The organism is Flammeovirga aprica JL-4 (assembly GCF_012844305.1).
Lineage (GTDB): Bacteria > Bacteroidota > Bacteroidia > Cytophagales > Flammeovirgaceae > Flammeovirga > Flammeovirga aprica.
In genome coordinates, this window is sequence record NZ_JABANE010000047.1 from 1 (window position 1) to 57,671 (window position 57,671).

The window sequence follows — 57,671 nt, forward strand, 5'->3', positions numbered from 1 at the left end:
TTAAGCCCTACCGTGCTGATGGTACTGGGTTAACCCCCGGGAGAGTAAGTCGGCGCCACATTCATTAAATATAGAAGGTTAGTTAACACAAGATGTTGACTAACCTTTTTTTGTGTCTATACATTTTTATGTATATTGTATTGCTTTTAATATTACTTTTCAGAATTTTCTGATATAGTAAATAATATAGACTAAAGAGTAATGTTGCTATAATCTATGCCTTTGACCTTTACAGAAATATAGTATTTACCTAATATTTTTAGGATTACTATACCAAGATAAGCTAACAGTTTATAGTCGCTTGCTCTGAAATTGCTCTCTGATGTAAACATAAAATTAATAGTACTTAAGCTAACTATAATACCTCTTTTGAGTAGAGTAAAGGAATCTTTCAGACTTCAAGATCATTATTTCTATACTATTTCTAAATCTATTGATAGGCTGCTAGGTCTCATTTAAGAGTTACTTCTGTAGTTGAAAAGCTATTGTTCATTTGATATGATCCTGTTATTGGCTTTCCTCTTATTCCTTTAAAGTGGCAGGTTTTGGATGAATTACTATTAGTTATTGAAACCCACATGAATATATAATACACTAGAATATATTACTTAAAATGAATTATTATAAGATGATACAAGTAGACAAACTTCAAAAAAAATACAAGGGTAAGGTTGCATTAGATATCGCAGATGTAACGATTAAAAAGCAAGAAATTATAGGGTTAGTAGGAAACAATGGTGCTGGTAAAACAACATTTTTGAGTTTGGTTTTAGATTTAATCCAACCCACTGAAGGCGGTGTATTCTTGAAAGATAAAAATGTAGCAGTTCATGAAGATTGGAAGCAATACACAGGCTCTTTTTTAGATGATACATTCTTAATTCCTTTTATGACTTCTTATGAATACCTTGAGTTTATAAGCAAACTGCATGGATGGAAAAAGGGTGATTTAGAGGAGTTCTTAGAAGAGAATAAACAATTCTATGGAGATGATTTTCTTTCAGGTAAAAAAATGATCAAGGATTTATCGAAAGGGAATAAAAATAAAACTGGAATTTTAGGGGCTATGATTGGTAGTCTAGATTTACTGATTTTGGACGAGCCATTTGCCAACCTCGATCCCACTTCTCAACAATGGCTAAGAATTAAAATTCAAAAACTAGCAGAACAAGGAGTGACTGTTATTGTTTCTAGTCATGATTTGCAACATGTAACGGGTATTAGCTCTAGAATTATAATGCTGGAAGAAGGTGTGATCATCAAAGATGTTGCAAATACGGAGAATACCTTAGTGGAATTAGAAAGTTACTTTGGTGCTAAAATTCAAGAACAAACTAACTAGTGAAATCATGAAATTAGTAGCTTTATTTAAACATTATTTTACCATAAAAATTTATAAGCTTCAGGATTCAGAGGTGGCACTCACATCAGTTTTTATGGGATTAGGAGCATTTATGATGTTGGCTTATTTTCTGATAGCGGGCTTTTTGCTGCCTAGTGTACTCAACGAACTAGATAACGGATTAACCTCAAGTGAAACATTATTATCATGGATGTGCTATTATTTTATGATAGACCTTTTCCTAAGAGCATTTCTTGAAAGTCAAGGAGGTGTGAATATTAAGCCTTACTTGACACTTCCAATATCAAAGAAAACAATACTTTATTTTTTACAGTACAAAGCGTTTTTCAGTCTCTTTAATTTTTTACCATTTCTTCTTTTCTCTTTTTCTTATATTAAAGTTATAAGTCCAGAAAATGGAGGGGTGGTGTGTTTCAATTTTTTCGTTTTATTATTCATTCATTGCCTTTTTAACAGTACGCTTTCTTTTCATATAGGAAAGACTGTTGGTAAGAAAATTACTTCTTGGGCAGTGATATTATTCAGTATAGGCGGAACAATTTTTCTAGAGTGGAAAGGGTATACAGGAATTGTGAATTACTATACGCAGTATGTTTCATTGCTTGTAAAATCTCCAATGTTGATGTTGGGCGTTTTCATACTTTACATTCTTCTTTTCTATACGTTAAGTTTAACACTGAAAAAATATTTAAGCTTAGAAGTATTAAATGATGCTTCAGAAATAGGAATTGACCTTGCTAAATTATTCAATAAAGAATCAGTTTTGGGTAATCTGATGTTGTATGAAACAAGGTTGATTTTAAGAAGTAAAAAGTTTAGGTACCTTCTTCCTTTTCAAATATTATTCGGAAACTTTTATGCAGCCACAGTATTAATGAATGGGGAAATATCTTCAACAATTCTTCGATCATTTGCCTTATTTATGGCGACTTTGGTATGCACAAGTACATATGCGGGAATGTTTTTTTCAATGGAAAGTAAATTCTATCCTTTCTTAATGACGGCAAATATTCCCATTAAACTTTATGTCAAGTCCAAGTACTATATTTTAATACTGTTGGTTTTTGTAAGTGCTTTCATTTCTTGTTGGACTCTGTTTATAAATGTAGAGTATATATTTTATATCATAACATTTATGTTATACACTATCGGTGTTGTAATTCCTATGATGATGTATGCTTCGACATACAATCGTAAAGCCTTGGATTTGGATCAATCTTCTTTCTTTGGAAAAGATACTAATATGAACATGTATCAATTTGGAGTAAGCTTCACTTTTATCATAATGCTTTTTGTGATATTAGGAGCATTTGATCTTTTTGACTTGGGTTTTGCTGGTTTAATAGTAATGTCTTTACTTTCTGTAGTGGGATTGTTTTTTATACCAAAGAACATTGATCTTGTTTCTAAAAAACTTTCAAGTGCGAAATTTGAAATGCTGGAGAGTTTTAAAAAATAGTAAGTGAATAAAATGACAAAATGTTGATAACTTAAAGAATACTCAATATTGGTGAGTGTGATTATGAAAAGTTATCAACATTTTGTTGTTGTTAGATAATAGTTGTTCAACAATTGAAGACCAAATACGGTTTATGCGGTTAATTTCCAACGTTTATGACTCCACAACCAAAGATCAGGCTGTAATTTGATATTTTGTTCTAAAACCTTAGAATACTTTTCAACAATAGAGAACGTCTTAGCATTTTTTGGAGACGAGTCCAGTAAAATAAACTCGGTTTTATAAACACCCCTTTTGATTTTTGTACATTTTGGATAAACCACAGCACAATCACTTTTCTTAGAAATTGCGTCAGCGCCCAGAAGAAAAGCTGTTTTTTGATGAAGGAACTCTGTCCAGTATTTAGCGGAATTCCAGGCCGGACATTGATCACCAATCATAAGATTAAAAGTCAATTTTTTATCCGCCTTCATTTTCATCATTGTTTTATATCCTTTTTGAGAAGGAATACATAAAACGCCCATTCTTCCTCTAATAATCTGCATCAGTTCATCAAAATATTTATTAGAAAGCGGTTGATAGAAGGCGGTGACTTGATGACCAGAAAGGTACTTAGGAAAGAAGGCTTGCCATTCCCAGTTGCCTAGGTGAGCGGCATAGAGCAAAACACTTTTATTTTGTGCATACAAGTCATCGATCAATTCAGTATTCTGTAATTGAAATCTCTTTTGGATACTCTTTTCATTTATTGTGAGAGTTTTGATGCTTTCAAACATTAAATCACAAAAATGTTTGTAAAACTTCTTTTCGATGTTTAACAGTTCCTGTTTCGATTTTTCAGGAAATGCTTTTTTAAGGTTTTCTGACACAACATCTTTCCTATATTTTATACACTTATAGATGACGATATAAGTGATGTCAGATAGAATAAATAAGAGCTGTATCGGTAAGATGGATAATAGATAAAAAGGAAAAAATTTGATTTTTTTCATGATTGATTTGATAGTAAAAAAAGTATATGGTTTTGACTTTCTTAGATAGCAATCACAATTAGGAAGCAAGTGTTATCTATAGAAAATCAAAGGCGAAAAGTTCGTCTTCAGAATTGAGACACGCAGATGACTATTTACCCCTATTTTGTGGTAAAATAAATTTCAAATAAATAGTGAAAATGAATTTCTGGAAGGAGAATCGATAATAAGCAGGTTGGTATTTTGAAATTGAAGATGATGTTGAAAAGTATTTTTGATTTAGTAATTAATATTAAAAAAAGGCTACTAACTGTTTTTCATATCATGCAGTAATTTGAAGGTATGATTGATTTCTTCTTTTTCAATGATAATAGAAAACTCATGTTTTGTAGAGATAAATTCCACCACATTGATTTTATTCCAAGCCAAAATCTTTAATATAAAGTAAAATACTCCGGGAGCATCTTTATCATAAGTAATAGGCATACGCATCGTTACTGCTGCCAAATCTGTAATTTCAGAAAGCATATCTTCACCAAAGAAAAGTTCTTTTACTTTTGGGGCGAAAGATCTACTGGTAATAATATTAGTTTCGTGCATTCCTTTTGAAGAAGCATGGAAGAGTTCGTTACTGCTGTTTTGTACCATTTCCAGCAATTCTTTCTGAGCACGGATAAGTGTAGGTGAATTTTTATAAGCGAAATCGACCAAGTCTGAACGGACTAAAATATCACCCATATGACGGATATATTCTTTGGCCTGATCTTCCAGCTCAGTGGCATTAATTTTATGGGCCATTCTTTTCAATGCCATCACAATTGCACCTTGTTGTACCTCTTTGCCGAATCTGCTTTCAACTTCTGAGTGGAACTTTCGAGCGAGCGCACTATAATTAATAATACCTTCGGCTATTCCCTCTTGAATAAAAGGTGATTCATTGATAAGCTCTGCAATTACTTCGGCAAGTGTGACCATTGTTAGAATTTTAAAATTGTAAGTGCCAAAATTAAACTTTATAAATCGACTTTTAAAACAATTGTGTTCAAAATTTAACACTTGATTATAAAAACTGAATAAAAATGATGCAATTCTTACCTCAACTGATTCACAAGGAAAATTAATTAGTTAAATTTGCACCCAAGATGACTGAAGCAATAGATTAATTGCTTGTCTTTCCATTGATTTTTAAAATAATAAATAGTCAAAAAATGAAATTGGCAATTGGTGGCGACCACGCTGGCTTTGAATATAAAGCAGAGATCATTAAGCATTTAGAAGCAAACGGACATGAAGTAAAAGACTTTGGTCCTTTCTCAACGGCTTCTTGTGATTATCCTGATTATGTACATCCATTGGCGGAAGCTGTAGAAAATGGAGAGTATGAGTTTGGTATCACTATTTGTGGAAGTGGTATTGGTGTTTCTATCGTAGCAAACAAGCACAAAGGTATCCGTGCAGGTTTGTGCTGGGAACCCGTTTTAGCTCAGTTGACTCGTCAGCATAACAATTCTAATGTAGTATCAATTCCAGCTCGTTTTATTTCTTTAGTAAGAGCTATTGAGATTGTTGATACTTTCATTTCGACTGAATTTGAGGGAGGACGTCATCAAAATAGAGTAGACAAGATTCCTGTATAAGGAAGACAAATCAAACAAACATGATTCAAAGAATACAATCAATTTTTCTTTTGTTGGTGGCGGTAGCAATGGGTGCTATTGTTTCATCACAAATTTGGGTATCTGCCACAGAATCGAAACAAGCTGTACTTACTGCCATGCAATTAACGGTGACTGAAAACGGAACTGTGGTTGAAACGGTAAATACGCTTGCAATTGCTGTAGTAGCAGGTTTGGCTGGTGTTGTTGCTTTGGCTTCAATGTTTTCATTCAAAAACAGAATGAATCAAATGAAACTGAACTTGGTGAATAGCCTTTTAATATTTACAGTAATTGGTTTGAACCTTTACTATGGATATATGCAAGGCACTGATTTGATGGGTGGTGTTCAAGGACAATATAAAATAGGTTTCTTCTTACCTGTTTTTGCCATCTTATTCAATTCTTTGGCCAACCGTTTTATCCAAAAAGACGAGAAAAAAGTAAAAGATTCAATCAGCGGACGTTTAAGAGACTAAAAGAATCTTTTTTCAATAAAGAAGGGAATGCAGTTAAAGTACTACATTCCCTTTTTCTATATCTTATTTCAGAATGAGGATTAATTCTCATTCCACATGTCAAATGAATAGACTGTGTCGTCTAATTTCAATGTTCCTTCATTAAATTCAGTAACGAATTTCACGATTGCTTCCTCTGTTATTGAAGTCACATTTAAACATACATCTAAAGGAATACCATCCTCGTCTGCATCTTCAGGTCTTTCTTCAATAAACTCAGCGACATCATACTCATCTGATTTTGCTAATTCAGCAGAAATTTCTTCTAATGCTTCGATGTGGGGTCCATCCATAACATCAAAATCAGCACCTTTGAACTTAGGATTTTCGTCAATCACTAATTGAGTAGCCTCTTCGTGTATTTTTGCAAAATACTCCATCTCAAGTGTGTATAAGAATGCATCATACACTACTTCTTTTCCGTCTTTAGAACCTAAAAACTGGAACTGCACTTGACTTTCGTCGTTGTCTTCTGGAGCAGTAAAAACAAAAGGTTTACCCGTTTTTTGGATCTGACCTTTAACTTTTGAAATTAACTTTGTGTTCATCTATGAGAATCAATGTTTTATATGTCGCAAAGGTAAAAGAAATTCTCATTTAAAGATAGGGTTGCATGGCATCTGTTGAAATTATTGACCATTGTTTAATTTTTTTCTTGAAGTCGAAGAAGCTTTGTGCCACTTTTTGAGCAAATTCATCACTTTGAATTAATTCTTCCATGGATTCATCTGCATATTTTTTTAGAGACTTCATCACATCATCAGGGAAGGGGAGAATTTCATTTTTATTTTCAGCTCTGATTTTCTCTAGGTATTCTGCATTGTACTTTTCGAACTCTGACATCATGATGCCATTGTGTTTTAGAGAAACTGATCGGATTAATTCTTGAAGATCTTCCGGCAGTTCATCATATGCTTTTTTGTTACAGACTAATTCTAATGTTGCTGATGGTTCATGCCAGCCGGGGTAGTAATAATACTTTGCTATTTTATGGAAGCCCATTAAATAATCATGATAAGGACCGATCCATTCTGTGGCGTCAATTACTCCTCTTTCTAAGTTGGTATAGATTTCTCCTCCAGGAACAGTGACAGAAGTGCCACCCGCTTTAGTAAATACTTTTCCTCCTAAACCAGGAATTCTCATTTTTATACCTTCCAAGTCTTCAGCAGTTTTTAATTTCTTATTGAACCAACCGCCCATTTGTGTGCCTGTGTTGCCACAAGGGAAAGGTTCCAATCCTATACTATTATAGAGTTCCTTCCAAAGTTCGTTTCCACCACCATATAATAACCACGCATTATGCTCTCTTGTGCTCATTCCAAACGGAACGGCAGTAAAAAAGATAGAAGCAGGAATTTTACCAGCCCAATAATACGCGGCGCCATGCATCATTTGTGCACCACCGAGCTGTACAGCATCAAAAGATTCCAGGGCAGGTACCAACTCACCTCCGCCGTATACCTTTATATTAAGTCTTCCGTTGGAAAGGTCTCTTAATTCATCCGCAAGATTGACCACACTTTCACCAAGAATAGGAAAGTTAGGAGGCCATACGGTTACACATCTCCAATTATAGACCTTATCGGACTTTTTTTCTTTAATTTTTTGATCCTTAGAAGAAGTCGCACAAGAAGAAATAAGGGAAGTAGAAAGTGCCGCTCCACTGAGTGCGGTCATATTTTTAATGAAATCTCGTCTGTTGTTGTTTTTTGCCATAGTAAATCGTCCAAAAAAGTATCAATCTAGCCTTTAAAAGGAAAAAATATACGGTAAGTTAATGCATCTGTTAATAAAAGCTTCCTATCTCACTGTTTTTTAGCGATATATGAATAAAAATTTGTGTTGTTATAAATTCTTCTTACCTTTGCAAGCCGTTTGGAAGCTGTACTATGTCATAACAGCTCTAATTTGATGCACTAAACGAAGGACCAGACGGGGAGTTCAAACAGTGTTTCGGATTAAATGAGTTGGATGTTTATGAGCTGACAATCAGGTTATTTATTAATTTAATTAAGTAAAATACAATGCCAGGACTTATTGCAAAAAAAGTCGGTATGACTAGTATTTTTGATGAAAACGGCAAGAACATCGCTTGTACGTTGATTCAAACTGGTCCTAACGTTGTGACTCAGGTTAAGACGGTAGAAACTGATGGCTATACAGCTATTCAGGTAGGCTTCGACGAGAAAAAGGAGAAGCGCACGTCCGCTGCTATGAAAGGTCACTTCTCAAAAGCGAGTACATCGCCAAAACGTAAAGTGATTGAATTCCGTAACCCAGTTATGGAACGTCAATTAGGAGACGAGCTAAAAATGGATGAAATCTTCTCAGAAGGTGAATTCGTTGACGTAGTAGGAACTTCAAAAGGTAAAGGTTTCCAAGGTGTAGTTAAAAGACATAACTTCGGTGGTGTTGGACAAGCTACTCACGGTCAGCATAACCGTTTGAGAGCTCCAGGTGCTATTGGTGCTTGTGCCACTCCATCACGTGTATTCAAAGGTCTTCGTATGGCTGGACGTACTGGTGGTAAGCGCGTTAAAGTGATGAACTTACGTGTTATGAAAATGTACCCAGAAGATGGTTTAATCCTTCTTTCAGGTGCAATTCCAGGTGCTAAAAATTCTTACGTAATCCTTGAAAAGTAATCAGTAGATGGAAATCGCAGTATTGAACTCAAAAGGCGTTGAGACAGGTAAAGTAACTTTACCAGCAGCAGTATTTGGTATCGAGCCAAATGATCATGCTATCTATCTTGACGTAAAAGCGTATTTGGCGGCACAACGTCAAGGTACGCATAAAGCAAAAGAGCGTGCGGAGATCGTAGGATCTACTCGTAAGCTTAAAAAACAAAAAGGTACTGGTACAGCTCGTTCGGGTTCTATCAAGTCACCTGTTTTCAGAGGTGGTGGACGTATCTTCGGACCACGCCCAAGAGACTACCGTCAATCTCTTAACAAGAAAGTTAAGCAATTGGCACGTCGTTCAGCGTTATCTTACAAAGCTAAAGAAGCTAATGTAACTGTTTTAGAAGCATTATCATTTGATGCTCCTCAAACTAAAGCTTACAAAGAAGTTTTAGCTAACTTGAAATTCTCTGACGTAAAAACTCTTTACGTTGTAGCGTCTCAAAACGATAACGTTTACAAGTCTTCAAGAAACTTGCCTAAAGCAAATGTAGTAGTTGTTGATTCATTAAACACTTACGACATCTTGCACGCAGACCAGTTAATTCTTGCTGACGACGCAGTTGAAAAATTATCAAACCTCTAAGCCCCTATTAAGATGCAAGTATTGGTAAAACCTATCTTGACAGAAAAGGCAGCTTTAGCTCACGAGAACGGTGTTTACACTTTCAAAGTAGCAAAAGGTGCTAATAAGGTTCAGATCAAACAAGCTGTTGAGGCGAAGTATGGTGTTAACGTAGAAGCAGTTCGTACTGCAATTCTACCAGGTAAATCTAAAACTCGTTACACAAAAGCAGCTGTAATTAGCGGTCATACTTCATCGTACAAAAAAGCGATGGTACAAGTAGCTGAGGGTGAGATTATCGACATCTACGAAGGTCTTTAAGATCTGAATAAAAAAAATTAAAAATATTGTTCGGGGCTCATTCGGGCTCCGGATATTTATTAAGTTTAACCAAATTTGTTGTCTATAGTATCTAGGAAAACCTATCTAGAGACTGTAAAAGCAAATTACGAAAGTTTGTAAAATGGCTGTTAAAAAGTTAAAGCCCATCACTCCGGGACAGCGATTCAGAGTCGCTCCTACTTTCGAGGAAATCACGAAAAGTACACCAGAAAAGTCACTGACAGTTGGTAAGCACCGTACAGGTGGTCGTAACAACTCAGGTAAAATGACTGTTCGTAACGTTGGTGGTGGTCACAAGCGTAGATTACGTTCGATCGACTTCAAACGTAACAAGCACGGTGTTCCAGGTATCGTGAAATCTATCGAGTACGATCCAAACCGTACTGCTCGTATTGCCTTAATCTACTATGTAGATGGTGCTAAAACGTATATCGTAGCTCCAGAAGGATTACAAGTTGGACAGACTATCTTGTCTGGTTCAGGTGTAGCTCCTGATTTAGGTAATGCACTTCCATTGTCTGAGATTCCTGTAGGTTCAATCATCCACAACGTGGAGTTGAAGCCAGGTAAAGGTGCTGCAATGGTACGTTCTGCTGGTGCTTACGCACAATTATTAGGACGTACTGGTAGATATGCTACACTTAAATTACCTTCAGGCGAGACTAGATTAGTACTTATTGAGTGCTATGCTACAATCGGAACTGTTTCTAACGGCGATCACATGAACGTTCGTTTAGGTAAAGCAGGTAGAAAGCGTTGGTTAGGTCGTAGACCACGTGTTAGAGGTGTTGCAATGAACCCAGTTGATCACCCTATGGGTGGTGGTGAAGGTAAATCTTCAGGAGGACACCCTCGCTCACGTACTGGTGTTTACGCTAAAGGTCAAAAGACACGTAACGCTAAGAAGTATTCTAGCAAGCTGATCGTTTCAAGAAGGAAAAAGTAATTTAAGTCATGGCAAGATCGCTAAAGAAAGGACCTTATATTGATTTTCGTTTAGTAAAGAAAATCGAGGCGACTAATGAGTCTGGTAAAAAAGCAGTAATCAAAACTTGGTCGCGTAGATCAATGATTTCTCCAGATTTCATCGGTCATACATTTGCTGTACACAATGGTAACAAATTCATCCCTGTTTATGTAACTGAAAACATGGTAGGTCATAAATTAGGTGAATTCGCTCCAACACGTACTTACAAGGGTCATATCAATAAAAAAGATAAAGGCAGAAAATAATGGAAGCAGTAGCAAAACTTAATAATTGCCCTATCGCTCCACGCAAGATGATGCTTGTAGCGGACGCAGTAAGAGGTGTGCAAGTTATTGATGCACTGAATACACTCCGTTATGCGCAAAAAGCTGGTGCTCCTCTAGTAGAAAAGTTAATTCTTTCTGCAGTGGCAAACTGGGAAAACAAAAACCCTGACGAGTCTGTTGAAGATGCAGATTTATATGTGAAATCAATCTTTGTAACTGGTGGACGCCAATTAAAGCGTTTCCGTCCAGCTCCACAAGGACGTGCTCACAGAATCCGTAAGCGTTCTAACCACGTAACAGTGGTAGTAGACGCTCGTAGCACAAGCCTTATCGACGTAGTCGCTGAGGATACAACAGAATCAAACGAGTCAGATAACTAAAATAAGTTTTTCCCATGGGACAAAAGATAAATCCAATTGGTCTTCGTTTAGGCTATATCAGAGGATGGGAATCTAGCTGGTATGGTGGAAAAGATTTCTCTGACAAATTAGTAGAGGATAACAAGATCAGAAAATATATCGCAGTTCGTTTACCGAACCCTCGTGCGGGTATCTCACGTGTAGTTATCGAGCGTACTATCAAGCGCGTTACGTTAACTATTCACACGGCTCGTCCAGGTGTAGTAATCGGTAAAGCAGGTGCTGAGGTAGACAAAATCAAAGAAGAGTTGAAGCGTTTAACTGGTAAAGATGTTCAAATCAACATCTCTGAAGTTAAGCGTCCTGAGACTGATGCAAAATTAATCGGTGAGTCAATCGCTCAACAATTGAAAAGCCGTGTATCTTACCGTCGTGCGATGAAGCAAGCAATTGCTAACGCTGTTCGTCACGGTGCGCAAGGTATCAAAGTAAAGCTTTCTGGTCGTTTGGGTGGTGCTGAAATGGCTCGTACTGAACTTTATAAAGAAGGTCGTATTCCATTGCATACATTGCGTGCGGATATCGATTACGCTTTATCTGAAGCTCTTACAGTATATGGTATCATTGGTATCAAAGTTTGGGTATTCAAAGGTGAAGTTTTAGGTAAGAGAGATCTTTCTCCTTCTGCTGAAACTGGACGTCGTGACAACCGTAGAGGTGGTAACGATAGAAAGCGTGGCGGAAACGATCGTCGTAGAGGCGGACGTGGTGGTAGAAAAGGTGGTGGAAACAAAGGTGGCGGAAACGCTCCAAAAGCATAACACCTAGATAACCTTATCTAAGCCGACAGGTGGACCCAAGTAATCCAATCAGGATTGCTTGGGTCTTTATTTTTATAGGGATTTCGGTTTTCTGTAGAAGCGTAGCCTGCTACGCTTATCTTGAAGTAAAAGTACTGTAAGTTATCGTCACCTTTCAACAAGCTTTTATGTTCTACTTTCAAACTTCCTTCTTCTTCATTTTTGTCTTAACACAAAAACGAAGCAAAAAAGTCAAGGCTTAGAAGTCAAAAGCTAAATTTCATTCCTCTCGCCTAAATGATTTCAAACTCGCTAAAGCTCAAACAAGAAAATCTTTCTTAACGGCTCAATCCATGAAATTCTTAACGCTTTTCCCTTAAAGGCTGGGAGAATACTACCATAACTAATGGAGTAGACAGTCACCTTTCAGGCCTTCACGTAGCAAGGCTACGTGGCTACTGAAGAACTTAATTCTGATTTTTTTGTGCCGTATTAAGGTAATTCAATCTGAAAATCATATCTTTCCAACTTCAATTAATACACTCTCAAACAATTATTACATCTTAAAGAATAGTACACCACTGTCTGAAATTTAATTCTAAATAATAGCTCTTTTTTAAAATATTATTTTGACTTTTTTGAAATTATTTATTCATCATCAGATAAGTATTAAATAAATCCATATAAAAATGAATAATTAGGACATAACAATGTATCCTTGCAAGAAAGTTATAGACTAAACAATTTCATTGATTTACACTATTCGTATTCTATTATTTAAACGATTATGGCTAATATCCAAGAAAGCAGTAGAGGAGGCTTTTCAAACAAACTAGGTTTCGTTTTAGCGGCAGCAGGTTCAGCAGTTGGGCTTGGAAATATATGGAAATTCCCTTTTGAAGTAAGTGATGGAGGTGGAGGTGCCTTTGTGGTGATGTACCTTGCATTTTGTTTTATGCTGTGCTTTCCTGTGATGATGGCAGAGATTGCATTGGGACGTAAGACGAATAAAAACGCAGTAGGTGCATTTGCTGAAAACGGGCATAAGAAATGGGCTCCAATAGGAATCTTAGCTGTATTAAGTGGATCCTTGATTTTGTCTTTTTATAATGTTGTTGCAGGATGGGCATTGGGCTATGCTTGGGAAATGTTCTCAGGTAACTTTTCTGTAGGGCAACATTTTGGTGAATTTGTTGGAAATTGGCATATCAATATGGCGACCTCTACAGCCTTTATGTTTGTCACAATTTTTATTGTTGCCAAAGGTGTATCAGGTGGTATTGAAAAAGCATCAAAAATATTAATGCCTTCTTTATTGTTCTTAATCTTAGCTTTAATGACGTATTCATTGACGCAAGAAGGCGCTATGGAAGGAGTGAAGTTTTATCTGATTCCAGATTTTAGTGAAATCACTTTTGAAACGGCATACGGAGCAATGGGGCAAGCCTTTTTCTCATTGTCATTAGGTATGGGTGCGTTGATCACTTATGGTAGTTACGTTGGAAAAAAAGATAATATGGTGTCGGCTACATCTATGATTTTATTAGCGGATGTGGGTATTGCCTTTATTGCAGGTCTGATGATGTTTTCATTTATTTTCTCTCAAGGTCTTCAAGGACAAGGTGGAGGTGCCGGCTTGATTTTTACAGTATTGCCAGGAGCTTTTGAGTCGATCGGGCCAGTATTGGGTAGAATTATTGGAGGTTTCTTCTTTGTATTATTATCATTTGCAGCTTTAACTTCTACGGTATCACTTTTAGAAGTACCTGTATCTTATGTGGTGGATGAGTTTGAAGTAAGAAGAAATAGAGCGGTATGGATTGTAGGGTTTGTGATTTTCTTATTTGGTATTCCATCCATGCTTGGTAATGGAACGGTTGATTTCTTTACGAACTTTGTACACTATCATGGTGCAGAGAAAGCAGTAAACTTTATGGACTTTATTGAAGATTTAGCTTCAGATACGTTCTTGCCTTTAGGAGGTTTCTTAGTGGCAGTGTATACGGCTTATGTTTGGAGAGGAGATAAATTTAAAGAGGAAGTTGAGAAAGGTAATCCTGAGTTTGGAAACTCTCTAATGGGGAAATATACCATTTTTGCATTGAAGTTTTTAGCACCATTAATTTTAGGTTCAATTACGATTGTAACCATTTTATCGAAGTTTTTTGGAATACACCTTATTGGTTAATTTTATTATTATATAGATTAGAAAGGAGGAATAGGTCAGAGCGATGTATTCCTCTTTTTTTATTCAGTTAAGAAGATTATTTCGTAAAAATACACTGTCGCAAACTTTTAAGGATATTCAACATAACAAGTGATAATATTTTAATTGTGATACACTAATTTATTGGCCCATAAACATATAAGTGCATATATTGCGGTTTGATTTACTACGTCTTCAACACTATTTGTACGTGGATACTACAATGAACTCATTGTAAACTAAAATTATCAGACTCAACTTTTAAAATTATATGGCGGGGATAAAAGACAGTAGCCGAGGAGGATTTTCTAATAAGATTGGATTTGTACTAGCCGCAGCGGGGTCAGCTGTAGGACTAGGTAATATATGGAAATTTCCATTTGAAGTAAGCGATGGAGGCGGAGGAGCTTTCGTTGTAATGTATTTAGCGTTTTGCTTTATGCTTTGCTTTCCAGTAATGATGGCAGAGGTGGCAATCGGACGAAAAACCAATAAAAATGCAGTAGGAGCCTTTACTGAAAATGGTCATAGAGCATGGTCAGCATTGGGTAAATTAGGTGTACTTACCGGGATATTAATCCTTTCATTTTATAACGTAGTAGCCGGTTGGGCATTAGGTTTTGCCATCGAGATGTTTGCCGGAAACTTTGAGCTAGGCCAAAACTTTGGAGCCTTTATTGGAAATTGGCAATTGAACTTAGTGTTCTCTTCTATTTTTATGGTGGTAACAATTTATATTGTAGCCAAAGGTGTATCAGGTGGTATTGAAAAAGCATCGAAGATTTTAATGCCTTCTTTATTGATCCTTATCTTATCATTAATGGCGTATTCATTGACGCAAGAAGGAGCAGTAGACGGTGTGGTTTATTATCTCGTACCGGACTTTAATGCCATTACTTTCGAAACAGCTTATGGTGCAATGGGACAAGCCTTTTTCTCATTATCATTGGGTATGGGTGCCTTGATTACTTACGGTAGTTATGTTGGTAAGAAGGACAATATTGTAACTTCTACGACTATGATTTTATTGACAGACGTAGGTATTGCTTTTATTGCTGGCTTGATGATGTTTGCTTTTGTATTCTCTCAAGGGTTGCAAGGACAAGGTGGAGGAGCCGGTCTTATCTTTACGGTATTGCCAGGTGCGTTTGAATCTATTGGTCCAGTACTGGGTAGAGTGATTGGAGGTTTCTTCTTTGTATTATTATCCTTTGCCGCTTTAACTTCAACCGTTTCATTATTAGAAGTGCCAGTTGCTTATGTAGTGGATGAATACGAAGTAAGAAGAGAAAGAACAGTTTGGATTGTGGGTGTAGGTATTTTCCTATTAGGAATTCCATCTATGCTAGGCAATGGTACAGTACCTTTCTTTACAGAGTTTGTGCAATACTCAAGCTCAGAAAACCCTGTATCTTTTATGGACTTCATTGAAGATATGGCATCAGATACCTTCTTACCATTAGGTGGATTCTTGATTTCCGTTTATACTGCTTGGGTATGGAGAGGAGATAACTTCAAGAAAGAAGTAGAGATTGGTAATCCAGGATTTGGTGATTCATTAATTGGAAAGTATACCATTTTCGCATTAAAATATTTAGCACCATTTATTTTAGGTTCCATTACAGTAATTACGGTTTTATCTAAATTCTTTGGAATCCATATTTTGGGTGCGTAAGTCTTAGTACTTAAGTCAAAAGAATTGATTTGTAGATATAAAAACTTTGAAGTGATCTTATCATGGTCATTTCAAAGTTTTTCTTTTTTGTAGCAATAGTGAATGAACCTCTCTTACCTGTTGATGTATCTATTAGTACATTAACCTCTCAATTCGAGTACTTATTTAAAATAAAAAGTGCAAATGTGCCTTCTAGAGAATAAATTGCATATCAACTTTTTAATCTTCTAAAAACTATATGAAATGATTTCCTTCCTACTAAGTGTTATTACTTTAATCGTAGCCTATTTTGTTTACGGAAAATATGTCGAAAAACAATTTGGAGCTGATCCTTCATTAGAAACACCCGCTATTACAAAGCAAGATGGAGTGGACTATGTGCCCATGAAGTTGGGTAAGATCTTTTTGATTCAGTTCTTGAATATTGCGGGCTTGGGGCCAATTTTTGGAGCAATCGCGGGAGCACTTTGGGGACCGGTAGCTTTCTTGTGGATTGTCTTCGGATGTATTTTTGCAGGAGCAGTGCACGATTATTTTTCAGGAATGTTGGCAATCCGTCATGGTGGAGCAAGTATTCCAGAAATTGTGGGAAAATACTTAGGGAATGGAGTGAAGCAGTTTATGAGAGTTTTCTCTGTGATTTTATTGCTTTTAGTAGGTGTTGTTTTTGTGAAAGGGCCAGCCACTATTTTAAATGGGTTGACAGGAGTAGATGTGACTATTTTGATTACAGTAATCTTCTTGTACTATTTGTTGGCGACGATGATTCCTATTGATAAATTGATTGGTAAGATCTATCCATTATTTGGACTGTCACTATTAGTAATGGCAGTAGGATTGTTTGGTGCATTAATGATAGAAGATTATACAATTCCAGAATTGTCAGTGGCCAACTTACAGAATATGCAGGCAGATCCTGATACATACCCCATCTTTCCATTGTTATTTATCACAATTGCCTGCGGAGCAATTTCAGGCTTTCATTCCACGCAATCACCATTGATGGCCCGTTGTATTTCTAATGAAAAGGATGGTAAAGTAATCTTTTTCGGAACAATGATTACAGAAGGAATTGTGGCGTTGATTTGGGCTGCAGTAGCAATGGCATTTTTTGGAGGAGTAAGAGAACTAGGGGATACAATGGCTATTGAAGGACATAATGCCGCTTGGGTAGTGAATACAATTTCATCTACAATGCTGGGTAAAGTAGGTGGATTTATGGCGGTGTTGGGTGTAGTAGCCGCGCCGATTACTTCTGGTGATACAGCCTTCCGAAGCGTTCGTTTGACGATTGCAGATTCATTTAAATTCAATCAAGATAAATTAGTAAAACGATTGATGGTCACTATCCCAATTTTTATTGCTGGGGTAGCTTTAACGCAGATCAATTTTGGTGTGATTTGGAGGTATTTCGGGTGGTCCAATCAAGTGTTGGCTACGATTGTTTTGTGGACAATTGTAAAGTATTTGATGGATCAAAAGAAGATCTATTGGTATGTCATCGCACCTGCATTCTTTATGACATCAGTGGTCGTCACTTATATATTGGTAGCCCCTGAAGGTTTTGGTTTAGATTATACTTTTTCTGTGGCGGTTGGAGTAATTACAGGATTAATGGTAACAGCTGGATTCGTTTATTTCGATTACCAGAGTAAGAAGAAAAATAAAGAGCAAAAAGTGAGTACAATGGCTTAGTTGTGAATGACTTTTAACGCTTGAAATAGGCTCAAAAAGAAAGGGTTTGCATATTTATTTGTTCATGAGCAATAAATTCAAACTCTTTTTTTATGGATTTCAGAAAAATTAGGATGATATATTGAAGAATGAATGGTTTAATGGTTCTGATTTGCTAATTTTGGGGCTGAATTTTTGAACAGATCATTGAAAATGGCAAAGCAAGACAAAGAAAATATGTTCCAAAAAGTTGTCTCTCACGCAAAAGAGTACGGCTTTGTATTTCCTTCATCGGAAATTTATGGTGGACTTCAAGCAGTATATGATTACGGATCGAATGGTGTTGAGTTAAGAAACAACATTAAGAAGTATTGGTGGGCATCTATGGTACAAATGCACGAGAACATCGTGGGTATTGATGCTTCTATTTTCATGGACCCTAAAGTCTGGAAAGCTTCTGGCCACGTTGATGCGTTCAATGATCCATTGGTTGATAACAAAGACTCTAAAAAGAGATATAGAGCTGACGTTCTGATTGAAGATTTAATGGCCAAGTATGGTGCTAAAATCGAAAAAGAAGTAACAAAAGCTCAAAAGAAATTTGGTGACGCTTTTGACAAGGAGCAATTCTTGGCAACGAATCCAAACGTTCTTAGAAACCAGAAGAAAATCGACGAAATCGAAGCGAAGTTCAAAACTGCTTTAGAGGACGAAGATATGGAAGGATTAAAAGCGATCATTGAAGAAAACAATATCGTTTGTCCTATCTCTGGTACTTGTAACTGGACGGATGTTCGTCAGTTTAACCTTATGTTCGCTACTGAACTTGGTGCTGTAGCTGGTGACTCTAACAAAATCTACCTTCGTCCTGAAACGGCTCAAGGTATTTTTGTGAACTTCTTGAATGTAATGAATACTTCAAGACAACGTCCTCCATTCGGTATTGCTCAGATTGGTAAAGCATTCCGTAATGAGATCGTTGCACGTCAGTTTATCTTCAGAATGCGTGAATTTGAGCAAATGGAGATGCAATTCTTTATTCAGCCAGGTACAGAAATGAAATGGTATGAATACTGGAAAGAGCAACGTATGAAATTCCATACAGTTGTAGGTAATCCTGACAATTACGTATTCCATGATCACTTAAAAACAGCACACTACGCTAATGCGGCTGTTGATATTGAATTCAAATTCCCATTCGGTCAAAAAGAATTGGAAGGAATTCACTCTCGTACTGATTTTGACTTGAATGCTCACCAAGAGTTATCGAGCAAAAAATTACAGTACTTCGATCATGAGTTAGGGAAAAACGTTGTTCCTTACGTAGTGGAAACTTCAGTTGGTTTAGACCGTATGTTCTTGTCTATCTTGACAGGTGCTTACACTGAAGAAGAGGTAGAAGGTAAAGCAAGAACATTCTTGAAACTTCACCCTGCTTTAGCGCCAATCAAAGCGGCTGTATTCCCATTGACGAAGAAAGACGGTTTACCAGAGAAAGCAAGAGAAGCAATGAACGAAATCAAATTCGATCATAATGTTTCTTACGAAGAGAAAGACGCGATTGGTAAGCGATACACTCGTCAAGACTTGATTGGTACTCCTTACTGTATCACTGTAGATCACCAAACATTGGAGGACAACACAGTAACAGTTCGTGAAAGAGACACAATGGATCAGTTCCGTCTTCCAATTAGCGAATTAAAGCAATTCTTAGACGAGAAGTGTTCGTTAACAAGTTTATTGAAGCAATTGCTTTAATAGATAAATATTAATACATTGAAGCTCAAGTTTAATTTTAGACTTGAGCTTTTTTTATTCTATTTTTTGAAATGAGAGTATCTAAATTTTTTATCCCAGTTTGTGCGTCCGTTTTTTTATTTTTCACTTCTTGTGCAAGTTTAAGCCAATATACTTACTCTAATCGAGTAGAGAAGAGAAATAAAAAACTATTGGCTGAAAATGGGGGCAATGCCAATAATAATTACGTTCCTGATACCAAAAATGAAACTGCAAAAGCAAAGAAAGGTGTTGAAGATAAAATTCCTCCAGGTAAGAAACTAACGGTTCAGGAGTATATCGATATGTTCAGCCCTTACGCTATAGAATCCATGCATAAGAAGAAAGTGCCGGCAAGTATTACATTGTCACAAGGCTTATTAGAGTCAGGTGTAGGCAATAGTAAACTTTCAAGAGCAACAAATAATCACTTTGGTATTAAGTGTGGTGGTAACTGGAATGGAGAATCATATCGTTATGATGATGACAGGCCTAATGAATGCTTTAGAGTATATGGTTCTGTATTAGATTCATATGAAGATCATGGTGATTTTCTGAGAACAAGATCTTGGTATGCACCACTTTTCAATTTGAAAATTACAGATTACAAAGGATGGGCTAAAGGATTGAAAAAGGCAGGGTATGCCACCGATCCAAAGTATCCTTCCAAATTGATAGATATTATCGAAAAGTATAGATTGTACGAGTACGATACAAAATAACAACCAACAGGTTTGAGGTATATTACAACTGCCTCAAACCTGTTGCCAGCAAAACCAGCTTAACTATCCAAAACTAACACAGTATGAAATTTCGTCAAATGAATGAGCTTATGAAGCAGTTTTCTTCCAATAGAAGAGAAATCGCTAGTCTTCTGATATTAATACCTTTTATTTTTTGTGTTCTCTATTCACATCAGATTTATACCTTTCTTTTTGATGATGGGAAAGATAAGATCGACCAGAAAATAGAAGTACATTTTATAGAACAGCAAAAACAAAAGTCAACACGTCCTCTTTCTAAAAATATAAACCCCAACCACTTGAAGGTGAAAGATTGGGTTGGACTTCATTTTTCTGAGGAAATAGCTAACAGAATAGTTAATTATAGATTAAAAGGAGGGTACTTTAATGAAAAAGAGGATCTTTATACAATCTATCAGATTGACAGTAGTAGAGTAGATCAATTAGAGCCTTACTTGGTGTTTGAGAAAAAGAAGACAGTAACTCCAAAACGATATTATGCGGCTGCTCCTTCTTCCTCTTTTTCTAAAATGAGAAAAAAAGAGAGAAAAGAATTAAAACTCTGGAAATTTGACCCGAATACGGTGGAAGCAAGTGATCTTGAAAAGATGAATCTTTCCTCTTACTTTATTAAAAACCTTACAAATTACAGAGCAAAGGGAGGGAAGTTCTACAAGGTAGAAGATATAATGAAGCTTTATGCTGTGGATTCATCCTTATTCTTAACGCTGAAAGACTATTTGTATGTTGATATAGAAGAGGAGGTGAAACTTGAGGGTGAAAAACCGCATATCAATTTGAATACTGCTACTCTTGAAGAGTTAAAACAGTTGAAGGGAATTGGTAATGCAAGGGCAGAGGGAATTATAGAATACAAGAAACGATTAGGTGGGAGTTTCTATAAAACTGCACAATTGAAAGAGGTCTTTAGCATAGATTCTTTATTATATGAATCCATTGCTGATCATGTATTTGTGGAGAAGAAAAGAGTGAAGAAAATCCTTATCAATAGAGCGACTTATGAACAGCTGGCAACGCACCCTTATTTAAGTTATAAGCAAGCAAGGTGGATTGTAAAATACAGAGAACAGCACGGTAGATATGAAAATATTGAGGATTTATTGAAAATAAAGATGATTAAATTAAAAGATATAGAAAATATTCTTCCATATTTATCCTTCCGATAAATGATTTTTTATGTCCACCTTAAGAGTACTACTTTCTTTTACCATACTTTCAATCAATTGCTTTTGCTTTGCACAAGAGGCAAGAATCAATTCAGTTTCCTTATTGACGACTACCCGTATTTTATCATCAGATGCTTTCGAAGGTAGGAAAACAGATACAAAAGGAGGTTGGATGGCAAGGGATTATATTGTCGGACAATTTAAGGAAATAGGTCTTATCCCTTTAGATTCTACATATGTTCAAACTTTCCAATTCTACTACAGACTTTATAATGTAAAACCCACAGGACATAATATTATTGGTTATATAGAAGGTACAGAAATCAAAGATCCGAATAAGGGGTGTATCGTAGTGGGAGCACATTATGATCATTTGGGGATGTATGCTGGAGATATTTACAATGGAGCGGATGATAATGCTTCGGGAGTGGCTACTTTACTAGAAATAGCCAAAGAACTAAAACATCAACCTGCGTCACTTCCTGTAGTTTTTATTTCCTTTGATGCAGAAGAAATGAGATGTGCAGGCTCCAATTATTTTGTTAACAGCCCCTTGCTTGATAATGAGGCAATACATCTTTTTATTAATATGGATATGATCTCTAAAAGTGATGAGGAGAAGTTGTTTGTCACCGGAACGAATTTTCATCCAGAATATAAAAAGTACATTAATGCTACTTTAGAGTACTGTAACCTATCCATAAAGTATGGTCATGATAGAAAAAGAGATGATGGTTTGAATAACTGGGTCTTCTTGTCAGACCATGGTGAGTTTCATAAAAAAGGAATTCCTTTTATTTATTTTGGGGTAGAAGAACATCAGCACTACCACAGACCCACAGATACTTTTGAGAATATTGATATTGGTTTTTTTGTGGAAGCCAGTAATGTGGTTTTGTCTTTTGTGAAAAGTGTAGCCAATAAAAAAAGCCTCCTGAAAGAATCCAGAAGGCTTAATTAATGCTGTAAGGGAAGGATTCGAACCTTCACGGAGTACTTAGCCTCTTGACAAATCGTGTGTGCATCGCACGTGTAGTGGTCAACCCATTACCAAGTGTTTATCGTAAACTCTCCACCCCCGAGACAGGAGGGCATGTCTGCCAGTTTCATCACCTTACAGTGTATTTCAAAAGTTATGCTCAACGTCTTTTCGTTGAGAATTGCTGTAAGGGAAGGATTCGAACCTTCACGGAGTGCTTAGCCTCTTGACAAATCGTGTATGCATCGCACGTTTAGTGGTCAACCCATTACCAAGTGTTTATCGCGAACCTCCACCCCCGAGACAGGAGGGCATGTCTGCCAGTTTCATCACCTTACAGTGTATTTCAAAAGTTATTCTCAACGTCGTTCCGTTGAGAATTGCTGTAAGGGAAGGATTCGAACCTTCACGGAGTGCTTAGCCTCTTGACAAATCGTGTATGCATCGCACGTTTAGTGGTCAACCCATTACCAAGTGTTTATCGCGAACCTCCACCCCCGAGACAGGAGGGCATGTCTGCCAGTTTCATCACCTTACAGTGTATTTCAAATTTTTTGAAGGGTTATTGCGATTCGTTTAATCTTTTTCCCTTTTCGTTGATACAAAGTAAGAGAATATTAATTTTAAATACAAACTTTTCAAAAAAATAATTTATTATTTACAATATTGGTAATATTTAAGCTTCGTGTTTGAGAAATTCGCAATTCACTCACCTGAATTTAAGTGTTAATTAGTGAATTATTAAAAAGAGAGACTGAACCATAAAAAAAAGCCTCTAATTTGAATTAGAAGCTTATGATTTTTTTAATAAAATGTCAGGAATAATGCTATTCTGATAACACCTTAGTAGTATAACTAGTGTTTCTTAGTAAAATTAGGCCTGAAGAATAAAAATGGTTGGTTTTTTATGAATATCGATTTTTTTCGATTTCCATTCTTTCAATGTAAATGTTTTGATGTATTCGTCATCCGCTTGTATGTTAGATGCAATACATAACTTTGTGTTGGGGTTTAAGTTTTCACATAAATCCTCAAGCATAGCAGTGTTTCTAAATGGCGTTTCCATAAAGATTTGTGCTTGATAGAATTTACTAGATTCTGTTTCTAGCCTTTTTAAAGCTTTAACTTTCTCTACTTTTTGTATAGGCATATAACCATGGAATGCGAATTTTTGTCCGCTTAATCCAGATCCCATCAATGCTAGTAAAATAGAAGAAGGGCCCACTAGAGGTTTTACCTTGATTTTATTTTTATGAGCGTATTGCACAGCCAATGCTCCAGGGTCAGCTACGCCAGGGCATCCGGCTTCAGAAATAACGCCTACGTTTTCTCCATTAGGAATATTCTTGAAGAGGTTTTTAACCTGCTCAGGTTTTGTTTTTTTGTCTAAAATCTGAAAGTTCAGATCTTGTACAGTGATGCCATCAATTTTCCATCCACCAATAAATCGACGAGCCGTTCTCAAATCTTCCACAAGGTAATATTTGGTATTTTCGATAGCCTCTTTGGTTTCAGGGGGTAAGACGTCGTAGCGGTCAGCGGCAAGCAAACTTGGAATTAGATATAAAAACACAAGAAAAATGGTTTAAATGGTAAGAAAATTGATGATTATCTAACAACTCAAAATAAATATTAATTCATTTTTTATTAATATTACAGAGAGTAATTACAACACTTCTTTTATTAATTTTACAAACTTACGAAATAGACTAGTTTTTATACTTGAAACAGGCAATAAATAATATAAACTTGGAGAATGTTGATTATAGAGTTATAGCAAAGAAAACAATATTTGTGATTTGTGCCTTCTACTTGATGTTCATTTCATTCGGTACAATGAAATTTGCTTTCACTCTTTTGGGTACGGGGTTAGCGGAAGAATTAGTAGCAGTAGAGCATAATCCATTTATATATTTTTTCATAGGGCTTTTGGGCGCCGCAGTTTTTCAGAGCAGTTCAGCAGTGACCGCAATAGTGGTGGGTGCCGTTGGATTGGGAAAATTGTCGCTGGATGATGCCGTATTTATTGTAATGGGTGCCAATATTGGTACTACTGTGACAAGTACTATTGTTGCGTTGAGTTATATAGATGATAAAAGTATTTTCATGAGAGCCCTTTCAGGAGCGGCGTTGCATGACTTTTTTAATATTTTTGCTGCTGTGATATTCTTACCGTTAGAATTGACAACAGGTTTTTTATCCAACCTCTCACAGTCCATTGCAAGTAATTTCTTTACATCAGATCTTTCGCTTTCCAATACAAATTCTCGCTTTGAAGGGTTGAATATTGGTGTGGATAAAATTAGCCATCTTTTATTTGATTCTTTGCAGGATTACCCTTGGGTGATATTAGGAATATCTGTTCTTATGCTGATTGTGTCATTGAAACTGATTGGCGGTATGACGAAAGAGGTGTTTATTAATAATCCGAAAGCCACTTCTGTCAACGCCCTGTTCAAGAATGATGCGGTGAGTTTATTCTCTGGTATTTCACTGACTGCAATTGTGCAGTCTAGTTCTATAACGTCATCATTGATTGTTCCTCTGACAGCAAGTAAAAAAATCACATTGCCAAGAGCCTATATGTTTATTATGGGAGCGAATGTGGGAACAACAATTACAGCTTTGTTTGCCGCTTTAGCCACGGGTACAGAATTCGGGGTAGAGATTGCTTTAACTCACGTGCTGTTCAATGTATTAGGCGTTGTCATTTTCACAACTGTACCAACTTTAAAGAGAATACCGGTTTGGTATGCGAGTAAGTTGGGATTTTTTGCAGCCAAAGAAAGGATTTTTGGCTTTGTATACCTGTTTCTACTTTTCTTCGTATTGCCGTTTATTTTAGTTTGGCTTAATACTTAATCGAATTCTAAAGAAACAAAACCAATATCCTCTCAACATTGAATTATTTTATTGATTCGATGAAATGAACTTCCCGGAAAATTAATTCCAGATTTCAGCTTCTTCTTTAGAGTAAGTATACTTCACAGGCTTTTCTTTCATGCTGTTTGATTTCCCTTTAGTTGTGCGTTGCGGAATTTCTTTAAAGTGAGGTGCAAAGCGTTTTTTCTGAACATACTTGTAGGAGTTCTTGCCATGACCTTTACCATAATACATCTTTGTAAGGGTCAGTTGTTGTTTTACCTTAATATAATTAGGTTTGAAATTCGCCGCTTTTCTAGCAATTCTTCTATTTCTTGAGCGGTCTACCACCACATAACCGCCTTTAAATCCGGCGGCCTTTTTACTTACTTTTCTTCCCTTGTTTTTCTCAACAACCACATAACCGCCTTTATATCCGGCAGCCTCTTTGCTCACTTTTCTTCCTTTATTTTTCTCAACAACTACATACCCTTTGTGGCCTGCAACTGTTTTGTTCATTTTCTTCCCTTTATTCTTGTCCACTACTACCTCTACTGCACTGCTAAGCTGTTTTTTGCTATTTTTTTTCTTCTGTTTATCAGAAGTAGCATTAGTATAAGGTTTGAATTTTTTCATGTCTTGTTTGACACTCTTCCTAGCATTATCTGAGAATTTAATACCAGTATCCACCTTGCCTGCTTGTTTGAGGTTTCTTTTCGTCCTCTGCTTGTCCATAGGAGTATTCGTCACTTTCTTCTGACGATTTTGGTAATCCTCATAAGTGTTTACTTCTTCTTGTTTTTTTTGAGCAGAAACACTATTCGTGAAAAAGATGAATATAAAGGAGAATAGGAGTAATGAGAGTTTATTTATTGAAAACAATTGATGACCCATGTTGGTATATGAAACATTTTTAAGATAGAGACCACAACCATGCAGACTAAAAGCCATTTGATAAAATTATTAGCTTTTTCTGATCCTGATGCAAACTTACCTGCAAACCATGTGCCTATCACCTGACCTATAGCCAATAAGATAGCCGCAAACCATACTACTTGCCCTTTTAAGAGGAAAACCACAAAAACAGGAAGTGTGTAGGTGGCAATAATGAGCATTTTGATTGCATTAGCTCTAATTAACGTCATTTTTCCCAGATTTGAAACTCCCACAAGAATCATAATACCAATTCCTGCCTGTACAAAACCGCCATAGAAGCCAATAGCAAAGAAAATAATGTTATCCCTCCAATATTGAAATTTTGGTTTCTGTCCTACTTTAATAGAAAATGACTTTGTGGATTTTCCTTCTTTGAAAATAGGAATCAGCATAAAAACCATCAAGGTACCTATGATATACTGTAAAGTATCTTCATCAATATCAGCTACGGTAAATGCTCCAAAAATAGCTCCTATCAAAGATGGAATCAGGTATTTAAGGGATGAAGGGATATCAAGAAGTTTATTTTTATGGAAAGTATATGCCCCTGTGAAGTTTTGGAATAAAATACCCAATCTATTTGTACCATTGGCCATACCAACGGGCATACCCAAAAACATTAATAATGAAAGGGTAAACAGAGACCCTCCGCCGGCAAGTGTATTCACTATACCAGCCACTATTCCTGTAATTATGTAGGCAATGATTGATGTATATTCCAGTAAGTGCGGATCCATGGATAGTTTTTAGGATAATTTCTTTTTTTTCACACAGGTTAATTAAGTCGCCACCTAAAAGTTAACTATATTTGCAGTCAAAATTCAAATAATACAGACCAAAATGTTATTAGTTTCATATATATCTGAAAATAAGGCCGAAGTAATCGAAGGATTGAAGAAGAGATTCTTCGACGAGCCTGAAACTACAGTAAATAAAGTTCTTGAGCTAGACGAGGAAAGACGTCAAACTCAGAAAGATAGAGACGATGCACAAGCAGAAGCCAACAAAAGTGCTAAGCAAATTGGTATGCTTATGAAGTCTGGTCAAAAAGACGAGGCTGAAGCGGCGAAGGCATCTGCTGCAACAAATAAACAAAAAGCGAAGGACTTGAGTTCAAGAGTGTCCGAGCTTGAAGGAGAATTACAAAAATTACTTTATCAAATACCAAACATTCCAAGAAAACATGTTCCTGTCGGAAAAACGGACGAGGACAATGAGGTAATGTATGAGCGTGGTGAAAAACCTACTTTGCCTGAAAATGCAAAGCCGCACTGGGATTTGATCGAGCAATACGATATTGTTGATTTCGAATTAGGAAATAAAGTAACTGGAGCAGGCTTCCCATTCTATAAAGGAAAAGGAGCTCGTATTCAGAGAGCTTTGATCAGCTTCTTCTTAGATGAGGCAACTGATGCAGGTTATATGGAAGTACAGCCTCCAATTCTTATCAACGAAGCTTCAGGATATGGTACAGGGCAGTTGCCGGACAAAGAAGGACAGATGTACTACATGGGTGCGGATGATCTTTACTTAATCCCAACAGCTGAGGTGCCGATCACGAATATGTTCAGAGGAGAGTTGTTGCAAGAAAACGACCTTCCAAAGAAAATGGCAGGACATACACCATGTTTCAGAAGAGAAGCAGGTTCATGGGGTGCTCACGTAAGAGGATTGAACAGACTTCATCAATTTGATAAGGTGGAGATCGTTGAAATCCAAAAACCAGAGGATTCTGAAGAAGCACACGAAAGAATGACAAGACATGTAGAGATGCTTTTGGAAAAATTAGAGCTTCCTTACCGTAGATTGTTATTATGTAGTGGCGACTTGGGTGTGAACGCAAATCTTTGCTACGATTTAGAAGTGTGGTCAGCCGCTCAAGGACGCTGGTTGGAAGTGAGTTCAATCAGTAACTTCGGTAACTACCAAGCTAACCGCTTGAAATTGAGATACAGAGACAACAATAAAAAGACGTCTCTATTACATACATTAAATGGATCAGCATTGGCTTTACCAAGAGTTTTAGCAGCAATTCTTGAAAATAACCAGACCGAAAAAGGTATAATGATTCCTAAAGTATTGCAGAAATACACCAATTTTGAGGTAATAGACTGATAGATAGTTGATATTTATCGTTGTTAACGGGTAAGTTACTTGTTTATTAATTATAAATACAATATTTTTGCATTCCGTTTGGGAGAAGTTCGTGAGGATGGTATTCCAAGCTTTATCTAAGAATTTTAATACATATATATAATGGCAAATCATAAGTCAGCAAAAAAGAGAATTCGCTCTAACGAAGCGAAACGCTTGAGAAATAGATATCAACTTAAAACTACTCGTACTTTTGTTAAGCGTTTACGTGAAACAAAAGATCACGGTGAGGCAGTTGAGCTTTATAGCAAAGTTGCATCTATGATTGATAAGTTAGCTAAGCGTAACATCATTCATAACAAAAACGCAGCAAACAAGAAGTCTAAATTAGCGAAGCACGTAAACAAACTTGCTGCTTAATTTTAGATGAAAAGCTAAAGTTGAAAAACATTGAAGCCAAGATTTAATTAAATCTTGGCTTTTTTTTATGCTTTTAATTACTAATTTTGATTTAAGTATTAGGACAAAAGAAATGTTTTGAATGAAGAATTAAGATTCTTGTTGTGGCTTAATAACCACCATAAAAACCATTTTACGAACCAGAATTCTATATTCTTAATTCTTCATTAAAAAAGTTCCTCAGTACTTAGTACTTATTCTCAATCTATTTTATCGACTAATCCATCGATTATGCATAATAAGCATTTACTTATTGTATTTTTTTTACTATTGGCAAATACATCTTTCGCTCAAACGTGGGACTTTTTAAAAGCCGACACTACGGATGCCAATAAAACCTATCCTAGACAAATCTTCGGTCAAACCAAAGTACACTTTGGAGGGCACTTTTCTACTGGTGTAGATGGTTTGGAAGAAGTGGAACGCAACTACTTTTCAGCTTTAGAACTAAGAGTAGGCTGGAAGGGATACGGAAGGAAAAAATGGCATAAATTATTCGGCTACCCTAATTATGGACTGGGCCTTTATCAAGCCACTTTCTTCCCTGAAGCAAATATTTTAGGGAGTCCTTCTGCTGTATACGGCTTCTTTAATGCTCCTTTTAGAAGATATAAAAAATGGAGTTTGATGTATGATTTAGGCGTAGGTTTAGCTTATGACTTTTTTGGTTATGACCCCAAAAACAATCCGGATCAGACAGCGATAGGTAGTGAATTCAATGTGTATTTTACAGTAAGTGTAGAAGGAGAATTCAAAATATCACCAAGAATAGATGGAACATTAGGGCTATTATTTACGCACTTCTCTAATGGAAGAACACGTACACCGAACAAAGGGGTAAACCTCTATGGATTAAACGCGGGTATTAAATATAATTTTAATACCTATATCCCTAAGAAAGGAAGTCAATTTGTAGAAAAGAAGAAAGACCCAAGGTTGAAATATATTGATCATACTTTTGATGAGTTCAAGCCTTTCTGGGAGTATTATGCTTTTGTAGCAGGAGGATGGAATACTTCGCCTTATGATATAGAAGATCGTGATTTATACTATGGTGTAGCTACCATTGGTTTAGATGTGGCAAGACATTACAGTTATAAAGGAAAGTATGGAATTGGTATTGATGTTTTTCGAGATGGTTCTTTAGTAGAAGAATACAAGTCAGATTACCCTAATGGAGTGCCGAACAGTAAACTTTGGTATGCCGGTATTCACTTCTCTCATGAATTGTTGATTCATCGCATTACGTTAGTGACTCAAGTGGGTGTTCCATTTGCCTATGTAAAAGGCCGTGGAGGTTGGTATGCAAGAGTTGGTGGACGTTATGACTTTACCCGTAAGATGTTCGCTCATGTAGCTTTAAAAACGCCAGGAGGCTTTATTGCTGACTTTGTAGAGTGGGGAATAGGGTTTAGAATGTACGGTAAGAACAAAGACCCTAGAATGTAAACTGAAGCTTTTAGAGTAGTTGCTTCCATGTACCTTTCCATAAATTGTATTTGAAAGTACTAGGAAGTGATTGCCAGAAATATTTGTTGATCTCAACACTAAAAGAAGGTTGCATATAGCAGTTGATTGCACAGCCTTCACATTCAGGAAGTCGTCCTTCATTTTGGATGATTTCCTGAATTTTTTTTGATTGATATAACTCCTTTAAATTATTTTCAATAGGAAAGGCTTGTTTGCCTAAATGATAACAAGGAAGGATCAATTCATTTTTTGGAGAAATAACAATGCAACTACTTGCCGCTTTGCAAATAGGGTCTTCTATTTTATTTCCTCCATCTTTTCGGAGGTTGATTAATGCATCATTCAAAAATACTCTTTTCTTTTTCGTCCATTTTTCAAGTGCATCCATGGTTGAAGTGGAAAGTCCTCCACCGATATCACCATAAGAAAAAAGAGGATTTAGTATTAATACAAGATTTTTTTGAAAAGTAATATTCCGATAAACCTTATCAATTTCCTCAACATTATCATCCATTACCGTAAAAAGAATATCAGGTTTTTCACCCAATGAAAGAGCAATGTCAATAGATTCCATTATTTTATCATAACACTTCACTCCTCTGCCTTTGTCGTGTTTTTGAGCATCATATGAATCTAATGAAAAGTGAAGCATATCAATTAACCCCTTCAGTTGTTTCGCTCTTTTAGGATAAAGCAATCCATTAGAAGTCACAGTGGTGATAAAGCCGTATTTTTTTGCTAAAGCGAGAAGTAAATGTAGTTCTTGATGTAATAAAGGTTCACCTCCAGTAAAATCAATGACGCGAACACCAAGTTTTTTTAAAGCCTTGAAATTCTCTTCAGCCTGTTCTAAAGTGATGTAAGGAGAAGGTTTTTCCCATATATCACAAAAATGACACTTGGCATTGCACCTATAAGTGACATAATAATTACATAAAACCGGATGGGAGATGAGTCTCATGGGAGGGAAGAGGGTTGTAGGGGTAGACCTACATGTCTACCCTCCAATTAGATTATTTTTAAATGAATTCACCGAAATTATACGGCTAATTCGATTATTAAATTTCCTTCGCAGGCATACCGAACACCGTAGTATTCGCTTTAACTTCAGTCATTACCAATGAACCTGGAGCAACTTTAGCATTTTCTCCTACAATCACATTAGAAGAAATAATTGCACCCGATCCAATAAAGGCACCTTTGCCAATTTGAGCACCCGAACCGATGATTGCACCAGATCCTATAGAAACAAAATCATCAAGAATGACATTGTGTTCAAGCACTGCATTACTGTGAATAATACAATTTTCAGGAACTTTGGCATCATAGCCAATTCTAGCCCCAGCATTGATGAAGTTACCGTATCCTAAGAAAGCGGACTCTGAAATACTAGCGTCTTTATGAATCGCATTGACAGGCATTACCTTACGGCGCTCCTTCAACATTTTCACAACTTTCTGACGCGTATCATGGTCTTCAATAGCCACAAAAGCATCGCATTTTTTACCAATATGCTTCAAGAAGCCACCATCTTCAGGAGACCCCATGACAGAAATTTCACCAATTTCAGCACCATGAAGTTCTTCATCTGCATCAAGGAAGCAGTAAACAATAATGTCTTGACTTTTGAAAATGTCTAGTGCGGCTTTACCCATACCACTAGCACCAAGTATAATTACTGGATTAAGATGGTCCATAATTTTTTTATTGTTTTAAAATACTGAAAGAAAGCAATCAGGTAGGGTAAATACTTCTCTATCTGACTACTAAACAAAACGGATAGCATATGTAAGTTACACATGCCATCCGTTTAATATAATTTTTAGCTTATGAATTTCTCCCTAAGCGTATTATTTATTTTAAGTAAGTACTAAGACAAAAGTAGGTAATATTTAATTCTTAATTATTTTTTGTGAGTACAACGTAAAAAAACGTATAAATAGTGGTTCTATTAATCGTTTTTTTAAGGCAGTAATTGCAAAACAATAATATGAATTAGTATTAAATAATTTTGTTTTGGTGCTTAATAAGCCTTCGCGAAAAGAACTCTTTGCGTAGAAGGTTTGCCAGTGTAGATACAAGCACCCTCTTCTTGCTCATTGTTTAAAGGAATACAACGAATTGTCGCTTTTGTCAATTCTTTGATCTTATCTTCAGTTTCGCCAGTTCCATCCCAGTGTGCAGAAATGAAGCCACCTTTGTTTTCTAAAAGATCTTTGAATTCATCAAAAGTATCCGCTTTAGTAATATGAGCCTCACGGTAATCAAATGCTTTTTGGTAGATATTCGCTTGAATTTCCTCTAAAAGTTTTTGAACCGTCTCAACTACGTTGTCTAATTGGTAAGTGTTTTTCTCCTTAGTATCACGACGAGCAATTTCAACAGTGCCATTTTCAAGGTCACGTTGTCCCATTGCCATACGTACAGGAACACCTTTTAATTCCCAATCTGCGAATTTGAAACCAGGACGTAATGCGTCTCTGTCATCAAATTTCACTGAAATATTTAAAGCTTGTAATTCTTTTTGAATCACTTTTACTTTTTCAGCAATCGCATCCAATTGTTCTTGTCCTTTGTAAATAGGAACAATCACCACTTGGATAGGAGCTAATTTTGGAGGTAACACTAAGCCCTCGTCATCAGAGTGAGCCATAATTAATGCTCCCATCAAACGTGTACTTACACCCCAAGAAGTACCCCAAACGTGCTCTAACTTGTTGTCTTTGTCAGAGAACTTCACATCAAATGCTTTTGCAAAGTTTTGACCTAAGAAGTGAGAAGTACCAGCTTGTAATGCTTTCCCGTCTTGCATCATTGCTTCAATACAGAACGTATCAACAGCACCTGCAAATCTTTCGTTAGCCGTTTTTACACCTTTTACTACAGGAACTCCCATGAAGTTCTCCGCGAAGTCAGCATATACTTCTAACATTTGCTTTGTTTCTGCTATCGCTTCTGATTCAGTAGCATGGGCCGTGTGACCTTCTTGCCATAAGAATTCAGAAGTACGAAGGAATAAACGAGTACGCATTTCCCAACGCATTACGTTAGCCCATTGGTTTACCAATAAAGGAAGATCTCTGTACGATTGGATCCAGTTTTTATAAGTACTCCAGATCACTGTTTCAGATGTGGGGCGTACGATCAATTCTTCATCCAATTTAGCTTCGGGGTCTACAACAACACCAGAACCATCCTCTGCATTCTTAAGACGGTAGTGTGTCACTACAGCACATTCCTTCGCGAAACCATCTACGTGGTCTGCTTCTTTGCTTAAATAAGATTTTGGAATCAATAATGGGAAATACGCATTAGAGTGTCCAGTATCTTTGAACATCTTGTCTAATGTCTGTTGCATTTTTTCCCAGATCGCATATCCGTAAGGTTTCACAACCATACATCCACGCACTGCTGAATTTTCAGCAAGATCCGCTTTTTTTACCAACTCGTTATACCAAGCTGAATAATCGTCGCTTCTTTTTGGTAAGCCTTTTGCCATGATCTATAAAACTATCTGAAAGTGGTTACAATCAAGTATATAAATTGTCGTCTGAACTGTTAAAGTTAGTGATATATTGCTTATAATTATTATATTTGTCTATAAGCTAATGCTAACCTATTTTTTTGAGTTCAATCGGAACACAAATATAATAGAATTTTGCTCCCATTGATGTTTTTATAAAATAGTAACCACGTTTATTATGAATAAATGGATATATACGGCTATTAGTGCACTACTTGCAGTGTCTTCTGCCTTCGGTCAGGAGTTCGATGACATGTATTTCACAAAAGCCGACAGAGAAGCACTAAGTGCTAAGCCAGCCATCCAGCCTATGGATATTGGCAATCATGACTTCCCAAACACACCAGAAAGACAAGCTCAACAAAGTCGTTTTTCTAATCCTGATGGAGTAGGAACAGGTTATGGTTACCCTTACTATGTGACAGAAGATGGCGTAATTCCTTCTTCAATTCCTACAGTAGGTAATGCTTACATGGAGGCAACTCAAGGAATGAGTATTGCAGAACAGCAACAAGGTGGTAAGAAAAGTGGTGGATTTTTCTCTAACCCTTCAGTATCACTTGGTATGTCTGCGGGAACATTCGGTACAGGAACAAGCATTGGAATTGGATTTGGAAACAATTCTGCTTTCAACTTAGGTCTTGGTATCGGAATGGGCATGGGAATGTACCCTGGATGGGGCTATCCTGGCTATGGCTACCCAATGGGCGGTATGTATGGTATGAGAGGCATGTATGGCCACCCGATGTATGGCGGAATGTACGGTCACCCTATGTACGGCATGGGTGGTATGTATGACCCAATGTTTGGATATGGTTATGGCGGCTACCCAGGTTACGGCTATGGAAGATATCCAGTGTATGTGCCAATCAACCCTGGTCAAGAAAGACATCAACGTGTAGCTCAAAGACCTGGTTCAACAACGAATAGAATTAAATATCCGGAAAGATATAGAACATCAATGGCCAATAATGGTGTTGGTACTACAAGAAGACCATCTGCGTCTCAAACAAGACCAACAACAAACTTCGGTTCACAACGCCCAAGTAGCAGTCCATTTGATAATAACAGTAGCTTCAGAAGACCTACGAACAGTAATTCTTCATTCAGAAGTGCCTCACCTTCTTCTATGGGAGGACGAAGCAGTGGATCTGCCGGTAGATCAGTAAGAAGAAGATAGTCAAAATCATAAAAAATATACAAGGATGTTTCAATATGAGACATCCTTTTTTGTAACTTTCGTCCTGTAATTAAACATGTATTCAAATTCGTATTATTATAATGAACTATTGCGAATTTAATTACGGGCAATTATTCATCGCTAAGTACTTATTCAAAAGTGTCTAATTAAACTTATCAACTAACTTCTGATTAGGTATTTAAATAAACTTTATGACTGAATTTCGCTCGGAATGATGTTTAAATATGTTCTTGTCTTAAATTTTAAATGTGTTTTTGACTCCCCAATTTTTTAGAAAATACATCATACTAATATGAATACAAAAGATCTTATCAAACCTATTTTATTAATCGCACTACCCTTAATTTTCTCGTTATCAGTAAGTGCACAGTCAGAATTTTATCCAGTTGGGTATTATAGAGATGCTGTGAGGTTTTCACAACAGAATCCTATGGGATCTGCTCGTATTAGAGCATTAGGTGGAGCTGGAGTTTCATTAGGTGGTGATATTTCACATGCAATGTTAAACCCCGCAGGACTAGGATTTATGCGTAAATCAGAATATCATGTTTCTGCGGGATTAGGTTTGACAAATTCAAGTGCATCAGGCACCGGAGTCAATGGAGACGCAGGGCAAACAAGGTTCTTTTTACCCGAACTAGGAGCCGTTTTTTCAAGTTCTAAATCTTCTTCAGGAGGGGGAAGTAAATGGAGAGGAGGAGCATTTGCAATCTCATTCAACCGTATTGCAGATTTTAATAGTAATGTATCTTACGTAGATAGAAGTAATAACCCTACTTCATTATTGAATGCTTTTGAAGAAGCTTCTTATGGTTTTTCTCAGGGTTTTATGGAAGAAGAAAAGCAATTTTCTCCCACTACATTTGCAGGTATGGCTTACGCCTTAGATTTAATAAAACCTGTTTTTGATAGAAGTCCAAATGACCCTAATTATTATGATGAGAACTACTACTACTATAATATTGATCGTGATGCAGATGGTTTTACAACTTCAAGAGTGTCACAACGATCTCAGCTGGTAGAAACGAGAGGAGGGCAATATGAAACATCTTTTGCCTATGGTGGCAATTTTGACGACAAGCTTTATTTTGGAGCTAAAGTAGGTGTTCAGAATATCAATTATACTAAAACCAGTAATTATGTGGAATTGAGAGAGGCAGAACTTACTTCTCTTGGTTTAACAGAGCGATTTAAAACAACAGGATGGGGTATTAATTTACAAGCTGGTGTAATTTGGAGACCGATTGATGCAATAAGAGTAGGAGCTACTTATACTTCACCAACTTGGTATGCTCTGAATGATTATTACAGTGCGTCATTGACTAGAAATGCTGACTACACATGGAATGATTCTACTTATCAGGCAAATCATTTTAGAGATGGACAATCTTATATTTATAATCCAGGAGGAGTTGATTTATATAATCCAAACGCAGCGAATGACTCTCAAAAATACTCTGGTGTAAGATCATCACATCATGATGAGATTAGAACACGTTACAATATGAATACGCCATGGAAAGCGTCAGGTGGTATTTCAGGTTTCTTTGGTAAAAAAGGATTTATCACGTTGGATGTGGAGTACATTGGATATTCAGCAATGAAAATCAGTAAGGGAACTACTTATTATTTTGAGTACACCATGAATCCTATTGAAGAGGAGCTGAACTTTGCAGGCGATAATTATATTCTTGGAGAAGAGTATAGAAATACGGTAAATATTAGAGTGGGGGGAGAGTACAGGCTAAATAAACGTTTTATGTTGAGAGCTGGATATGCCTATTATCAAGACCCAACCAAAGAAGAGTACCGTTTTGTAGATCAAAGCAGGTCATTTTATTCAGGAGGTTTAGGTTATAGAAACAATAATTTCTATGTTGATTTATCGGTTGTCTACAGTCAATGGAAAGGAACCGATAGTCCTTATCAGCTTGAAGATAACTTTGTGGACAATGAAGGAAATACGGTATTAATTTATCCTATTACTGATATTAATTACAGCCGTACAGAGTTTCAGTTGAGTGTCGGGAAAAGATTTTAATAAAAGTCAGAGTATCTGCTTTTAAACAGATTTCACTTTTAAGAATATAATAGACAGGTTTTAATGTAAAATTAGAGCCTGTTTTTTTGTATATATACACCCGAAAATACCAAAACCATTTTCTTTCTATTATTTTTGAATAGTATTTAAGTTACTTAAAAACAGACTTTTTGATATATGGTATACAAGATGATAAATGACCCTATTTATGGGTTTGTGACAATTGATTCAGAACTGATTTTAGAATTGGTGAATCACCCTGTTTTCTTAAGATTGACAAGAATCAAACAAATGGGGACGTCTAGTGTTGTATATCCCGGAGCACAGCATACCCGATTCAGTCATGCCTTAGGTGCAATGCACTTAATGAAACTAGCCTTGGAATCCCTTAAAAGAAAAGGAACTAAGGTTTCAAAGAAAGAAAAAGAAGCCGCAATGATTGCCATTCTTCTTCATGATTTAGGACATGGTCCTTTTTCTCATTCATTAGAACACGTTTTAATCAATGTACACCACGAAGAATTTACTTCTCTGCTGATGCATAAATTGAATGCAGAGTTTAATGGGGCCCTGGATCTTGCTATTGCCATTTTTGAAGGAACTTATAAAAGAAACTTTTTCCATCGTCTTGTATCAAGTCAATTGGATATGGACAGGCTAGACTACTTGCAAAGAGATTGTTTTTTCTCAGGTGTGGTAGAAGGAAGTGTGGGAGCAGACCGAATTATCAGAATGCTTGATGTGCACAATGATGAAATTGTAGTCTTGGAAAAAGGAATTTACAGTATTGACCGTTTCTTGAATGCAAGAAGAATGATGTACTGGCAAGTGTATTTGCATAAAACAGGATTAGCGGCTGAATTGATGCTTCAGAGTATCATAAGAAGAGCGAAAAAACTGATGCAGGAAGGACAAAATATGTTGTGTGATCCTGATCTTAACTTTTTTCTGGTCAATGAGTTTAAGAAAAAAGACTTTGTGCAGAATGGTCAATTGCTAGAACATTTCTTACAACTAGATGATTACAATATCTGGTCGGCTATAAAACAGTGGAAAAACTCAGGAGATAAGGTCTTAGACTTTATTATTGAGGGATTGATCAACCGAAAACTGTTTCAATTAGAAATGTCTTCGAAAAAAATATCACAAAAAAAGTTAAAATATATAGAGAAGGATTTATTATCAAAAGGTTTTTCAAAGGAAGATTTACCTTATTTATGCTTTGCAGGTGAGGTGAGTAATTCAGCGTATACTTCTGATAAGCAGAATATTAAAGTGAAGATGAATAGTGGGGAAGTAATAGATATCTCTGAGGCATCAGACTTACCAAACATAGAAGTTTTGACGAAAATTGTAACAAAATATTATCTATGCCAACCCAAAATCGTATCTTAGCGTGATTTTTTGGCTAATATTTATTGTTAGCTCAAAAAAAAGAATATAATTATCTAAAAAAGATACATAGGAACCTTACTATGAAGTTAGAGATTACAGTACAACAAATTGCAGCATTACTACAGGGCGAAGTAGTAGGGGGAGACCCGAATGCAAAGATATCAGCAATTGCTAAGATTCAAGAAGGAGATGCTAATGCGATCTCATTTCTTGCCAACATGAAATATGAAGATTATCTCTATTCAACAAAAGTAAGTGCTGTAATCGTAAGTAAAGGTTTTGAACCAAAACAAGAAGTACCTTGTGCTATGATCGTAGTGGAAGATGCTTATGTTGGTTTCACTGACCTTCTTACTGAATACCAAAGAATGCTAAGTCTGGCAAAAGTGGGTATTGAACAGCCTGCTTTTATCGATGAATCTGTAGAAATGGATAAGGCAACGGCTTATGTTGGAGCATTTACTTACATTTCAAAAGGAGCTAAAATTGGTAAAAATGCTAAAATTCATCCTCAAGTTTTTATTGGCGAGGGGGTTGAAATTGGTGATAACTGTGTGATTTACGCTGGAGTGAAGATTTGCCATGGCTCAAAGTTAGGTAATAATTGTACTCTTCAATCAGGTGCCGTTATTGGTTCTGACGGTTTTGGTTTTGCTCCTCAAAAAGACGGAACTTATAAAACTATTCCTCAAATCGGGAATGTGATTTTAGAAGATAACGTAGATATTGGTGCTAACACTGTTGTGGATAGAGCAACAATGGGATCGACAGTATTGAAAAGCGGTGTGAAATTAGATAACCTGATTCAGATTGCACACAATGTTGTCATTGGGTCAAATACTGTGATTGCTTCACAAACGGGCGTTTCAGGTTCAAGTGAAGTAGGAGCAAATTGTATGATTGGTGGTCAAGTTGGCGTTTCAGGTCACATTCAAGTGGCTGACAAAACAATGATTGCCGCTCAATCAGGTTTAGCTCAGACTGTGAAAAACCCAGGTACAAGAATCATGGGATCACCTGCTATATCTCAAATGGATCACTTAAAAGCATTCGCTGTATACAGGAAGCTACCTGAGTTACAAAGAATTGTGAGAGATCTTGAGAAAAAAGTATTAAGTTTGTAGTTGTGTTTTATACACAACCGCTATTATATTAGAAATTAACCAAGTAGTTAGGCAATCTTAATTGCCACTTCTATTTTATGATGTATACAAAACAGCATACTATAAAAGCGCCGGTGACTGTAGAAGGCGTTGGTATTCATACAGGAGCAATCAGTAAGATGGTTTTTAATCCGGCTCCTGAAAATCATGGATTTAAGTTCCAAAGAGTAGATATTGAAGGTAAACCTATCGTGGATTGTGATGTTGATAACGTAGTAGACGTTTCAAGAGGTACAACAATCGAGCAGGACGGCGCAAGAGTAAATACTGTTGAGCACGTATTGGCTGCATTAGTAGGTTTGCAGATTGATAATGTTTTAATTGAAATTGACGGTCCTGAACCTCCAATCATGGAAGGTAGCTCTATCAAGTTTGTTGAAGCATTAATGGAAGTTGGTGTAGAGGAACAATCTATGTTGAGAAACTTCTTTGAAGTACCTGAAGGGGTATTCTACAAAGAGGATGATCGTAAAGTAGAAATCGCAGCGTTGCCATTGAATGATTATAGACTTACTGTAATGGTGGACTATAATTCTCCAGTATTAGGTAGCCAACACGCTGCATTAAATAATATTGAGGACTTTGCTTCAGAGATTGCTTCTTCAAGAACATTCTGTTTCTTACACGAAGTGGAAGCATTGCGCAAAGCAAACCTTATCAAAGGAGGAAACTTTAACAACGCAATTGTTGTTGTTGACCAAGTTGTTTCTCCAGAAATCTTAGACGAATTAGCGGAGTTATTTGAATTGCCGTCAGTAGAAGTTGCTGAAGAAGGCATTTTGAACAACGTACAATTACGTCACCCTAACGAGCCTGCACGTCATAAATTATTAGACATGGTAGGTGACTTAGCATTAGTGGGCAGACCAATCAAAGGACAGATCCTTGCTGCAAGACCTGGTCACGCTGCTAACGTAGCATTTGCTCGTAAATTGAAGAGCTTGATGTTGAAGTCGGCACGTAAAAACGTACCTTCTTATGATCCTGCACTTCCTCCAATTTATGATATCAATCAAATTGAGGAAATGTTGCCTCACCGTTACCCATTCAGATTAGTGGATAAAATCACAGAAATCACAGATAACTATGTGATTGGTGTGAAAAATGTAACGATCAATGAGCCATTCTTCCAAGGTCACTTCCCAAGCAACCCTGTAATGCCAGGTGTATTGCAGATTGAAGCAATGGGACAAACAGGTGGTATTTTAGTACTTAATACTGTGGACAATCCTGCAAACTACTGGACTTACTTTGTAGGTGTAGAAGAGTGTAAGTTCCGTAAAATGGTAATGCCTGGTGATACATTGGTAATCAAATGTGAATTATTAATGCCAATCCGTAGAGGAATTGCGAAAATGAAAGGTCAAGCTTATGTAGGTGATAAGCTTGTGACTGAAGCAATCATGACGGCAAGTCTGGTAAAAAAAGATAATGCATAAATATTGAGAAAATGAGTTGAGAGTACACTTACTTTCAACTCATCTTTTTATTCGATATATTTGCATCCTATGACAAAAAGTTTTCTTGTCAGAAGTCTTAATGTTAAAAAATCGAGGTAATATTTGTAGGAATACACTGATATTATCACCACAATTAGAAGATGACTAAAAATCCTTATACTGAAAAATATCCAATGACAAATATCCACCCGGATGCTAAGATAGCTGAAGGTGTGGTGGTGGAGCCTTTTGCAACTATTCAAGGCAATGTAGAGATTGGAGAAGGGACTTGGATTGGGCCAAATGCCGTAATCATGGATGGAGCCCGAATTGGAAAAAACGTAAAAGTTTTTCCCGGTGCAGTAATTTCAGGTATACCTCAAGATTTAAAGTTCAAAGGGGAGGAAACTCTTACTTATATTGGTGATAACACTACGTTGAGAGAGTGTGTAACAGTAAGTAGAGGTACGACAGACAAGATGAAAACGGTGGTAGGAAGCAACTGTATGTTGATGGCCTATGTTCACATTGCTCATGATGTAATTATGGGTGATCACTGTATTTTATCCAATGCAACTCAAATTGCAGGTCACGTGGAGATTGATGATCATGTGATTATTGCTGGTACTGCGGCTGTTCATCAGTTTGTGAAAATTGGTCAGCACGCATTTATTGGTGGAGGATCTTTGGTAAGAAAAGATGTTCCTCCATTTGTAAAAGCAGCAAGAGAGCCATTGAGCTACTGTGGTATTAACTCAGTAGGGTTGAGAAGAAGAGGATTTGAAGGAGATACCTTGCAAGAGGTACACGAAATGTATAGAATGATCTATACAAGGGGCTTCACAATGACAGAAGCTATCCGTCAGATCGAAGAAGAAATTGAGGAATCTGAAGAACGCGATATTATTTTGGAATTCCTTAAGAAATCAGAAAGAGGAATTATTAAAGGGTACTAAACCCTCTCTTCATAAAGCTATATTTAAGAGGCCATTTTTTCATTTTAAGATAAAGAAATGGCTTTTTGTTTTGTTCTGCTTTCATCTCAACAAAACCTAAAAAATAATAAGCAGTGGTGTCTGTGTGGAAATAGTATTTACGGATGTTTACAGGAAACAGAATCTAATGTATATTTGCCTGCATTAATACATAAACAGAATGGAGATAATAGTAGAACAATTGAGCAAGAAGTTCAGTAGAGAATGGATTTTCAAAGGAATTGATTACACACTGAAAAGTGATCAAGCTTACGCTATTGTAGGAGGTAACGGTAGTGGAAAGTCCACTTTATTAAAAATTCTATCAGGTATTAATGACCCTTCTAAAGGAAAAATAACCTACAGGAAGAACGATAAAGAGATTCCTGTGGATGAAGTATGGAAAGAAATTGTATTGGCAGGGCCTTATACAGAACTGGTGGAAGAATATACTTTAGCGGAACATTTGAATTTCCATAGACGTTTGAAACCACTGACTAAATCAAATGAAGAAATCATAGAGATTTTAGGTTTTAAGAATGCGGCCAATAAACAAATACAAGCTTTTTCTTCAGGAATGAAGCAGAAACTAAAGTTAGCTTTAGCTTTTTTTTCAGAAGCATCTATCCTGATGCTCGATGAACCTACAAGTAATTTAGATCATAAAAATATAGCTTGGTATCAGCATTGGTTGCCCCTCTGCAGTAAAGGAAAAATCACTTTAATCTGTAGTAATCAGCCTTATGAGTATGAATTCTGCGAGGAGAAAATATTCATGGAAAATTATAAATAATAATTTATTATGTTATATTTGCTATGTCGGTCTCCTTATTTCAATTGTCTCTATTACATTCTAAAACTTAAAAATCTATTGTAATGAAAAACATTTGGAAAAATGCAATTTATTTAATTTCGCTAATTGGCTTAATGACATTTGTATCTAGTTGTGGTTCTGATGATCCAGATCCAGGAACAGGAACAGATCCAGTTGTAATTGTATTCTCTGCAGATCCTGACGCTACTGAACCAGCGGTAGTTACATCTGAATTCAAATTAACTGCAAGCATCTCTACTGATGCATCTACAGTAACTGTTTCAGGTTATGACACAAGCTGGCCAATGCCTACAGGTTTTGAAAACAAAGAGTATACACTTACAAGCTTCTTAGCCTTAGATTGGGATACACCTCCTGTAATTAATGGAACTGCAACAGAAGTAGTATTAACTTATACTCATACTGAGGCTGCTTCTTCAGCAAGACCATTAGAAACAGACACTAAGTATACTTATAACTTTAAGAAATAGTTTAAGAGTGTAAGGAAAGGCCTATTGAAATTTAGACCCTATGACGGTAACGTGATAGGGTTTTTTTTATGCATTTAAATGCAATAACAAACACATTACTAAAAGTTTGAGGTTAATCTATTAACTTTCGAAACACATTTATTTACATATACTAATCACTAAACATGAAGTTTTTTAAAATAGATCTTGGTATTGCCATTCTCATTGCCATGATTCTAGGGGTACTATTGGGCATTGAATTCGGTCCAGCAGTATCAGTAATTGCTCCTGTCGGAAAAATATTTATCAAGCTATTGTCTATGCTTGTAGTTCCTTTGGTGTTCTTTTCCATCATTATGGGTGCTCAGGCATTAGGGAAATCAAAGAACGCAGGAAAAATAGGTACACTCACTTTTGTTTATTTTGGTGCAACTTCCTTTATCGCGGTTTTCTTTGGTATTCTTTTACCTGTATTGTTTGAACCAGGCAAAGGACTTGATCTCTCCATTCTAGCCAATGGAATGATGGATGCCAGCCTTGCAGAAAAAGGTGAGGTAGCTGGTTTTTGGGACACTGTATTGGGAGCAATTCCTTCCAACCCTTTCAAATCCTTAACCGAAGGAAGCGTATTGCAAATCATATTGTTCTCATTATTTTTTGGAGTTGGAATCGGTAAACTTTCTGAAGATAAAAGAGAAGTAGTAAGTAAGTTTATTGAGGGTGTGAATGATGTTTTGACATGGATGATCATCAAAGTAATGTGGTTGGCTCCGTTTGGTGTGATGAGTTTAATGGCAGATGCTGTCGGTACGTTTGGTTATGATGTATTGTTCAACATTGGCAATCTGTTTATTTTATATATGGTGGCACTTTTGATTGTTGCATTCCCAGTGTTCGGAGGACTAGTACAATTGTTTGGAAAGGTTTCAGGTTTGAAATTTATAAAAGAAATGATCACTCCTCAGATTTTTGCTATTTCATCCGCTTCATCATTGGCAACGTTGCCTTTAAATTATGAAGCTTGTGACAACATGAAGGTAAAACGTTCGGTATCATCATTTGTATTGCCTCTAGGTGCCACAGTTAATATGGCCGGAAATGCAGTTTTCAACCCTATGGTAGCTATTTTCTTTGCACAGATGTATGGAATGGAACTTGGATTTGGAGATTATATTGCCATTGCTATTACATCCGTATTAGGAGCAGTAGGAACAGCAGGGGTACCAGGACCGACTTTATTGTCAGTAGCTGTATTGATGGCAGTTGGAATTCCGGTAGAAGCCTTGCCGTTGATTTTTGGTGTGGATAGAATCTTTGATATGTTCAGAACAGCCGTGAATATCACAGGCGATGCTTCTTGTGCAGTAATCATGGAACGAATAGAAGAAGAGGCTTAAGTCTAAGCATTAGGTTTTTATATAATAGACGTAAAAGGTTTAAAATAAATAGAAGGTTGCTCCAATTTTTAGGAATAGGAGCAGCCTTTATTTATATTAGGATGAACAATCCTTTTTTACTTACTACAAAAAACTATATGTCTAATCCATCCAAAACTTCAAAGGAAAAGAAACCAATGACATTATCAACCAAAATTCTAATAGGCCTGTTTTTAGGCATTAGTGTTGGTTTGTTTTTCGGGGAATACTGTGAACATCTTGGAATTTTTGGTGATGCATTTATTGGGCTGTTGCAGATGACTGTACTGCCTTATATTGTATTCTCATTGATCGTCAATATAGGACGTCTTTCTTTAGAGGAAGGACGTAAACTAATCATTAATGGTATTCGAACTTTAGCATTATTACTAGCGATTGGTATTGGCGTTGTGTTAATTCTTCCCTTTGCTTTTCCTGAATGGAAGTCCGCTAATTTTTTCAGTACAAGTTTTATTACCCCTCCACCTGAAATTGATTTCCTGAAATTATATATTCCTTCCAATCCCTTTTTCTCACTAGCAGAAAGTAAAGTGCCGGCAGTAGTGTTGTTTTCTATTTTAGTCGGCATTGGTGTGATGCAAATCAACGGAAAGGACAAGGATCTTTTACTAAATAGCTTGGATGCCTTTAATAAAGCATTAAACCAAGTGAACAAACTGGTAGTGAAGCTTACGCCTGCAGGTGTTTTCGCTATTGCGGCAAGTACAGCAGGAACGATGACATTAGACGAATTAGGGAAAATGCAGGCCTATCTGCTTACCTATATTGTTGCAGTGCTTATTATGGTATTTTGGGTGTTGCCTATGTTGATTTCCGCCTGTACTCCTTTCAAATACAAAGATATTTTCAAGTTTACCAAAGCCACGCTGATTACCATTTTTGCCACGGGTAAAATCATTGTAGTGCTTCCTCAATTGATTGAGGATTTGAAGGAATTATATAAGGAATACGACTTAGGAAATGATGAAAATAATGCTGGTACTGATATTTTGATGCCCTTAGCTTATCCATTTCCTAATTTGGGGACATTGGTAATTTTTGTTTTCGTACCCTTCGCTGCTTGGTTTGTAGGTAATAGTATCACTTTTCAAGATTACCCAATGTTTGTGGGAGCTACCTTGCTGAGTAGTTTTGTGGCACCTGTGACAGGTATTCCGTTTATGCTTGACATTTTAAAAATACCGAAAGATATGTTTCAACTTTTTGTTGTTTCTACGGTATTTACAGACAGGGTGAGGGTAGTGCTGGGAGCCATGCACTTGATTACGCTTACAATCCTTACATTAGGCACATCTCATGGCTTTTTCAAGATCAAGAAACGTAAAATATCGATGCTGATTACCGTTTCTGTAGGTTTGTTTATAGGAACACTTATTCCACTCCGTTACTTCTTAGCTTATTCTCTAAAAGATGTATATCAAAATGATAAAGTAATAGCCAATATGCAGTTGGTACATCAATTAGTACCTTTTAAAGTATTGCCTGAAGCATCACCTAATCCAGTTCCATTAAAAGCAGGAGAAGGTATTTTGGATAGAATAAAGAGAAGAGGAATTATAAGAGTTGGTTTCTATGAAAACGAAATTCCATTCAGTTATTTCAATGCAAAAGGAGAGTTAGTAGGTTTCGGTATCGATATGGCACACGTTTTAGGCTCTGTGCTTGATGCTGAAATTGAGTTTGTACCTATTACAGTAGGGAATATGCCGGAAGAGCTGAAAAATGATAATTTTGATATTGTCATGTCAGATATTTTTATGTCAAGTAAATACTCTGCAGAATTAGCTTTCTCAAAACCGTACATTGATGTGACAATGGCACTTGTAGTGGGAGATCACGCAGATCAATTCAAGACTTTTGAGAAAACAGCGGCATTAGATTCTTTCAATATTGGTTATTTTGAAAGACGTGATGTTGCAGAGAAGTTTTTAAAATATTTCCCGAACGCCAAAGCAGTACGTTTAGATTCTGTTGATGAATTCTTCGATAATCAACCTGACAGTATTCCGCTGAGTGGTTTGCTAACAAGTGCAGAAAGAGGAGCCGCTTTGACGCTCTTGCACCCGGAGTTCCAGATTGCAAATCCAATGCCTTACAGTATCACTCTGCCTCTTGCTTATCCGGTAGGCAATAATGATGAAAACATGGCCAACTTTGTTTCTGATTGGATCGAGGTCAACCGCAAAGATGGAACAATACAGCGTTTTTATGATTACTGGATCTTAGGTGAAGATCCTACAAGTACAGACAAACACTGGAGTGTAATCCGGAACGTTTTGCATTGGGTAGACTAGTTACAAAAGAAAAATTCTAAGGTGGGTGAAAGAACTACACCTTAGAATTTTTTGTCTTTAATATAAAATCCTTCTTCAATCTCTATATTCATTTCTCTTATGATAACACATCGCAATAGAGTTATTTTAGGCACCTTAATACTTTTATTTTTTTCGTGTGCCACTCAGCAATCACAAAAGAAAACAGATGATCTGACAGCTTTTTCTTCAGAGGATTTTAACTGGAGAAATTTAACAGGAAAGGCAGTTTATGTGAGTTCAAGAGGAAGTGTGCCTGCAAGTATAAAAGAGGAAGTGTATACAATTCCTGCCATTCAACAGTTGGAAGAAGCAAAAGAACTGATGCCAGTCAGTTTGGGAGAACTTACTCAAAAGTTTCTGAATCAGCTATTGGAGCAATATCCTGAACTAACAGAACACCAAAAGGAAATGCTGAACGCTGACTCTAAATGCGGTATGCGCGTATTGTCTAAAAAGTCAGACCCAAAATATTACGCATTTGTGCATCAGAAACTCCAAAAGGCATTTCTTTATTTGAGAAAAACTAAGGAGATTCAGTCAGGGTATGCTTTTGTAGGAAATATTGCGAAGAAAAATGTAGGAGGACAGAAAGGGTATATCATTAATATGGCGAATGGGGAATTAGTGGAGATTGATATCTCTTCGGCATGGAAGGGAGTTGGGTTTGAGAATGATTCAGGACAGACGCCATTGGGTTATTTTTTAGTATATCAAGATTATCATCAAAAAGGATGGCAGTCCAGAACGATTACGACTGATCCTAAGCATATATTTTACCAACTTCACCGTCAGGCTTATGATGGAGAGGCAATGTACATCTACAGAAAAAATACTAAAATTGAAAAAGCGTATATCTGCAGTAATCAGTTTGGTTTGATTGGACAGAACTTCGGTTCTGAATATGTAGATCTTGCCGCACCTCAATATTTAAAGAAATCTCCCGAGGAAGTATGCTATATTGACAACAGTAATTCAGGAAAAAGACAGTTATATATTCATGGTTCCAACCGTGTGGATCAGTTGGGTTTTGCACTTTCCGGAGGTTGTGTGAGGATTTCTAATATCAACTCATTTATCATTAAAGAAATAGTTGCCAAACAGGGAACGATGCCCGTTTTTCTTGATGCTGTTCCTTTCCATGCTCCTAAGCCAGTGAAAGTTCCAGGATTTGATGATTCAGATTTAGAGTCGATCTATAATTCTCAGTCTATTGTCATCAGAAAGCAAAACTTGCTTGATTCAGCATCCTTGCTTAAAAAACTTTATGCGAATGTATTGCCAGAACTAGCCAATTCATTGGCCTATAGAATGTCGAAAGTGGATAAACAACATGCTAATGTGGATATTTATGTGACTGTGCCTTTTCCAGAGTCGGCAATGAAATATTGGCTTACACTGCACCAAAGTGATGAATATGAAGATATTCCGCTTCAGCAACATTTTGGTTTTAAAGGGGAATATTTTAAAAATGTCAACAGAATTTCCTCAAATCCGTTCTTTAAGGCCTATCATTCAAAAGACTGCATTATATGGAAATGATTGACTCTTTAACACAAGCAGATCCTGAGATTTTTGCCAGTTGGGAGCATTTGGAATGGGTAAAGAAATATATTCCGTTTAGAGGAAACTCAGTAATGGTATCAGAAAGCAACGGCATTGATTATAATGATGTGGTATTAATGCAGGCTTATATTTATGCATTAGGAGAGGAGGAGTTGTACAATAGAAGAGTAAAAGCTGGAAAGCTAGTTTCAGTAAAAGGACAGTTTTTTCAAGATAAATTATATGATGAATACGGAATGACGGAAGCCTTGAAAAAAATGGACGAGACAGGGCTGTGGGTACTTTTCCAATACTCCCACAGTTCAGAAAACAGGACATTAATGAAGATGGTTTCAGTGGCTTATCCTAAAGAAGAAATGCTTTATGGAATGAAAATGCTTGCGGAAGCCTATTACAGTAAGTATAAGTGGAAAGCGAATCAGTATATAATATCTTCTGAGGTGGATGGTGAAACATTATCACTGGCTGATTAAAAGAAGCTCCAAACATACTCTTAAATAAAATAGCCCTTTCTACATCATAGAAAGGGCTAATCGCATCAGAGTAAATAGTCTTTGGATTATAAAGCATCCTGTAAAATAAATTTGAAATTCACTTTCTCAGGAAGTTATAATTTCTTTAAGCGATGATTCCGTCCAATTCAATATAGAAATCAATCACATCTTCAAGGTGTAATAGTTTTTCATGATACTTTTCATCTTCAGTAAGATCAGTTGAGGAAGACTCGAAAAATGTTTCTTCTGACTCATCATTGTAATAGAGTGTGATTTGAAAGCTCATATCTTTCGATTCTGCACGCTCCAAACCACCTTCCCAAAGGTACTGTTGTTGATTTACTAAACTCATAGTTTCAATTTAATTGGGTTTCAACACTATGAATATACTACTTAACTTTAAGAGAAAAGCACCTTTTTTTGATAGTTCATTTAATGGTAAAATAGCCTTAATGAACCCCTCTGATAGGATGAACTGAGCGTTAAAGATTACTTAATAAAAAAGCTTTCCATACCATTGAAGTATATAGAAAGCTTTAGAATAAGATTTATTGAGTCAGTGATTTAGAATTTCCAACCACCGTAAAAACCAATTACTAATGTTCTTGTAAGACCATCGGGACGAGCAGTTCTTGCCATTACAGGAAAACCAAGGTCAGCACCTAAAGTATATTCTCCCCAACTTTTCGAAAGACCTCCAGTTAAGTTTAAGGTAAGACCGCTTGATCCATCAATCTCTTTGCGTATATTATCTTCAGGATCTACATAAGTATCATTTCCCATATGAACAATTCCGAGTAAACCGGCTTTCCAGTTGATTTTTTCTGGGTTCTCTTTTGAGTACTCAGCTCTGATGGCTAAATCGGCTTGTCTTTCAAATTGATTCGTTGTCCATGATTCGTTATCAGGATCAGCTCCTGTTTCCACAAAAGTATTCTCATTTTGAGTTAATGGCTGTTGGTATCCTGCTGAGAATAAAAATTGATTGTATCTTACCGCAACTCCCCCTAAAATATCGTATGTACCCAAACTTGGTTGATAAGCCATAGGAAGTGGATTGCCATTATGCATTGCATTACCGTCTTGGAAAGGAATTTTAGTACCACCAAAAATAGTCGTCGTCACTTGGTCTCCTTTGTAAACAGGAACTGATAGTGATAAAGTCAAATCGCCTAAACCACTGGCATTACCAAGATCACCCGTAGAAATGATATAAGGCAATTGGAATTGGAAATAAACGGCATCTTTAATATTATAATCTCCTTCTAATTGTAAACCAATCACATGGACCTGTTTCTCCCCTAGACCATAAGAAGGTCTGAAGCGGAGCTCGCCATGAGTAGGAGTATCATTAAAGAATTCACTGCTTTTCATAGGACCAATACTACATAATCCGGCATCGGCACAGCCTTGTGCATTGGATTGCACTGTGAAGAGAGCACAAAAAGCAAGAGCTAGAAGTGTTTTCGAAAAAATGTATTTCATAATAATGAGAGTTATGTAAAAAGTGATGCATCGTACAACACTTTAGTTAGATTGATAATGTTTGTTTAACTGAATGTTGTTGTAATTTACAATTTACTTTTATTAACTACCATTTTTTTAAAGTAAAATGTTGCTTCTTCATTATTATTTTCGTGGAAATACAGGTCTGTAAGGTTGTTTTTAGACTCTATTGTGATGGAAATTTCATTTGGCTTTTTGATTTGAGTGTAGAGTTTGTAAAAGCCACTCTTGTCTTCATAGATGTTGGGTCTCACTTCAAAAACCTCTTCGAACAGGAAGTTTTTTTGAATGCATTCAAAAGCGATAAGTTTATTTTTTTCAAAGAAGAAGTGCCATTCCTCTAGTGGATGAGTCAATGTGATCACATTTCTTTCCTCAGCGTCATACTTGTCTAATAGCCCTTCATCTTCAATAAGGTAAATTGTTTTGTAGGAAGTATCGACTTGCTGAGATTGGGCAAATAAGTTATTTGAGAATAACATAAATAGCAAAATAATGAAGTAGGGCATTTATAGAATGTGATATGTTATATTAGAATGTGTTATGTAAAAATAATAACTTAAAATTTCTTAAAAAATTTATTTATGAACTTTAATGCAACTTTTAGCTCAGTTGTCTTTCAGGTAATTTGCATTGTTGGTTTTAGTTGAAATTTGTCAGTCGTAAAAAAAGGAAGCTCATTTTGAACTTCCTTCTTAATGATTTTATATTCTGATTTAGAAGATTGATTGTCTCTGTGCTTCGTGTTCATCGACAAGTAGAATTTCTTTTTCACTTTCCTCGTCAATAATTACGTGCGGTTTCAGACCAATCACCAACATATCATCAATTTGTTTCTGATTGCCATGAAGCATCCATTGTTCCATAAACTGATCCAATGCTTTACCCTGAAGGTCCATTTCTTTTTCATGGATAGAATAAAGAAGCTCTTTAAATGGTCTCTGCATCAATTTACGGCCATTAGGACCACCAAACTGATCTTGGTAACCATCAGAACAGATATACATTACTTTGATATCTTCTAAAGGCAGTGAATAAGAATCAAATACTTTCTTCTTCGTAGCCTTACCACCAATACCAAACTTACCACCTTTCAAACGCTTCAATTCGTCAGGATTGTGATTGTCGATATAGTATAAAGGTCTGCCTGCACCTGCAAAAGTCAATGTTTTACGCTTTGGAGAAACCACACAGATGGCAATATCCATACCGTCACGGCTGTTTTCATTTTCTGCTTGATTCAAGGCTTGACGAATCATATCATTCATCAGTTTCAAAATTCTACCCGGATCAAGAATACCTCTTTCGTATACAATTTGGTTGAGAAGGTCATTACCAATCAGTGACATGAAGGCACCCGGAACACCGTGACCAGTACAATCGGCCGCTACAATGATATGGTTTTCGTTTTTCTCACCATACCAGTGGAAGTCACCCGATACAATATCTCTTGGTTTCAAGTACACAAAACCATCCCAGTGCTGACCAATACCTTTCATTTGTTCTGCCATTTCAGTAGGCTGACCAAATACGGCGGTTTGCATTCGTCTTGCATAGTTTACAGAACTCTTCACTTTGTCGTTGTGTTGAGAAAGTAGGAGGGCTTGTTCTTTTACAAGTTCGTTTTGTCTAAGGATTTGCTCCCTGTGACTCTTCATCTCTTGGTGCTGTTCACGAATAGTACGTGAAGTTTCCTCAAGTTCTGTGTTTTTATCTTTTAGCTTAGAAACGGCTTTATCGGCCTCTCTCTTCGCTCTTTCAAGTTCTTTGGTGTTATGGTTTAGAATGGCCTCTGATCTTTTCAGTCTGTTGAAGGCTTTTTCCAACTCATTGTTCTTCTCTGTTAATTCAGAAGACTGTTGCTCTACCTCTTGTGTTCTTAGGTTTACTTGTTCCTCCAGTTTTTTCTGCTCTCTTCTACTTCTAAGGATGTTAAGCTGAACGAAGATAAGGACAATCGTAATTGTACCCACTACATAGATTACGTAACTCCACCATTGTTTATAGAAAGGAGTAAAAACTGAGAATCTGAAAGATAAAGGTCTACTCCATGAGAAGTTACCTGTTTTTCTACCTCTGATTTCTAATGTGTAAGATGATCCCGGCTCTAGTTTATCAATTAATAAACCTTCATGGTCTTTTTCAAAGTTGGTCCACTCATCTAATCCTGGGTAACCTAAAATACGTTTTTGCAAGGCAACGTTTTCAGTTGGATAAACAGGAATATGGAAATCAACTCTCAAATATGAATCTGACGCTACTTCTGGTCTTTCATCATTGCTGATCTTATCACCACCCACGTGCACCTGCTCAATAAAAGGCTTCGGAGTTTCTTTTAATACCTGTAAGTTTGGAGCGAAACCAATACCTCTGGTAGAAGAGATAAATAATTTACCGAACTCATCAATGTAGAGACCTCTGTGGTTTAACTGACCATCAGGAAGACCATCTTTATAAGTATAGCGTAAGTACTCGTCGTGTTCAAAATTGTAACGAATTAGACCTGATGGAGTTGCAATCCAAAGTTGTTGCTCTGAAGGGTCAATGGCTAAAGCGTTATTTGAGATAGATGTGAAATCACCAAGGTTTAAACGCTTGATTTTTCCATCTTTTAAAATCAAAGTACCATACGAAGTACCTAAGATTACATTACCATTTGAAGTCTTTCTGATATCATTAGTTTGAAGGTTTCCTCCCGACTTGAAGTTTAGTTCTTCAGTAAGGTTATCAAAACCATCAATCACTTCATTGTATTGGAAAACTAACCCTTCTTTGGTTGTACCACCTAAAAGGATTTCATTAGCATCTGTAATTTCTATACTGATTGCTCTACTAGAAACGCCTTCTTCTACACTATATATTTTTGTTTTGCCGTTAGGCTGAATCTTGATTACACCTGCAATACCATCTTGACAAACCCATAAGTTGCCGTATTTGTCTTGTTTTATAACAAAGATGGCTCCACCGATATTAGAAAGGTCGAAATTTTTGATTGCTTGCTTGCCTTTCCATAAAACAAGGTGACCTTCTGCATCTGAAGTCCATACACCTCCTTTAGTTGGTAAAACATTTAAAAAAGCATTTCCTGAAGGCTTTACTTTTATCTTATGGTTAAGTTTAAATTCATTGATAGAGTTTAAGCTACCCGAGTAGAAGTTGTCTCCATCTGTGAAATATAAATTCTTATCGTCACCATTAATGTCTTGGATAAACGAAGTAGTGATGTTTTGAGCAAATTGATTAAAAGGAAGCTGTTGGAATAAAGAAACCCCGTTGTCTCTTGCTAACCAAAGATCCAAGTCGTTGTAATACATTGCATTACCATTGTATACACCTAATTCAGCATCCCTGTGGAGTTTGAAACCTTCATAAGTACTCTCCAGTCTGTACATACCTTTTAACCAACAAGAAACCATATAAGTATCAGTGCCGATTTCCTGAATGTAGGAAGCGTCTAATCTTTGACCAATTTGTTTGCGGGTTACTTTATTTCCTTTGATTTCTACAAGAGAAACACCTTTTCCTGTATCAGCAACAAGGAAAGAAGAACCGTTGTACCAAATCGCATGTTGAATGTTGTCTAATGCTAGATTCGCATTAAGATTATAGAACTGATTAGCCTCTTTGTCAAATTTTAAAACTGCCCCTGTGTGATGGAAAGCGAACAATTCTCCATCGATATTTTCTACAAGCTGGAATGATCTGTTTTGAGCCTCATTAATTAAATCAAAATTACTGAACACCAACTCAAATTTTCCAGAAGGAGCCTGTTTGAAAATTTGTGAGTTATCAGCAGCCCAAAGCACATTGTTTCTGTCCTCATAAAGCATTTTTCCGTAGTACAGATCTCCTTCATCAGCGTCAGGCGTTTTTGTCTGCATCAACATTTTGAAAGTCACTTCATCAGGCGTGCTGTATATCTGAACAATTTCTTTGTCTGTAATCGCATATAATGAACCGTCCTTTTTCTGCAAAAGTTGTTTTATGTAATTACTGTTAAGCTGGCTGCTTCCGTAACTTTTGAAGGTTAAGCCATTATAGCGTACTAGGCCATTGTCAGTACCCATCCACAAATAACCGATAGAGTCTTTTGCAATACTTTTGATGTACTCTGATTTCAGACCATTATCCTTAGAATAGTGTGTACTTAGGATATTCTGAGCTGATAGGGATGTACTGATGAGAAGTAAAGATGAGGTAATAAGTTGTATGAAAAAATGAATACGGAGATTCGAATTTGTTGCTCTACCCATAACAAAAAAATGCGATTATGATATATGATTCAAATGGACAGTCTTTGATATGTTAAAAAATAAAGACTAATGAGTTGCTGTATATTACAGTTTTTTCTCAAAATAATCAAATATTAGAATGTTTAGATTCTAAATATGTAATAGAATGCTAAATGTTTAATAATTATATATGTTAATAGCCCTCAAAAGTGGACAACAGTTGAGTGTTATATTATTATTAAAATCAATAGAAATATTTGAATAGTACTATTTTTGAGGAGAAATGAAGGTGTTTTTTTATTTTCGCATGTAGTGCAGATTTACACTGTCTTTAAAATTAATTTTCACCTTTCTGTGCCCGCTAATTCTAGATAGAATGGGAGCGAGGTACAGTTTAGCGTTTTCTTTCGCTTTTGCTTCCAGCTGCATTTCCTGTCCTGTCTTTTTAAGTTTTTTCTCTGCTTCAATGTACAGCTGATTCATAGCCTCGGGGCTTGCAAACTCAGAAGAATAAACTTTGACTTCTTTAGGATTGACTCTTCCATCAATATTCAGCATTGGAAGATCAACAACAACTGTAGAGTCAATAATGTGAATATCATCTTCCTGAATTTCGCTTAAGTTGATATAAGCTACAATTTCACCGCCAATAACAGCAAGGATTTTTGATTTGAAATAATCTTTCGCAACAGGAATATCAGCAAAATATTCACTGTCTTCAGTATATTCTGCTACATCTCTTACATGTGCTTTGTATAACTCAAGTCGGCCAAGACCTTCTAACTCTTCTACAATTAATTGATGTTCATTAGTAGTATCAGCGTAGCTTTCTGAAAAGAAATCCCAAACGATATAAGTAGCCATAAGTATAGCCAAAACAGTAAGGATTGATGTATGTAATTTCGAGGACATAATCTTAATTTTGGATCGTTAGATTAAACGTAAATTTAAGTGCAGAAAATTCAAATCGCTAACATTCAGCAGAATGACTTACAAATGTTTACATAATTAATGTTAGTAAATAAAATTTACTTAAAGATGGTGATTTTTCTTAACATATTTTGCTTCTAATACAGGAATGTTATGGCTGATATTATAGATTAAACAGACTTTAACCTATTGAAAATTAAGAGGAAACAATGTTGTGGAAAATAAGTGTTTAAATTATTTTCCGCAGGTCTCAAAAACTAGGATTGCACTACTTTTTAACCTTACGATTTGTTGATAAGATTAATTATACTACTTTTGATGATTTAGAAATTGGAAAAATTGTTTAGTAAAAAGAGTTCTGAGCGCAGATGAAAGTTTCCACATCCCAACCCTTTCAATTGGTTTTTTCTTTATTTGAACATCAATTTTTAGGCTATTTATTTGAATCCTTTGTGGTGCAGTTAAACCACGATAATAAGTTGACCCTTCAACATCAGAATATTTCTGCAAGAAATGCCCATGAGTTTTCGAGCAGGCTGGATGAGAAGGATTATGAACTGATAGACCTGATGGACAACATTCAGCCCGATGCTGTGGCACATCGTTTTGGTGGAAAAAAACGACAAAAGGCCAATGCGTTTTTCTTATCTACTTTTGATGAGAAGAAGGGTGATGAATTGCTTCAAAAAAGAATTCTGGATTATGTGGAGGAAGAAAGAATTAAAATCCTCAACCGTCTGACGGGTAAGATGGTTTTTGAAATGGGAAAAGACGGAAATCCTACTTACAAAACAATCCGCGTTCAGAAAGAAAAAGCATCTATTACTTTCCGTTTCTGGAGAAATAAAGATAAAGAAAATACCAACTACAGGCCTTTCATGTTTTTTAATGGTGAAAAGGTCGAGTTCCAATATAAAAATGCTGTGCTTCTTTCTAACAAACCGGCTTGGTTGCTGTTGGAAGGAAAGCTTTACACTTTCGAGGGTGAAGTGGATGGCAAGAAAATCAAACCATTCTTATTTAAAAACTTTATAGCGATTCCTAAAAAAATGGAACCAAGCTATTACGAAAAGTTTATCACTCACCTGATCGAAGATTATAGAGTAAAAGCAGACGGTTTTGAAATAGTCCGTCTGGAAGAAGAAGCTTCGGCCTCATTACTTTTAAAAGAAATAGTGACGGCAGACAACGGATCGGAAGAAAGTGAACCTGTAGTCAATGATGTGGAGTTGAGCCTCGTCTTCAAATATGGAGACCGTGTGGTAGAAGGAAGTACTATTGGTAAAAAGAGTCATGTAAATTTAGAGTATATAGACGATGAATTTACATTCTATAAAATGAACCGCAAGGTCAAATATGAAAAAGCGGTAAGGGATAATGTGATGCAGTTGGGATTGGAGATTGGCAAAAAAGGGAAAGTGATTTTACCGAAAAACGATGCCTTTTCATGGATCTCAAATAATGCTCAAGCCCTTGAGGAAAGCAATGTCTTGATTGATCAGGACGGTGCAATCGAAAAGAAATACTTTATCGGAAAATCAGTCATCAACTTAGAGGTGGAAGAGGACCGAGATTGGTTTGATATTAAAACCAAAGTCCTTTTCGGTGAATTTGAGATTCCTTTTACCGTTATCAGAAAGCTAATTGTTTCGGGCCGTCATGAGTTTGAATTGCCGAATGGAGAAATTGCTGTGATTCCGAATGTTTGGTTTTCTCAGTATCAGGAGCTTTTCTATTTCCTTAATAATGACTCTGAAACACCAAGATTGCACAAACATCACTTGGCATTAGTACAGGAATTGAAGGAAGGATCATTAGCTAAAGTGAGTTTGAATGAAAGACTTTCTAAGCTGAATGATTTTGATAAAATTGAAGATTATGATGTGCCTAAAGGTTTCAAAGGAAAACTGAGACCTTACCAAAAAGCAGGTTATAATTGGATGAGATTCCTTTCTGAGTACAATTTTGGTGGCTGTTTGGCAGATGATATGGGTCTGGGTAAAACCGTTCAGACCTTGGCTGTATTAGAGCATGAAAGAGGTGCGGAAAATGGCACTTCTTTGCTTATTATGCCTACTTCACTGGTGTATAACTGGGAAATGGAAGCCAAGAAGTTTACACCAAAAATGAAGATTTTAAAC

At 36.4% G+C, this 57,671-nt stretch carries 51 protein-coding genes (1 of these 51 running past the window's edge); 35 read left to right on the forward strand and 16 right to left on the reverse strand.

Features of this window, described 5'->3' with window-relative positions; all coding sequences use genetic code 11:
• Positions 1-613 precede the first annotated feature (613 nt).
• Entirely contained in the window at positions 614-1,342 is a 729-nt protein-coding gene (locus tag HHU12_RS17150; RefSeq protein WP_240971008.1) for an ABC transporter ATP-binding protein, read from the forward strand.
• A gap of 7 nt (positions 1,343-1,349) precedes the next feature.
• Positions 1,350-2,822 carry a DUF5687 family protein gene (locus tag HHU12_RS17155; RefSeq protein ID WP_169657974.1) on the forward strand — a complete coding sequence of 491 codons (1,473 nt, stop codon included), beginning with the start codon at positions 1,350-1,352 and terminating at the stop codon, positions 2,820-2,822.
• A 131-nt stretch (positions 2,823-2,953) separates the two neighbouring features.
• On the opposite strand, the gene HHU12_RS17160 is transcribed toward HHU12_RS17155, so the two are convergent.
• Both HHU12_RS17160 and HHU12_RS17165 read right to left on the reverse strand, forming a co-directional pair.
• Positions 2,954-3,814, reverse strand: coding sequence for a lysophospholipid acyltransferase family protein (locus tag HHU12_RS17160; protein WP_169657975.1), 861 nt, complete (start codon positions 3,812-3,814; stop codon positions 2,954-2,956).
• A gap of 285 nt (positions 3,815-4,099) precedes the next feature.
• Entirely contained in the window at positions 4,100-4,768 is a 669-nt protein-coding gene (locus HHU12_RS17165) for a hypothetical protein (RefSeq protein WP_062614585.1), read from the reverse strand.
• A gap of 233 nt (positions 4,769-5,001) precedes the next feature.
• On the opposite strand from HHU12_RS17165, the gene rpiB reads away from it, so the two are divergent.
• Together rpiB and HHU12_RS17175 are read left to right on the forward strand one after the other, a co-directional pair.
• Complete coding sequence (gene rpiB / locus HHU12_RS17170) at positions 5,002-5,430, forward strand: ribose 5-phosphate isomerase B (RefSeq protein ID WP_044213144.1); 429 nt, start codon at positions 5,002-5,004, stop codon at positions 5,428-5,430.
• Positions 5,431-5,450: 20 nt separating this feature from the next.
• Positions 5,451-5,927 carry a DUF4293 domain-containing protein gene (locus tag HHU12_RS17175; RefSeq protein WP_169657976.1) on the forward strand — a complete coding sequence of 159 codons (477 nt, stop codon included), beginning with the start codon at positions 5,451-5,453 and terminating at the stop codon, positions 5,925-5,927.
• 80 nt (positions 5,928-6,007) lie between these two features.
• Here the strand turns inward: HHU12_RS17175 and HHU12_RS17180 are convergent, their stop codons facing one another.
• A complete protein-coding gene (locus tag HHU12_RS17180; RefSeq protein ID WP_062614583.1) occupies positions 6,008-6,514 on the reverse strand; it encodes a hypothetical protein in 507 nt (168 codons plus the stop codon).
• Positions 6,515-6,563: 49 nt separating this feature from the next.
• Positions 6,564-7,685 carry a TRAP transporter substrate-binding protein gene (locus HHU12_RS17185; protein ID WP_169657977.1) on the reverse strand — a complete coding sequence of 374 codons (1,122 nt, stop codon included), beginning with the start codon at positions 7,683-7,685 and terminating at the stop codon, positions 6,564-6,566.
• Positions 7,686-7,993: 308 nt separating this feature from the next.
• Here HHU12_RS17185 and rplC point away from each other — a divergent pair, with 308 nt between their 5' ends.
• The 7 genes from rplC (at position 7,994) to rpsC (ending at position 11,994) form a co-directional block, all read left to right on the forward strand.
• The gene (rplC, locus tag HHU12_RS17190) at positions 7,994-8,614 is read left to right on the forward strand and encodes a 50S ribosomal protein L3 (protein ID WP_169657978.1); all 621 of its coding nucleotides are present in this window, start codon (positions 7,994-7,996) and stop codon (positions 8,612-8,614) included.
• Between the two features lie 7 nt (positions 8,615-8,621).
• Positions 8,622-9,239: a 50S ribosomal protein L4 gene (gene rplD, locus HHU12_RS17195; protein ID WP_169657979.1), complete on the forward strand. Its 618-nt coding sequence runs from the start codon at positions 8,622-8,624 to the stop codon at positions 9,237-9,239.
• 12 nt (positions 9,240-9,251) lie between these two features.
• Positions 9,252-9,539, forward strand: a complete 288-nt coding sequence (rplW, locus tag HHU12_RS17200; protein WP_044209122.1) for a 50S ribosomal protein L23 — start codon at positions 9,252-9,254, stop codon at positions 9,537-9,539.
• 142 nt (positions 9,540-9,681) lie between these two features.
• Positions 9,682-10,506: a 50S ribosomal protein L2 gene (rplB, locus tag HHU12_RS17205; RefSeq protein ID WP_062614580.1), complete on the forward strand. Its 825-nt coding sequence runs from the start codon at positions 9,682-9,684 to the stop codon at positions 10,504-10,506.
• 8 nt (positions 10,507-10,514) lie between these two features.
• Entirely contained in the window at positions 10,515-10,793 is a 279-nt protein-coding gene (rpsS, locus tag HHU12_RS17210; RefSeq protein ID WP_044209118.1) for a 30S ribosomal protein S19, read from the forward strand.
• Positions 10,793-11,194, forward strand: coding sequence for a 50S ribosomal protein L22 (rplV, locus tag HHU12_RS17215; protein WP_044209116.1), 402 nt, complete (start codon positions 10,793-10,795; stop codon positions 11,192-11,194). Before rpsS ends, rplV begins: the two co-directional genes overlap by 1 nt.
• A gap of 14 nt (positions 11,195-11,208) precedes the next feature.
• The gene (gene rpsC, locus HHU12_RS17220) at positions 11,209-11,994 is read left to right on the forward strand and encodes a 30S ribosomal protein S3 (RefSeq protein WP_169657980.1); all 786 of its coding nucleotides are present in this window, start codon (positions 11,209-11,211) and stop codon (positions 11,992-11,994) included.
• Positions 11,995-12,011: 17 nt separating this feature from the next.
• Here the strand turns inward: rpsC and HHU12_RS17225 are convergent, their stop codons facing one another.
• Positions 12,012-12,176 (reverse strand): hypothetical protein, encoded by a 165-nt coding sequence (locus HHU12_RS17225; protein ID WP_169657981.1) that lies wholly within the window; start codon positions 12,174-12,176, stop codon positions 12,012-12,014.
• A gap of 584 nt (positions 12,177-12,760) precedes the next feature.
• Between HHU12_RS17225 and HHU12_RS17230 the strand changes: the two genes are divergently transcribed.
• The 7 genes from HHU12_RS17230 (at position 12,761) to HHU12_RS17260 (ending at position 22,195) form a co-directional block, all read left to right on the forward strand.
• Positions 12,761-14,161: a sodium-dependent transporter gene (locus HHU12_RS17230; RefSeq protein ID WP_169657982.1), complete on the forward strand. Its 1,401-nt coding sequence runs from the start codon at positions 12,761-12,763 to the stop codon at positions 14,159-14,161.
• A gap of 289 nt (positions 14,162-14,450) precedes the next feature.
• Complete coding sequence (locus HHU12_RS17235; protein ID WP_169657983.1) at positions 14,451-15,854, forward strand: sodium-dependent transporter; 1,404 nt, start codon at positions 14,451-14,453, stop codon at positions 15,852-15,854.
• Between the two features lie 243 nt (positions 15,855-16,097).
• Positions 16,098-17,549 (forward strand): carbon starvation CstA family protein, encoded by a 1,452-nt coding sequence (locus HHU12_RS17240; protein ID WP_169657984.1) that lies wholly within the window; start codon positions 16,098-16,100, stop codon positions 17,547-17,549.
• 192 nt (positions 17,550-17,741) lie between these two features.
• Positions 17,742-19,286, forward strand: a complete 1,545-nt coding sequence (locus HHU12_RS17245) for a glycine--tRNA ligase (RefSeq protein ID WP_169657985.1) — start codon at positions 17,742-17,744, stop codon at positions 19,284-19,286.
• Between the two features lie 71 nt (positions 19,287-19,357).
• Positions 19,358-20,026: a glycoside hydrolase family 73 protein gene (locus HHU12_RS17250; protein WP_240971010.1), complete on the forward strand. Its 669-nt coding sequence runs from the start codon at positions 19,358-19,360 to the stop codon at positions 20,024-20,026.
• An 83-nt stretch (positions 20,027-20,109) separates the two neighbouring features.
• Entirely contained in the window at positions 20,110-21,234 is a 1,125-nt protein-coding gene (locus tag HHU12_RS17255) for a helix-hairpin-helix domain-containing protein (RefSeq protein WP_169657986.1), read from the forward strand.
• Between the two features lie 10 nt (positions 21,235-21,244).
• A complete protein-coding gene (locus HHU12_RS17260; RefSeq protein ID WP_169657987.1) occupies positions 21,245-22,195 on the forward strand; it encodes a M20/M25/M40 family metallo-hydrolase in 951 nt (316 codons plus the stop codon).
• Between the two features lie 892 nt (positions 22,196-23,087).
• On the opposite strand, the gene HHU12_RS17265 is transcribed toward HHU12_RS17260, so the two are convergent.
• On the reverse strand, positions 23,088-23,786 hold the full coding sequence (locus tag HHU12_RS17265) for an SAM-dependent methyltransferase (RefSeq protein WP_169657988.1): 699 nt from the start codon (positions 23,784-23,786) through the stop codon (positions 23,088-23,090).
• 149 nt (positions 23,787-23,935) lie between these two features.
• Here HHU12_RS17265 and HHU12_RS17270 point away from each other — a divergent pair, with 149 nt between their 5' ends.
• The gene (locus HHU12_RS17270) at positions 23,936-25,075 is read left to right on the forward strand and encodes a Na/Pi symporter (protein ID WP_169657989.1); all 1,140 of its coding nucleotides are present in this window, start codon (positions 23,936-23,938) and stop codon (positions 25,073-25,075) included.
• A gap of 81 nt (positions 25,076-25,156) precedes the next feature.
• Here HHU12_RS17270 and HHU12_RS17275 read toward each other — a convergent pair whose 3' ends face one another.
• Both HHU12_RS17275 and HHU12_RS17280 read right to left on the reverse strand, forming a co-directional pair.
• Positions 25,157-25,969 (reverse strand): hypothetical protein, encoded by an 813-nt coding sequence (locus tag HHU12_RS17275; protein ID WP_169657990.1) that lies wholly within the window; start codon positions 25,967-25,969, stop codon positions 25,157-25,159.
• A complete protein-coding gene (locus HHU12_RS17280) occupies positions 25,945-26,748 on the reverse strand; it encodes a sulfite exporter TauE/SafE family protein (RefSeq protein ID WP_169657991.1) in 804 nt (267 codons plus the stop codon). Before HHU12_RS17280 ends, HHU12_RS17275 begins: the two co-directional genes overlap by 25 nt.
• Positions 26,749-26,851: 103 nt before the next feature.
• On the opposite strand from HHU12_RS17280, the gene serS reads away from it, so the two are divergent.
• The 3 genes from serS to HHU12_RS17295 all read left to right on the forward strand — a co-directional run bounded on the left by serS (position 26,852) and on the right by HHU12_RS17295 (position 30,013).
• The gene (serS, locus tag HHU12_RS17285) at positions 26,852-28,126 is read left to right on the forward strand and encodes a serine--tRNA ligase (RefSeq protein WP_169657992.1); all 1,275 of its coding nucleotides are present in this window, start codon (positions 26,852-26,854) and stop codon (positions 28,124-28,126) included.
• Positions 28,127-28,267: 141 nt separating this feature from the next.
• Complete coding sequence (gene rpsT, locus HHU12_RS17290) at positions 28,268-28,525, forward strand: 30S ribosomal protein S20 (protein ID WP_044209088.1); 258 nt, start codon at positions 28,268-28,270, stop codon at positions 28,523-28,525.
• A 309-nt stretch (positions 28,526-28,834) separates the two neighbouring features.
• Complete coding sequence (locus HHU12_RS17295) at positions 28,835-30,013, forward strand: acyloxyacyl hydrolase (protein WP_169657993.1); 1,179 nt, start codon at positions 28,835-28,837, stop codon at positions 30,011-30,013.
• A 10-nt stretch (positions 30,014-30,023) separates the two neighbouring features.
• On the opposite strand, the gene HHU12_RS17300 is transcribed toward HHU12_RS17295, so the two are convergent.
• The 3 genes from HHU12_RS17300 to proS form a co-directional block, all read right to left on the reverse strand.
• The gene (locus HHU12_RS17300) at positions 30,024-30,995 is read right to left on the reverse strand and encodes a radical SAM protein (RefSeq protein WP_169657994.1); all 972 of its coding nucleotides are present in this window, start codon (positions 30,993-30,995) and stop codon (positions 30,024-30,026) included.
• Positions 30,996-31,092: 97 nt separating this feature from the next.
• Positions 31,093-31,731 (reverse strand): NeuD/PglB/VioB family sugar acetyltransferase, encoded by a 639-nt coding sequence (locus HHU12_RS17305; RefSeq protein WP_169657995.1) that lies wholly within the window; start codon positions 31,729-31,731, stop codon positions 31,093-31,095.
• Between the two features lie 326 nt (positions 31,732-32,057).
• Entirely contained in the window at positions 32,058-33,533 is a 1,476-nt protein-coding gene (gene proS, locus HHU12_RS17310; RefSeq protein WP_169657996.1) for a proline--tRNA ligase, read from the reverse strand.
• A 202-nt stretch (positions 33,534-33,735) separates the two neighbouring features.
• Between proS and HHU12_RS17315 the strand changes: the two genes are divergently transcribed.
• The 12 genes from HHU12_RS17315 to HHU12_RS17370 all read left to right on the forward strand — a co-directional run bounded on the left by HHU12_RS17315 (position 33,736) and on the right by HHU12_RS17370 (position 48,841).
• Positions 33,736-34,737: a hypothetical protein gene (locus HHU12_RS17315; protein WP_169657997.1), complete on the forward strand. Its 1,002-nt coding sequence runs from the start codon at positions 33,736-33,738 to the stop codon at positions 34,735-34,737.
• Between the two features lie 313 nt (positions 34,738-35,050).
• Positions 35,051-36,799 carry an OmpP1/FadL family transporter gene (locus HHU12_RS17320; RefSeq protein WP_169657998.1) on the forward strand — a complete coding sequence of 583 codons (1,749 nt, stop codon included), beginning with the start codon at positions 35,051-35,053 and terminating at the stop codon, positions 36,797-36,799.
• 189 nt (positions 36,800-36,988) lie between these two features.
• The gene (locus HHU12_RS17325) at positions 36,989-38,194 is read left to right on the forward strand and encodes an HD domain-containing protein (protein WP_240971012.1); all 1,206 of its coding nucleotides are present in this window, start codon (positions 36,989-36,991) and stop codon (positions 38,192-38,194) included.
• Between the two features lie 80 nt (positions 38,195-38,274).
• Positions 38,275-39,318: a UDP-3-O-(3-hydroxymyristoyl)glucosamine N-acyltransferase gene (gene lpxD / locus HHU12_RS17330; RefSeq protein WP_169658000.1), complete on the forward strand. Its 1,044-nt coding sequence runs from the start codon at positions 38,275-38,277 to the stop codon at positions 39,316-39,318.
• A gap of 80 nt (positions 39,319-39,398) precedes the next feature.
• Positions 39,399-40,796 carry a bifunctional UDP-3-O-[3-hydroxymyristoyl] N-acetylglucosamine deacetylase/3-hydroxyacyl-ACP dehydratase gene (locus HHU12_RS17335; protein WP_169658024.1) on the forward strand — a complete coding sequence of 466 codons (1,398 nt, stop codon included), beginning with the start codon at positions 39,399-39,401 and terminating at the stop codon, positions 40,794-40,796.
• 161 nt (positions 40,797-40,957) lie between these two features.
• Positions 40,958-41,752 carry an acyl-ACP--UDP-N-acetylglucosamine O-acyltransferase gene (gene lpxA / locus HHU12_RS17340; RefSeq protein ID WP_169658001.1) on the forward strand — a complete coding sequence of 265 codons (795 nt, stop codon included), beginning with the start codon at positions 40,958-40,960 and terminating at the stop codon, positions 41,750-41,752.
• Between the two features lie 199 nt (positions 41,753-41,951).
• Entirely contained in the window at positions 41,952-42,563 is a 612-nt protein-coding gene (locus tag HHU12_RS17345) for an ABC transporter ATP-binding protein (RefSeq protein WP_169658002.1), read from the forward strand.
• Between the two features lie 83 nt (positions 42,564-42,646).
• Positions 42,647-43,075: a hypothetical protein gene (locus HHU12_RS17350; RefSeq protein ID WP_169658003.1), complete on the forward strand. Its 429-nt coding sequence runs from the start codon at positions 42,647-42,649 to the stop codon at positions 43,073-43,075.
• A 164-nt stretch (positions 43,076-43,239) separates the two neighbouring features.
• Positions 43,240-44,451: a dicarboxylate/amino acid:cation symporter gene (locus tag HHU12_RS17355; RefSeq protein ID WP_169658004.1), complete on the forward strand. Its 1,212-nt coding sequence runs from the start codon at positions 43,240-43,242 to the stop codon at positions 44,449-44,451.
• 137 nt (positions 44,452-44,588) lie between these two features.
• A complete protein-coding gene (locus HHU12_RS17360; protein ID WP_205959913.1) occupies positions 44,589-46,784 on the forward strand; it encodes a cation:dicarboxylate symporter family transporter in 2,196 nt (731 codons plus the stop codon).
• Between the two features lie 99 nt (positions 46,785-46,883).
• Complete coding sequence (locus HHU12_RS17365) at positions 46,884-48,344, forward strand: L,D-transpeptidase (RefSeq protein WP_169658006.1); 1,461 nt, start codon at positions 46,884-46,886, stop codon at positions 48,342-48,344.
• Positions 48,341-48,841: a PD-(D/E)XK nuclease family protein gene (locus HHU12_RS17370; protein ID WP_169658007.1), complete on the forward strand. Its 501-nt coding sequence runs from the start codon at positions 48,341-48,343 to the stop codon at positions 48,839-48,841. Before HHU12_RS17365 ends, HHU12_RS17370 begins: the two co-directional genes overlap by 4 nt.
• Before the next feature lie 145 nt (positions 48,842-48,986).
• Here HHU12_RS17370 and HHU12_RS17375 read toward each other — a convergent pair whose 3' ends face one another.
• From HHU12_RS17375 to HHU12_RS17395, 5 genes are all read right to left on the reverse strand, one after another.
• Positions 48,987-49,214, reverse strand: a complete 228-nt coding sequence (locus tag HHU12_RS17375; RefSeq protein ID WP_169658008.1) for a hypothetical protein — start codon at positions 49,212-49,214, stop codon at positions 48,987-48,989.
• Between the two features lie 212 nt (positions 49,215-49,426).
• Complete coding sequence (locus HHU12_RS17380; protein ID WP_169658009.1) at positions 49,427-50,347, reverse strand: hypothetical protein; 921 nt, start codon at positions 50,345-50,347, stop codon at positions 49,427-49,429.
• An 86-nt stretch (positions 50,348-50,433) separates the two neighbouring features.
• Positions 50,434-50,850 carry a hypothetical protein gene (locus tag HHU12_RS17385; RefSeq protein ID WP_169658010.1) on the reverse strand — a complete coding sequence of 139 codons (417 nt, stop codon included), beginning with the start codon at positions 50,848-50,850 and terminating at the stop codon, positions 50,434-50,436.
• Positions 50,851-51,084: 234 nt separating this feature from the next.
• Positions 51,085-54,621, reverse strand: a complete 3,537-nt coding sequence (locus tag HHU12_RS17390; protein ID WP_169658011.1) for a SpoIIE family protein phosphatase — start codon at positions 54,619-54,621, stop codon at positions 51,085-51,087.
• 276 nt (positions 54,622-54,897) lie between these two features.
• Positions 54,898-55,512: a DUF4230 domain-containing protein gene (locus HHU12_RS17395; protein ID WP_169658012.1), complete on the reverse strand. Its 615-nt coding sequence runs from the start codon at positions 55,510-55,512 to the stop codon at positions 54,898-54,900.
• A 386-nt stretch (positions 55,513-55,898) separates the two neighbouring features.
• On the opposite strand from HHU12_RS17395, the gene HHU12_RS17400 reads away from it, so the two are divergent.
• On the forward strand, positions 55,899-57,671 hold the 5' portion of the coding sequence (locus tag HHU12_RS17400; protein WP_169658013.1) for a DEAD/DEAH box helicase. 1,143 nt of this gene lie beyond the right edge of the window; the window shows 1,773 of its 2,916 coding nt (coding positions 1-1,773); the start codon lies at positions 55,899-55,901; the stop codon falls past the right edge of the window.

Bases quoted from the DNA above. Each gene is read 5' to 3' on its own strand.
- proS (WP_169657996.1), bottom strand. From the start codon at position 33,533: ATGGCAAAAGGCTTACCAAAAAGAAGCGACGATTATTCAGCTTGGTAT.
- rplC (WP_169657978.1), top strand. From the start codon at position 7,994: ATGCCAGGACTTATTGCAAAAAAAGTCGGTATGACTAGTATTTTTGAT.
- HHU12_RS17240 (WP_169657984.1), top strand. From the start codon at position 16,098: ATGATTTCCTTCCTACTAAGTGTTATTACTTTAATCGTAGCCTATTTT.
- HHU12_RS17175 (WP_169657976.1), top strand. From the start codon at position 5,451: ATGATTCAAAGAATACAATCAATTTTTCTTTTGTTGGTGGCGGTAGCA.
- HHU12_RS17390 (WP_169658011.1), bottom strand. From the start codon at position 54,621: ATGGGTAGAGCAACAAATTCGAATCTCCGTATTCATTTTTTCATACAA.
- HHU12_RS17165 (WP_062614585.1), bottom strand. From the start codon at position 4,768: ATGGTCACACTTGCCGAAGTAATTGCAGAGCTTATCAATGAATCACCT.
- HHU12_RS17300 (WP_169657994.1), bottom strand. From the start codon at position 30,995: ATGAGACTCATCTCCCATCCGGTTTTATGTAATTATTATGTCACTTAT.
- HHU12_RS17320 (WP_169657998.1), top strand. From the start codon at position 35,051: ATGAATACAAAAGATCTTATCAAACCTATTTTATTAATCGCACTACCC.
- HHU12_RS17305 (WP_169657995.1), bottom strand. From the start codon at position 31,731: ATGGACCATCTTAATCCAGTAATTATACTTGGTGCTAGTGGTATGGGT.
- HHU12_RS17260 (WP_169657987.1), top strand. From the start codon at position 21,245: ATGTCCACCTTAAGAGTACTACTTTCTTTTACCATACTTTCAATCAAT.
- HHU12_RS17155 (WP_169657974.1), top strand. From the start codon at position 1,350: ATGAAATTAGTAGCTTTATTTAAACATTATTTTACCATAAAAATTTAT.
- HHU12_RS17245 (WP_169657985.1), top strand. From the start codon at position 17,742: ATGGCAAAGCAAGACAAAGAAAATATGTTCCAAAAAGTTGTCTCTCAC.
- HHU12_RS17325 (WP_240971012.1), top strand. From the start codon at position 36,989: ATGATAAATGACCCTATTTATGGGTTTGTGACAATTGATTCAGAACTG.
- HHU12_RS17250 (WP_240971010.1), top strand. From the start codon at position 19,358: ATGAGAGTATCTAAATTTTTTATCCCAGTTTGTGCGTCCGTTTTTTTA.
- rpsS (WP_044209118.1), top strand. From the start codon at position 10,515: ATGGCAAGATCGCTAAAGAAAGGACCTTATATTGATTTTCGTTTAGTA.
- HHU12_RS17335 (WP_169658024.1), top strand. From the start codon at position 39,399: ATGTATACAAAACAGCATACTATAAAAGCGCCGGTGACTGTAGAAGGC.
- HHU12_RS17275 (WP_169657990.1), bottom strand. From the start codon at position 25,969: ATGGGTCATCAATTGTTTTCAATAAATAAACTCTCATTACTCCTATTC.
- serS (WP_169657992.1), top strand. From the start codon at position 26,852: ATGTTATTAGTTTCATATATATCTGAAAATAAGGCCGAAGTAATCGAA.
- HHU12_RS17185 (WP_169657977.1), bottom strand. From the start codon at position 7,685: ATGGCAAAAAACAACAACAGACGAGATTTCATTAAAAATATGACCGCA.
- HHU12_RS17315 (WP_169657997.1), top strand. From the start codon at position 33,736: ATGAATAAATGGATATATACGGCTATTAGTGCACTACTTGCAGTGTCT.
- HHU12_RS17235 (WP_169657983.1), top strand. From the start codon at position 14,451: ATGGCGGGGATAAAAGACAGTAGCCGAGGAGGATTTTCTAATAAGATT.
- HHU12_RS17150 (WP_240971008.1), top strand. From the start codon at position 614: ATGAATTATTATAAGATGATACAAGTAGACAAACTTCAAAAAAAATAC.
- HHU12_RS17160 (WP_169657975.1), bottom strand. From the start codon at position 3,814: ATGAAAAAAATCAAATTTTTTCCTTTTTATCTATTATCCATCTTACCG.
- rpsT (WP_044209088.1), top strand. From the start codon at position 28,268: ATGGCAAATCATAAGTCAGCAAAAAAGAGAATTCGCTCTAACGAAGCG.
- HHU12_RS17370 (WP_169658007.1), top strand. From the start codon at position 48,341: ATGATTGACTCTTTAACACAAGCAGATCCTGAGATTTTTGCCAGTTGG.
- lpxD (WP_169658000.1), top strand. From the start codon at position 38,275: ATGAAGTTAGAGATTACAGTACAACAAATTGCAGCATTACTACAGGGC.
- HHU12_RS17280 (WP_169657991.1), bottom strand. From the start codon at position 26,748: ATGGATCCGCACTTACTGGAATATACATCAATCATTGCCTACATAATT.
- HHU12_RS17385 (WP_169658010.1), bottom strand. From the start codon at position 50,850: ATGTTATTCTCAAATAACTTATTTGCCCAATCTCAGCAAGTCGATACT.
- HHU12_RS17255 (WP_169657986.1), top strand. From the start codon at position 20,110: ATGAAATTTCGTCAAATGAATGAGCTTATGAAGCAGTTTTCTTCCAAT.
- HHU12_RS17395 (WP_169658012.1), bottom strand. From the start codon at position 55,512: ATGTCCTCGAAATTACATACATCAATCCTTACTGTTTTGGCTATACTT.
- rplW (WP_044209122.1), top strand. From the start codon at position 9,252: ATGCAAGTATTGGTAAAACCTATCTTGACAGAAAAGGCAGCTTTAGCT.
- rpiB (WP_044213144.1), top strand. From the start codon at position 5,002: ATGAAATTGGCAATTGGTGGCGACCACGCTGGCTTTGAATATAAAGCA.
- rpsC (WP_169657980.1), top strand. From the start codon at position 11,209: ATGGGACAAAAGATAAATCCAATTGGTCTTCGTTTAGGCTATATCAGA.
- rplV (WP_044209116.1), top strand. From the start codon at position 10,793: ATGGAAGCAGTAGCAAAACTTAATAATTGCCCTATCGCTCCACGCAAG.
- HHU12_RS17350 (WP_169658003.1), top strand. From the start codon at position 42,647: ATGAAAAACATTTGGAAAAATGCAATTTATTTAATTTCGCTAATTGGC.
- lpxA (WP_169658001.1), top strand. From the start codon at position 40,958: ATGACTAAAAATCCTTATACTGAAAAATATCCAATGACAAATATCCAC.
- rplD (WP_169657979.1), top strand. From the start codon at position 8,622: ATGGAAATCGCAGTATTGAACTCAAAAGGCGTTGAGACAGGTAAAGTA.
- HHU12_RS17230 (WP_169657982.1), top strand. From the start codon at position 12,761: ATGGCTAATATCCAAGAAAGCAGTAGAGGAGGCTTTTCAAACAAACTA.
- HHU12_RS17375 (WP_169658008.1), bottom strand. From the start codon at position 49,214: ATGAGTTTAGTAAATCAACAACAGTACCTTTGGGAAGGTGGTTTGGAG.
- HHU12_RS17180 (WP_062614583.1), bottom strand. From the start codon at position 6,514: ATGAACACAAAGTTAATTTCAAAAGTTAAAGGTCAGATCCAAAAAACG.
- HHU12_RS17345 (WP_169658002.1), top strand. From the start codon at position 41,952: ATGGAGATAATAGTAGAACAATTGAGCAAGAAGTTCAGTAGAGAATGG.
- HHU12_RS17380 (WP_169658009.1), bottom strand. From the start codon at position 50,347: ATGAAATACATTTTTTCGAAAACACTTCTAGCTCTTGCTTTTTGTGCT.
- HHU12_RS17355 (WP_169658004.1), top strand. From the start codon at position 43,240: ATGAAGTTTTTTAAAATAGATCTTGGTATTGCCATTCTCATTGCCATG.
- HHU12_RS17360 (WP_205959913.1), top strand. From the start codon at position 44,589: ATGTCTAATCCATCCAAAACTTCAAAGGAAAAGAAACCAATGACATTA.
- HHU12_RS17365 (WP_169658006.1), top strand. From the start codon at position 46,884: ATGATAACACATCGCAATAGAGTTATTTTAGGCACCTTAATACTTTTA.
- rplB (WP_062614580.1), top strand. From the start codon at position 9,682: ATGGCTGTTAAAAAGTTAAAGCCCATCACTCCGGGACAGCGATTCAGA.